This is a genomic window from Microcoleus sp. S36a_B3 (genome assembly GCF_036700745.1).
Lineage (GTDB): Bacteria > Cyanobacteriota > Cyanobacteriia > Cyanobacteriales > Microcoleaceae > Microcoleus.
This window is the reverse complement of sequence record NZ_JAUBPN010000005.1, coordinates 115,343-173,013: the sequence shown is the minus strand read 5'-3', so window position 1 is coordinate 173,013 and position 57,671 is coordinate 115,343. Positions and strand designations below refer to the sequence as shown.

The 57,671-nt window shown below is 45.6% G+C and carries 48 protein-coding genes and 2 pseudogenes (2 of these 50 running past the window's edge); 24 read left to right on the top strand and 26 right to left on the bottom strand.

The genetic code is table 11. The annotated features are described in order from the left end of the window. A protein-coding gene (locus QUA01_RS08160) for a lysophospholipid acyltransferase family protein (protein ID WP_333089026.1) crosses the window boundary here: on the bottom strand, positions 1 to 473 show its 5' portion. 253 nt of this gene lie to the left of the window's left edge; only the first 473 of its 726 coding nucleotides appear in the window; the start codon lies at positions 471 to 473; the stop codon falls past the left edge of the window. A 514-nt stretch (positions 474 to 987) separates the two neighbouring features. Between QUA01_RS08160 and QUA01_RS08155 the strand changes: the two genes are divergently transcribed. The 5 genes from QUA01_RS08155 to QUA01_RS08135 all read left to right on the top strand — a co-directional run bounded on the left by QUA01_RS08155 (position 988) and on the right by QUA01_RS08135 (position 4,825). Then, the gene (locus QUA01_RS08155; protein ID WP_194010683.1) at positions 988 to 1,302 is read left to right on the top strand and encodes a hypothetical protein; all 315 of its coding nucleotides are present in this window, start codon (positions 988 to 990) and stop codon (positions 1,300 to 1,302) included. Between the two features lie 128 nt (positions 1,303 to 1,430). Next, a complete protein-coding gene (locus QUA01_RS08150) occupies positions 1,431 to 3,158 on the top strand; it encodes a succinate dehydrogenase/fumarate reductase flavoprotein subunit (protein ID WP_333089232.1) in 1,728 nt (575 codons plus the stop codon). 194 nt (positions 3,159 to 3,352) lie between these two features. Continuing rightward, positions 3,353 to 4,195 (top strand): pentapeptide repeat-containing protein, encoded by an 843-nt coding sequence (locus tag QUA01_RS08145; RefSeq protein WP_333089024.1) that lies wholly within the window; start codon positions 3,353 to 3,355, stop codon positions 4,193 to 4,195. Between the two features lie 124 nt (positions 4,196 to 4,319). Beyond that, positions 4,320 to 4,544, top strand: a complete 225-nt coding sequence (locus QUA01_RS08140) for a hypothetical protein (RefSeq protein ID WP_096831014.1) — start codon at positions 4,320 to 4,322, stop codon at positions 4,542 to 4,544. Next, positions 4,544 to 4,825 carry a type II toxin-antitoxin system RelE/ParE family toxin gene (locus tag QUA01_RS08135; RefSeq protein WP_333089021.1) on the top strand — a complete coding sequence of 94 codons (282 nt, stop codon included), beginning with the start codon at positions 4,544 to 4,546 and terminating at the stop codon, positions 4,823 to 4,825. The genes QUA01_RS08140 and QUA01_RS08135 overlap by 1 nt, the downstream gene beginning before the upstream one ends. Before the next feature lie 37 nt (positions 4,826 to 4,862). On the opposite strand, the gene QUA01_RS08130 is transcribed toward QUA01_RS08135, so the two are convergent. Continuing rightward, positions 4,863 to 5,732, bottom strand: coding sequence for a Uma2 family endonuclease (locus QUA01_RS08130; RefSeq protein WP_333089019.1), 870 nt, complete (start codon positions 5,730 to 5,732; stop codon positions 4,863 to 4,865). 246 nt (positions 5,733 to 5,978) lie between these two features. Then, entirely contained in the window at positions 5,979 to 6,902 is a 924-nt protein-coding gene (locus tag QUA01_RS08125) for a tetratricopeptide repeat protein (protein WP_194068343.1), read from the bottom strand. Positions 6,903 to 7,286: 384 nt separating this feature from the next. Here QUA01_RS08125 and QUA01_RS08120 point away from each other — a divergent pair, with 384 nt between their 5' ends. Continuing rightward, positions 7,287 to 7,487 (top strand): hypothetical protein, encoded by a 201-nt coding sequence (locus tag QUA01_RS08120; RefSeq protein ID WP_333089017.1) that lies wholly within the window; start codon positions 7,287 to 7,289, stop codon positions 7,485 to 7,487. 144 nt (positions 7,488 to 7,631) lie between these two features. Then, entirely contained in the window at positions 7,632 to 8,921 is a 1,290-nt protein-coding gene (locus QUA01_RS08115) for a hypothetical protein (protein ID WP_333089015.1), read from the top strand. Positions 8,922 to 8,999: 78 nt separating this feature from the next. Here the strand turns inward: QUA01_RS08115 and QUA01_RS08110 are convergent, their stop codons facing one another. From QUA01_RS08110 to QUA01_RS08100, 3 genes and pseudogenes are all read right to left on the bottom strand, one after another. Continuing rightward, positions 9,000 to 10,175 (bottom strand): homocysteine biosynthesis protein, encoded by a 1,176-nt coding sequence (locus QUA01_RS08110; RefSeq protein WP_333089014.1) that lies wholly within the window; start codon positions 10,173 to 10,175, stop codon positions 9,000 to 9,002. Positions 10,176 to 10,546: 371 nt separating this feature from the next. Next, a complete protein-coding gene (locus tag QUA01_RS08105) occupies positions 10,547 to 11,719 on the bottom strand; it encodes an AI-2E family transporter (protein WP_333089013.1) in 1,173 nt (390 codons plus the stop codon). Between the two features lie 277 nt (positions 11,720 to 11,996). Further along, a pseudogene (locus QUA01_RS08100) lies at positions 11,997 to 12,614 on the bottom strand (Uma2 family endonuclease). A gap of 222 nt (positions 12,615 to 12,836) precedes the next feature. Here QUA01_RS08100 and QUA01_RS08095 point away from each other — a divergent pair. Both QUA01_RS08095 and QUA01_RS08090 read left to right on the top strand, forming a co-directional pair. Further along, positions 12,837 to 12,977, top strand: coding sequence for a hypothetical protein (locus tag QUA01_RS08095; RefSeq protein ID WP_333089012.1), 141 nt, complete (start codon positions 12,837 to 12,839; stop codon positions 12,975 to 12,977). A gap of 44 nt (positions 12,978 to 13,021) precedes the next feature. Next, positions 13,022 to 13,606, top strand: a complete 585-nt coding sequence (locus tag QUA01_RS08090) for a Uma2 family endonuclease (protein WP_333089010.1) — start codon at positions 13,022 to 13,024, stop codon at positions 13,604 to 13,606. Positions 13,607 to 13,617: 11 nt separating this feature from the next. Here QUA01_RS08090 and QUA01_RS08085 read toward each other — a convergent pair whose 3' ends face one another. Next, positions 13,618 to 13,827 carry a hypothetical protein gene (locus tag QUA01_RS08085; protein ID WP_333089008.1) on the bottom strand — a complete coding sequence of 70 codons (210 nt, stop codon included), beginning with the start codon at positions 13,825 to 13,827 and terminating at the stop codon, positions 13,618 to 13,620. Between the two features lie 96 nt (positions 13,828 to 13,923). Here QUA01_RS08085 and QUA01_RS08080 point away from each other — a divergent pair, with 96 nt between their 5' ends. The 3 genes from QUA01_RS08080 (at position 13,924) to QUA01_RS08070 (ending at position 18,321) form a co-directional block, all read left to right on the top strand. Then, on the top strand, positions 13,924 to 15,243 hold the full coding sequence (locus QUA01_RS08080) for a class I SAM-dependent methyltransferase (protein ID WP_333089006.1): 1,320 nt from the start codon (positions 13,924 to 13,926) through the stop codon (positions 15,241 to 15,243). A 114-nt stretch (positions 15,244 to 15,357) separates the two neighbouring features. Continuing rightward, a complete protein-coding gene (locus QUA01_RS08075) occupies positions 15,358 to 15,897 on the top strand; it encodes a type IV pilin-like G/H family protein (protein ID WP_333089004.1) in 540 nt (179 codons plus the stop codon). A gap of 183 nt (positions 15,898 to 16,080) precedes the next feature. Continuing rightward, a complete protein-coding gene (locus tag QUA01_RS08070) occupies positions 16,081 to 18,321 on the top strand; it encodes an O-linked N-acetylglucosamine transferase, SPINDLY family protein (protein ID WP_333089002.1) in 2,241 nt (746 codons plus the stop codon). Positions 18,322 to 18,381: 60 nt separating this feature from the next. Here QUA01_RS08070 and QUA01_RS08065 read toward each other — a convergent pair whose 3' ends face one another. The 6 genes from QUA01_RS08065 to QUA01_RS08040 all read right to left on the bottom strand — a co-directional run bounded on the left by QUA01_RS08065 (position 18,382) and on the right by QUA01_RS08040 (position 28,031). Next, complete coding sequence (locus QUA01_RS08065; RefSeq protein WP_333089000.1) at positions 18,382 to 19,374, bottom strand: hypothetical protein; 993 nt, start codon at positions 19,372 to 19,374, stop codon at positions 18,382 to 18,384. Between the two features lie 647 nt (positions 19,375 to 20,021). Continuing rightward, entirely contained in the window at positions 20,022 to 23,861 is a 3,840-nt protein-coding gene (locus tag QUA01_RS08060; protein ID WP_333088999.1) for a methyltransferase domain-containing protein, read from the bottom strand. A gap of 215 nt (positions 23,862 to 24,076) precedes the next feature. After that, positions 24,077 to 24,475, bottom strand: a complete 399-nt coding sequence (locus QUA01_RS08055; RefSeq protein WP_333088997.1) for a tetratricopeptide repeat protein — start codon at positions 24,473 to 24,475, stop codon at positions 24,077 to 24,079. A gap of 210 nt (positions 24,476 to 24,685) precedes the next feature. Then, the gene (locus QUA01_RS08050; protein ID WP_333088995.1) at positions 24,686 to 25,447 is read right to left on the bottom strand and encodes a Uma2 family endonuclease; all 762 of its coding nucleotides are present in this window, start codon (positions 25,445 to 25,447) and stop codon (positions 24,686 to 24,688) included. 193 nt (positions 25,448 to 25,640) lie between these two features. Beyond that, positions 25,641 to 27,164, bottom strand: coding sequence for an MlaD family protein (locus QUA01_RS08045; protein WP_333088994.1), 1,524 nt, complete (start codon positions 27,162 to 27,164; stop codon positions 25,641 to 25,643). Positions 27,165 to 27,248: 84 nt separating this feature from the next. Beyond that, positions 27,249 to 28,031: an ABC transporter ATP-binding protein gene (locus tag QUA01_RS08040; protein WP_333088993.1), complete on the bottom strand. Its 783-nt coding sequence runs from the start codon at positions 28,029 to 28,031 to the stop codon at positions 27,249 to 27,251. Positions 28,032 to 28,196: 165 nt separating this feature from the next. Here QUA01_RS08040 and QUA01_RS08035 point away from each other — a divergent pair, with 165 nt between their 5' ends. Beyond that, positions 28,197 to 29,597, top strand: coding sequence for a gluconeogenesis factor YvcK family protein (locus QUA01_RS08035; RefSeq protein ID WP_333088991.1), 1,401 nt, complete (start codon positions 28,197 to 28,199; stop codon positions 29,595 to 29,597). A 277-nt stretch (positions 29,598 to 29,874) separates the two neighbouring features. Next, positions 29,875 to 30,324, top strand: coding sequence for a tRNA (adenosine(37)-N6)-threonylcarbamoyltransferase complex ATPase subunit type 1 TsaE (gene tsaE, locus QUA01_RS08030; RefSeq protein ID WP_333088990.1), 450 nt, complete (start codon positions 29,875 to 29,877; stop codon positions 30,322 to 30,324). Between the two features lie 40 nt (positions 30,325 to 30,364). On the opposite strand, the pseudogene QUA01_RS08025 reads toward tsaE, so the two are convergent. The 3 genes and pseudogenes from QUA01_RS08025 to QUA01_RS08015 form a co-directional block, all read right to left on the bottom strand. Next, positions 30,365 to 30,706, bottom strand: a pseudogene (locus tag QUA01_RS08025) (DUF5615 family PIN-like protein). A 3-nt stretch (positions 30,707 to 30,709) separates the two neighbouring features. Beyond that, entirely contained in the window at positions 30,710 to 31,033 is a 324-nt protein-coding gene (locus tag QUA01_RS08020; protein WP_333088988.1) for a DUF433 domain-containing protein, read from the bottom strand. Between the two features lie 248 nt (positions 31,034 to 31,281). Then, on the bottom strand, positions 31,282 to 32,604 hold the full coding sequence (locus tag QUA01_RS08015; protein WP_333088985.1) for a dihydroorotase: 1,323 nt from the start codon (positions 32,602 to 32,604) through the stop codon (positions 31,282 to 31,284). Between the two features lie 246 nt (positions 32,605 to 32,850). Here QUA01_RS08015 and lepB point away from each other — a divergent pair, with 246 nt between their 5' ends. Next, positions 32,851 to 33,462, top strand: a complete 612-nt coding sequence (gene lepB, locus QUA01_RS08010; RefSeq protein WP_333088983.1) for a signal peptidase I — start codon at positions 32,851 to 32,853, stop codon at positions 33,460 to 33,462. 142 nt (positions 33,463 to 33,604) lie between these two features. Here the strand turns inward: lepB and QUA01_RS08005 are convergent, their stop codons facing one another. Both QUA01_RS08005 and QUA01_RS08000 read right to left on the bottom strand, forming a co-directional pair. Then, positions 33,605 to 35,128 carry a peptide ligase PGM1-related protein gene (locus QUA01_RS08005; RefSeq protein WP_333088982.1) on the bottom strand — a complete coding sequence of 508 codons (1,524 nt, stop codon included), beginning with the start codon at positions 35,126 to 35,128 and terminating at the stop codon, positions 33,605 to 33,607. Positions 35,129 to 35,460: 332 nt separating this feature from the next. Next, positions 35,461 to 37,077, bottom strand: coding sequence for a glycosyltransferase family 39 protein (locus QUA01_RS08000; RefSeq protein ID WP_333088981.1), 1,617 nt, complete (start codon positions 37,075 to 37,077; stop codon positions 35,461 to 35,463). On the opposite strand from QUA01_RS08000, the gene QUA01_RS07995 reads away from it, so the two are divergent. Next, positions 37,076 to 37,264 carry a hypothetical protein gene (locus tag QUA01_RS07995; RefSeq protein ID WP_333088979.1) on the top strand — a complete coding sequence of 63 codons (189 nt, stop codon included), beginning with the start codon at positions 37,076 to 37,078 and terminating at the stop codon, positions 37,262 to 37,264. The two genes, QUA01_RS08000 and QUA01_RS07995, sit on opposite strands and share 2 nt — an antisense overlap. 366 nt (positions 37,265 to 37,630) lie before the next feature. Further along, complete coding sequence (gene recA / locus QUA01_RS07990; protein ID WP_333088977.1) at positions 37,631 to 38,746, top strand: recombinase RecA; 1,116 nt, start codon at positions 37,631 to 37,633, stop codon at positions 38,744 to 38,746. A 147-nt stretch (positions 38,747 to 38,893) separates the two neighbouring features. Here the strand turns inward: recA and QUA01_RS07985 are convergent, their stop codons facing one another. Then, a complete protein-coding gene (locus QUA01_RS07985; RefSeq protein WP_333088976.1) occupies positions 38,894 to 39,616 on the bottom strand; it encodes a hypothetical protein in 723 nt (240 codons plus the stop codon). Between the two features lie 596 nt (positions 39,617 to 40,212). Between QUA01_RS07985 and QUA01_RS07980 the strand changes: the two genes are divergently transcribed. Together QUA01_RS07980 and QUA01_RS07975 are read left to right on the top strand one after the other, a co-directional pair. After that, the gene (locus QUA01_RS07980) at positions 40,213 to 40,686 is read left to right on the top strand and encodes a Coq4 family protein (RefSeq protein ID WP_333088974.1); all 474 of its coding nucleotides are present in this window, start codon (positions 40,213 to 40,215) and stop codon (positions 40,684 to 40,686) included. A 30-nt stretch (positions 40,687 to 40,716) separates the two neighbouring features. Further along, entirely contained in the window at positions 40,717 to 40,944 is a 228-nt protein-coding gene (locus QUA01_RS07975) for a response regulator transcription factor (RefSeq protein WP_194011712.1), read from the top strand. A 219-nt stretch (positions 40,945 to 41,163) separates the two neighbouring features. Here the strand turns inward: QUA01_RS07975 and QUA01_RS07970 are convergent, their stop codons facing one another. The 3 genes from QUA01_RS07970 to QUA01_RS07960 all read right to left on the bottom strand — a co-directional run bounded on the left by QUA01_RS07970 (position 41,164) and on the right by QUA01_RS07960 (position 44,343). Further along, positions 41,164 to 42,060 (bottom strand): alpha/beta fold hydrolase, encoded by an 897-nt coding sequence (locus tag QUA01_RS07970; RefSeq protein ID WP_194013030.1) that lies wholly within the window; start codon positions 42,058 to 42,060, stop codon positions 41,164 to 41,166. 347 nt (positions 42,061 to 42,407) lie between these two features. Further along, entirely contained in the window at positions 42,408 to 43,850 is a 1,443-nt protein-coding gene (gene dacB, locus QUA01_RS07965) for a D-alanyl-D-alanine carboxypeptidase/D-alanyl-D-alanine endopeptidase (RefSeq protein ID WP_442921537.1), read from the bottom strand. A 166-nt stretch (positions 43,851 to 44,016) separates the two neighbouring features. Next, complete coding sequence (locus QUA01_RS07960; RefSeq protein ID WP_333088971.1) at positions 44,017 to 44,343, bottom strand: (2Fe-2S) ferredoxin domain-containing protein; 327 nt, start codon at positions 44,341 to 44,343, stop codon at positions 44,017 to 44,019. Positions 44,344 to 44,590: 247 nt separating this feature from the next. Between QUA01_RS07960 and QUA01_RS07955 the strand changes: the two genes are divergently transcribed. The 3 genes from QUA01_RS07955 to QUA01_RS07945 all read left to right on the top strand — a co-directional run bounded on the left by QUA01_RS07955 (position 44,591) and on the right by QUA01_RS07945 (position 47,935). Beyond that, complete coding sequence (locus QUA01_RS07955; protein ID WP_194013033.1) at positions 44,591 to 45,052, top strand: CBS domain-containing protein; 462 nt, start codon at positions 44,591 to 44,593, stop codon at positions 45,050 to 45,052. A 130-nt stretch (positions 45,053 to 45,182) separates the two neighbouring features. Further along, the gene (nblB, locus tag QUA01_RS07950; protein WP_333088969.1) at positions 45,183 to 45,857 is read left to right on the top strand and encodes a phycobilisome degradation protein NblB; all 675 of its coding nucleotides are present in this window, start codon (positions 45,183 to 45,185) and stop codon (positions 45,855 to 45,857) included. A gap of 746 nt (positions 45,858 to 46,603) precedes the next feature. After that, the gene (locus QUA01_RS07945; protein WP_333088968.1) at positions 46,604 to 47,935 is read left to right on the top strand and encodes a CAP domain-containing protein; all 1,332 of its coding nucleotides are present in this window, start codon (positions 46,604 to 46,606) and stop codon (positions 47,933 to 47,935) included. 75 nt (positions 47,936 to 48,010) lie between these two features. On the opposite strand, the gene QUA01_RS07940 is transcribed toward QUA01_RS07945, so the two are convergent. From QUA01_RS07940 to QUA01_RS07925, 4 genes are all read right to left on the bottom strand, one after another. Next, positions 48,011 to 49,651, bottom strand: coding sequence for a putative bifunctional diguanylate cyclase/phosphodiesterase (locus QUA01_RS07940; protein WP_333088967.1), 1,641 nt, complete (start codon positions 49,649 to 49,651; stop codon positions 48,011 to 48,013). Positions 49,652 to 49,750: 99 nt separating this feature from the next. Then, positions 49,751 to 49,918 carry a hypothetical protein gene (locus QUA01_RS07935; protein ID WP_333088966.1) on the bottom strand — a complete coding sequence of 56 codons (168 nt, stop codon included), beginning with the start codon at positions 49,916 to 49,918 and terminating at the stop codon, positions 49,751 to 49,753. Further along, complete coding sequence (locus QUA01_RS07930) at positions 49,915 to 50,265, bottom strand: hypothetical protein (protein ID WP_333088965.1); 351 nt, start codon at positions 50,263 to 50,265, stop codon at positions 49,915 to 49,917. The genes QUA01_RS07935 and QUA01_RS07930 overlap by 4 nt, the downstream gene beginning before the upstream one ends. 155 nt (positions 50,266 to 50,420) lie before the next feature. Next, positions 50,421 to 53,357 (bottom strand): tetratricopeptide repeat protein, encoded by a 2,937-nt coding sequence (locus QUA01_RS07925; protein ID WP_333088964.1) that lies wholly within the window; start codon positions 53,355 to 53,357, stop codon positions 50,421 to 50,423. Positions 53,358 to 53,582: 225 nt separating this feature from the next. On the opposite strand from QUA01_RS07925, the gene QUA01_RS07920 reads away from it, so the two are divergent. Continuing rightward, on the top strand, positions 53,583 to 56,075 hold the full coding sequence (locus QUA01_RS07920) for a zinc metalloprotease HtpX (protein WP_333088962.1): 2,493 nt from the start codon (positions 53,583 to 53,585) through the stop codon (positions 56,073 to 56,075). Positions 56,076 to 57,167: 1,092 nt separating this feature from the next. Further along, on the top strand, positions 57,168 to 57,671 hold the 5' portion of the coding sequence (locus QUA01_RS07915; protein ID WP_333088961.1) for an RNA recognition motif domain-containing protein. It continues 60 nt past the right edge of the window; 504 of the gene's 564 nt are visible here — the first part of the coding sequence; it begins with the start codon at positions 57,168 to 57,170; its stop codon lies beyond the right edge, outside the window.

Below are 57,671 nucleotides of genomic sequence, written 5' to 3'. Positions count from 1 at the left end.
TCCTCCATCGAACCAATCGCCACCGGCAACACCGCCAAATCGCGCAGCGGAGCCCGCAAAGCCAAATGAGCAAATCCCCGCTGAAACTTCCCCACAGTATTCGGTTGAGTACACTTCACCATCGGTTCTGCACCCTCTGGAAATACCCCCACCATCTCCCCACTTTGCAGCAGCGACGTCGCTTGAGAGAAAAAATGTTGCTGTCGTTGCTCCGGTGCTTCCAAGGGGAAAGCGCCGAAAGTCGTGACAACTTCCCGAATCACCGGAACTTGACCCATGTAGTGATGACAAGCAAACCGGATCGATCGACCCAAACCCGCCGTCAGCAGTACCGGATCTAAAAAACTGCGGTGATTGCTCACCACGAGCACCGGACTATATCGGGGAATCCGGTGCTGGTGGTGCAAAAACATCTGCGTTCCCAAACCAGCCAGGAAACAGCGCGAAATCAGCAATGTGCGATCGGAAGACATGGGCTAAAACACAGGTGCGAGGCTATAAAGGTTGATTGCATCCCCATGCAGCTTAACATTACTTTACAAAATCGGGAGTCAGCCAAAAAGCATACTTCCCCTAGACAAGACCTTTGCAAATCTACCCGCATTTCAGGCGCAGCGCGGATCTACAGATAGCAGTTCTCAAGCGTGGTGAGGTTGCCCACCCAATGCCCTGTTTGGCCTGTTTGGCCTGTTTACCCACTGCCCTGTTTGGCCTGTTTGGCCTGTTTACCCAATGCCCTGTTTGGCCTGTTTGGCCTGTTTGGCCAGCAACACCTCATCTTTCTGAGAAATGCCTAAGTCTTGTTGCGGCAAAAATTCCCTATCCGAAACAAAAATTCATAAAGTGTTGTTGCAAACTTCTATAAAAATGTTTAAAACTCCCGCAAAACCTACTTGTGAACTCTAAAATTATAAATTTACAGTCAGTATTGACAGGCTGTCAAAGTATTTTTGGACAAGTCGTAATAGCAATCTCCCGAGGCATCAAATGAGTAACATCCAAAACTATCGCCTTAAATGTACCCTCACCTTTGGCGACATTTACGGTCAAATCATTGTTTGGCTGATAGTCATCTTCCTGAGTCTAGCGTCAGCACTCGCCCTGTGGAGCAGCGCCCGTCAAATCTACGCTTTGGCTACAGTCGGCTTGATTTTAGTGCTGTCTCTGCCCTTCTTGCTGTTTGCTTTCGTTACAACTCTGCTAAATAACATTCAAGTGCTTTCGGTAGACCCCGCCACCGAAGATCAACCTTCTGCAACGGGAAATCAATCCAATCAGCAGCCTATAGAAACCATCGGCTAGTTTAATTTGAAATTTTAACTTTTGATCTTCCATTCCAATCAAAAGTTAAAAAACTTCCCGATCTTTTGATAGGAAGTTTTTTTTTGCGTCACGATAAGTTGAGGAGAACACTCAAAATTACTCAAACAATGCTGGAACACGACGTAATCATTGTAGGCGGCGGTTTAGCAGGTTGCCGCGCCGCTGTAGAAATTGCGCGGACTGACCCCAGTCTCAAGGTAGCAGTTGTTGCCAAAACTCACCCAATTCGATCGCACTCCGTCGCAGCCCAAGGCGGCATGGCCTCCAGCCTGCAAAATGTCGATCCCGAAGACAGTTGGAAAGCCCACGCCTTTGACACAGTAAAAGGTTCCGACTATTTAGCCGACCAAGACGCAGTAGAAATCCTCACCCGCGAAGCCCCCGGTGTAGTCATCGATTTAGAACACATGGGAGTCCTCTTTTCCCGCCTAGAAGACGGCAGAATTGCCCAGCGCGCTTTCGGCGGACATTCCCACCGCCGCACCTGCTACGCCGCCGACAAAACTGGTCACGCCATCCTCCACGAATTGGTCAACAATCTGCGCCGCTGCGGAGTTCACATCTATCAAGAGTGGTATGTCACGCGCCTGATTTTGGAAGCAGGCCAAGCCAAGGGCGTGGTTATGTTCAACCTGATAGACGGCGAAATTGCCGTCGTGCGCGCTAAGGCGGTGATGTTTGCTACGGGGGGTTACGGTCGGGTTTACAACACCACCTCGAACGATTACGCCTCGACTGGTGACGGTTTGGCGATGGCGGCGATGGCTGGATTGCCGCTGGAAGATATGGAATTTGTGCAGTTTCACCCGACGGGTTTGTATCCGGTGGGAGTGTTGATTTCCGAGGCCGTGCGGGGCGAAGGTGCTTATTTGATTAATTCCGAGGGCGATCGATTTATGGCCAATTATGCCCCGTCGCGGATGGAATTAGCGCCCAGGGACATTACATCGCGATCGATTTCCCTAGAAATTCGCGCCGGCCGAGGAATTAATCTCGATGGAAGTGCAGGCGGCCCCTTTATTTACCTCGATTTGCGGCACATGGGACGCGAAAAAATCATGAGCAAAATACCTTTTGCTTGGGAAGAAGCCCACCGCTTATTAGGAATTGATTCTGTCAACCAACCGATGCCCGTGCGCCCGACTGCTCACTATTCAATGGGCGGAATTCCAACTAATATTAATGGGCAAGTTCGCAGCAGTGCTGACAGTTTGGTAGACGGTTTCTTTGCAGCCGGCGAAGCAGCTTGCGTCTCAGTTCACGGCGCTAACCGTTTGGGCAGCAATTCGCTGTTGGAATGCGTAGTTTACGGCAAAGTTACTGGCGCAACCATAGCACAATTTGTCCAAAATCGCAAGTTGCCTGCAGTAGACGAACAGCGTTATATTAACGAAGCTCAAGAACAAATTCAAGCACTTTTAGACCGTCCCGGAAAATATCGAATCAATCAAATCCGGCAGCAGTATCAAGATACGATGACTGAGTATTGCGGCGTGTTTCGCAGCGCCGAATTGATGCAGGAAGGTTTGCAAAAATTGGAGGATTTAGAGCGACAATATGAGGAGGTTTACTTAGACGATAAAGGCAAGTTGTGGAATACGGAAATTGTGGAAGCTTTGGAATTGCGGAGTTTAATCGTTGTCGGCAAAATGATTTTAACTTCTGCTTTGAACCGGCAGGAAAGTCGGGGAGCTCATTCGCGGGAAGATTTTACTCAGCGGGATGATGAGAAATTTTTGAAGCATACGCTGGCCTATTATTCACCTGCGGGGATTGATTTGGCTTATATGCCGGTGGCAATTACGATGTTTGAGCCGCAGGAACGAAAGTATTGAGTTGTCGGGTGGGCGAGGCCCACCTTACTAATAGTCTGGTCAGAGAAGTAAACACAATCTACTAACTTGGTCATTTATTCAACTTTGGGATATGACTGTAAACTTGGCAGTGTTATACTGCTTTGATAGGGTATAATTCCCAAGTTTTTGGAGTTATACCGCACCGATAAGCAATTAATCTATTATTGTGAATTATGAACTCTGAGGAATTGTTACAGCGTTACTCTGCTGGAGAGAGGAACTTTAAAGGAGTCAATTTGGAGGGAGCGCAATTGCACGATGCCAATTTAGAAGGAATTAACTTGCATAGTGCTAATCTCTACTCCGCTCGGTTGCAGGGTGCTAATCTGGAAGGAGCAGTTTTGGATAATGCAAGGCTAGATAGTGCTGAGCTAGAAGGAATTAACCTGGAGAATGCTAGCTTAGTCGAAGCCGATTTGAGTGAAAGCAACTTGGAAGGGGCTAATTTGACTAACGCCGACATGAGAGGTGTTAAACTATATGAATCTAGTTTGTATAATGCCTGTTTGAAAGGAGCGAACTTAAGAGGAACTCAAACAACTTCCGCCTTGTTCAATGGTGCTAACTTGAGAGAGGCTGATTTGCGAGATATTGGATTATTTGATGGTTCCTTAGAAGGTACAAATCTGATGGGGGCTGACTTGAGCGGAACTCAGTTGGAGTACGTAAATCTCAATAGATTTCTTTACGACTCAGAAACTACTTTTGACGATACATTTACTCCTCATTCAGGTGGAATTTATATCGGGGTTGGAGCTAATTTGAAGGGGATTGATTTGACAAATGCCGATCTAAGTGAGGCTGATTTAAGTGAGGCTGATTTGAGTTTTACAAATCTGAGGGGCGCTAATTTAAGTGGGGCTATCCTCTTCCAAGCCAATTTAGAAGGTGCTAATTTAGATTATACCGATTTAACTGATGCTGACCTCGAACAAGCTAATTTGAGTGATGCTCAGACTAGCATGACTATCTTTTGCAATACTGTTATGCCTGATGGTACTATGTTGCTAAAATAATTTATAATTAATTTGAAACTCATCAGGGAAATTCTCCACATCACAACTAAAAAATTCTAGCTTAGGATAAGTCTTGCTAAAATAAATAAAAAATATCGTGGTTATAAACAGTTAAAAATAATATATGAGTAAAACGACACAGACATCTCAATTCCAGCAAGCTCTTGAAGCTGTAGAAGTTTTATCATTAGAAGATCAAGCCATGCTTCTCGATATTCTTCAGAATCGTCTGCGACAACAGCGACGAAATGAATTACTCAAGGAAGTGGCAGAAGTTCGTCAAGAATATGCTGAGGGCAATGTTAAATTTGGGTCGGTAGCCGATTTTATGGCGGAGTTGGATGATTGATGAAAATTGGTTGGACTCCCAAATCTATTCGTACTTTCAAAAAGTTAGTTCGTAAAAATCCTCAGCTTCGCCTTTTAATTGAAGCTACGCTTGAACTTTTGTCTGAAGACTGCTTTAATGCCAGCTTGCGAACTCACAAACTGACAGGAGATTTATCGGGTATCTGGTCGTGTTCAATAGATTACGATTATCGGATTTTATTTGAGTTTGCGATCGATCCAGAAGATGAGGAGGAAGCTATTTTATTACTCAAAATGGGTTCTCATGATGAAGTCTATTAAGCCCGATCGCCCTTTTCCCCAATTCTCTCCCCCTATCTCACTCTCCAGCATTCTCCGTCACTTCCTCCACCGATAAACCCAACGCCTCCGCCACCTGTGGGACACTCAAACCCATTCCCAACAACCGGGGAATTGCAGCCCTTCTTGCTTGAAATTCAGCTTGTCGCGCCTGTTCTGCACTCTCGGCTATTTCCCGCTGTTGTTCTCCCCGCAATCTCTCCAATTCGGCTCTTTCATCGCCAATCAACAGCAAATTACCTTCCTCATCCCACCAGCGCAGCCACAGCATCTCTTGATTTTGATAACTTCCTTGCCAAAGTCCCAATTCTACGCCTAAAGGTGCAATAGGAAAATGACCGCGATCGTTGAGTTCTAACAGTTGATAAGACCCGTCAATTAACCGATAAACTTCTAATTGCCCGCTGTTAATTTCATAGATGCCGTAATAGGGAATTCGCATCACCTGTTCGTAAACCCAAAACTTTCCCGGTTTCGTTAACACCCCTTCATCAGTACGCGATAAAGGAGTGCGATCGCGCTCTTCATCGCCATTTCCGCTGGCAAATTCCAACGCAATTAACGGTGCTATGTGTTCCCGCCACAGCACGTAGGAACGGCGAATTTGACCGTCTAAATTGGGAGGTACATTCGGAACATAAAACCAATCAGGAGCTTCTGCGCCTTTTTCCGCAGGCTCGGTTTCTCGCCAGTAAATGCCGCAGTCTTGACCGATCGCATATTGTCCGTCAGGATGCCGCTCCTGCAAAATTTGCCCGATCGAATCAGTTAAAATTAAACTCTGCGGATGCTCCTGAAAATTTTTCACAAAAGTACCATCCGACTCTGGTAATTGAGTGTGGTCTGGAAAAGCAGGAGGTAGAACAACGCGGTCAACGCTTTGGGTCATAATTCCCTCCGAAGTCTTGCTTAACTCATAATATCATGTCTGCGGTCACGATGGCAATTAAATAGGTTTGCAGTAAAGAATGAAGTCCTTACAAAAATCTGAGGACTTTAGTTTTTTTTACAAACTTTACAACCATTGTTTGACCGAATACGATCTAATTTAAGACTGGAATAAAACAATACATTTTGAGTTTTAAGTATTGATTTTTTCACTTAAAACTCAAAATTCTTTCATGCAAAACTCTCCTTAAGGCTGAGGTAGCGCACCTTCAGGACTTGGGGAAGCCGCTGGTTCTGGAGATGCCGCTTCGGGACTCGCATCTGCCGCCGGAGAAGGCGAAGGAGTGCCGCTAGCTAACTGATTAATTTGGTCTTTGTAGTTAGGAGGAGCTAACTCACTAGCTTTGTCAAACAGCGTTTTTGCCTCGTCAGTTTTGCCTTGTTCCTTAAACACGATCGCCTTGGCTAAAGTCGGGCGAAAATCTTTCGGATTCGCCTTAGCCGATTCGTCATAAATCGCGATCGCCTCATCGTAGCGCTTCTGCACAGCATAAACCTGTCCCAAAATCAACTGCACCGAAGTTACATCAATACTTCCGGGTTTTGCCTGATTTTGCGCCGGAGCGGCCTTGAGCGTATCTTGCAGCAGTCCGATCGCAGCTTCGGGCCTTTGCTGCACCAGCAGTAAATTCACCAACCCCTGCAAAGCCTTAATTTCCCCAGGCTTAGACGCTAAAATTGACCTGTAAGCCTGAGCCGCCCCTTCGCGATCGCCCGTGCGTTCCTTAGCCTGAGCCAGCAAAATCCCATATTCAGTAGTCTCGGGATTCAGTTTAGCCAACTTTTCCAAAGGCGGGATCGCATCCTTAATATCCCCCACTCCCTGTCCGATTAACTCCAGCCGTACCTGCAACAACCCCCGCAGCGCCGTTACATTGTCAGGTTCGCGCTGCAAAACCAATTCGTATCCCCTCACCTGATCTTGCAGCAACTGCGCTTGCTTCTCGCCAGAAGGCGCAGTCTGAGTAGGCGTTGGAGTCGATGTAGCGGTTGTTTGACTGCTCTTGAGAATACTGTCCAAAATTGGAACCAGAGAAAATCCCAAAAAAGCGATGAGCGAAAGCACCACCACCACACTAATCAACCCGCGACGCTTGTTTGCTTTTTCCATAATTCAACTATCCCAACTTAAAATCTACTATTTTCTAAGAATTAACCCATCGCCTAGGGGCGTCTGCGATTTAACCGAATCCGTGTAACCATAAAAGTTCTTAACTTCAAAGTGCCAATTCACAAACCAGTCTTTTGCTTGCAGCTAATATGGTAACAGACCCGCAACTCCACGCTCGTCAAACAATTTGGGACACAAAGACCCGCAGCCCCAAAAACTGCGACTTTCGTCCAATTTAGTTTGGTCGAGCTAAAAATTACCGAAAAGATGGCGGATCGACCCGCTAGGTAATTGGAGTAAGTAAAATAAGCAAGCTGCTCCAAAGAGATTGGAACGGCGCCTTGAGGCTTTTCCTCAAAGCATTGCGAAATATTGCCTGGTTTGATGCTCAGGTATTCAGCACGCGCTCGATCGGGATATATCCTAGATTGTCCGGGCTCGAAGTATCTGAATATCCTAAATGCTATTAGCCACCAGTGCCAGTTTTCGCCCGATCGACCCGCTCCTGGAGTTAGCAACTCTCAAACTCTTTGCCCACAAGGATTAGAGCAGCCCGCCCATCCCGGAGCGATCGATCGCTCGTAGCGAAGTTTAAAACTGGCGTTGATGAATCAAAACCAAACTTTCCGGCGCAAGCCCTAAGTTTGGTGCTAGTAGTTGTGAAATCAGTTTCTTCAGTTTATTCCTAATTTCCCTTAAGGGATGTGTCTCCGCTGCAAGGAGTTTTTTATGAACCCCTCTCCCAACCCGTCTTCCAAATCGTCCAAATCTACTTCTGCTCGCAAGGCTCAGCCAAGCGAGCCCGCCGTGAATCAGCCTGCAGCTACAGCCTCCGTGGCCGAGACACCAGACGAAAGTCCCGTGTCTCCCCCGCCATCGCCGGCTGCACCTGTTGACCCAGATCGATCGCCAGCGACAACAGACGCACCAGCGTCAACAGACGCACCAGCGTCAACAGACGCACCAGCGTCAAAGGATACGCTGCAACGACCCCGCTACAGTTCTGCCCCCGACAAGGACAAAACAAAGCCAAAAGACCCGCCGAGCAATGCTCCTGAACCCTCCGCGCCAGCAGCGCCGTCGGAATCTGCCAGCAATACTCCATCAATCGCAGTCTCCGTGCCCGCAACAGGCGAGCCAGCAGCTAACGAAAGTCAGGCCGACGATGACCTACCCTCGGTCATGCGCCAACATCCCATTCCACCCCCCAGCGAACCCAGACAGTACCGAGCTGTTGGTTTGGTGCGGGGCCGCTACACCCAATCTGAAGAGCAATTCACCAGAGGTATGCTGATTGCTGCCGACGGAACTGCCATCGATGCAGTTTTGCTGGGTAGAGTCATGAGTTTAGTCAAAAATCACCTGGATCTGGAACAAGAACACCTGTGGGTGGTCTATCCCCGCACCAGGCAAGAAGACGGCAACTTGCACGCCCAGATTATGGGAGTTTGGGAGCCGGAAACGCTCAAGAAATCTCCCGAAGTGTCTTCGGATGAGGAAAATCTGGAAGCAGGCGAGATTGAGGCTAGCAGCGAAGCATCGACGGCATCTGTGTCGCCCTCGGAACCTGATGTTGAAGATGGCTATTTTTCGATTCGAGGCGAGGTGATTTATCAACAATCGCAAGAGGAAGAAAAGTATGTCATCGTCAAAATCAAGCAAGCTCCCCGCAAGAATGACGACAAGATGAAGTTTTTTAAGCTGAAACTCAAGGGGGATGTAGGAACAAAGGCGATCGGATTTTTTTGGGATTTCCACGTCCAATTGAAAGGTGAGAGTCTGACGATCGAGCAGGCTAACAATATTGGCGCCGTGCCGATTAAGAAGCGGAAATTCCCCCCCGGCAGCAAGCCGCCCGGTGGCTACAAAGGAGGGGGAAACAAGCGTCCGTTTACTCCTAGGCCCAGCGGTGACGGTGCTCCTGTAGGGCGTCCTACCATCAAGTCCGCAGCAGCAGCACCTGCTGTTCCCAAGGAACCTCTTCCTAAGCCGGTTAAGAAGTCTAAGCCCGAGGAATAGGGCAAGATTTGAGATTTGAGATTTTCGGTTAGTGCGTCTGGTTAATCTAAAATCGCCAAATCGCCAATCTAAAATCTTTTATTCCAGCCGGACTTGGGCTCCCCACAAATCTTGCGGGAGAAATACTCTGTCGGTGGGTAGGGGAGCAACTGGGGCCGTGAGGGTAAATTGACCTGCTTCAATTTGCTGCTTCAATTCCAATGCTACTTGCCGCGAGAGAAACATACTCGCCAAGGGGGCCGCCCGCACAGGTTTGCCCTCTATCAGGATGCGGCCAGTCTTTAATTGAGCGTAGCTGACTAAACCGAATGTGGGACGAACGCGCCGGGGGATAGAGAAATCTACCACCGGCGCTACTATTTTTTTGTCGGATACTGCACAGTGGGCGACGACTGTTTCGTTTAAGACTGGAAACGGGATGCCGACTCCCAGCATCAGAGATGGGCCGTAGTTTTTGAAGTAGCAGCCGCGCACCCATTTGGAGTTCATCTGTTTGGCGTCGCCGATTAGTGCAAGGGTGGCGGCCGGGCCGATTGGGGTGCGGTTGGGCTGGCGTTTTTGCAGCGGGAAGTGCTGGGTTCCTTCCCAGGTGATGTAGCCGGTGGCGCCTCCTAGGAAGATGCGGGTGCCGATGCCGATGGTTTCGAGGTCGGGGTCGTTGAGCAGGGGAGACATGGCTCCAAGGTTCGAGTAGACGGCGTTGCCGAGGTTTGGTTGCAGGGGGCCGAGGTAGGTGAACAGCGGGCGATCGCCCCCGTTAACTCCCACAATAAAGTTTTGATAGGCGTTCCGGGGATTGAATAAATAAAACTGGTTGATGGTATCGCGGGTAATCGTGGTTTCAAAGGAGGCGCGGGGGTAGCAATCTGTGACTTGCCCCAAAGCTCGCAACTGCACGGGTTTCCCGGCGATTAAGTCTTCGATGACGTGTCCGCCTCCCCGTTCGCGGGATTCTTCGCCGTCTTCGGCTACTTGGGTAGCTCCCAAGTACAGGTCTACTGCCCCAAAGCCGGAGTAGGCTAAAACGCCGTCGAGCCAGCACTGGCGGATTTTGATCGGGGGATCGGTATGGCCGAGGTTGATGATGGCACCGGAGGATTCCATCGGCTCGAAGGTGCCTGCGGTAATCACATCGACTTCTTTGGCGGCTTGGCTAATGCTGGTTTCTTCGACTCGGTTTTTGAGTTCTTCGATTGTCCAGACTGTCGCTTTGCCTTGGCTGATTTTATCGTTGATTTCGTCGATCGATCTCATAATTTTAGTTTTTAGATTTTAGTTTTTAGTTTTATTGATCGATACCGTTCACTTAAGTAAACCGTATTGTTTTATTGATGGCGATCGAGTTCCTAAATTTGTAGTCATGACTTAAGTCCTCAATCTCGAATCAAGAAGGGAGCATCTCGGGCCTTGAAAAAAGCATTTTTTATTGTGCGAGTCTTGCACCGCCAACTCGCGGGGACAGCACTATTAAATGCAAAACCCAGATGCTCCCAGTCAAGAAAAACTGAAGTCCGAACAATCAAACCTGAATTATTGATGGCGATCGAGTTGCTAAGTTTGTAGTCAGGAATTCAGTTCTCACTCTGAAAATCAAGAATGATTGAAGTCCTCATTACCAACCTGAATTATTGATTGACAGTATCGTCATTTTCTGCTTGGTCTGCGATGTCTGTTTTTTGTTCTGGAAGGCTTTCTTGTCTGTGATGTTTTACTCCTAGAGACTCATATTCTTCGTGAATAGCCGAATCGATTGCTGCTAAGGTTTGAGGATTCGCGTTCCATTGGTTGAGAATGTCTTTAATTAATACTTCCCTAATCCAAACTTGAGCTACAACGGTGAGGGGGAGGGCAAGTAATAGTCCTAAAAATCCAAAAAAGGTGGCGAAAAATACTTGAGAAATTAATGTTACTGCTGGCAGCAATGATACTTGCTGTGCCATGACGTAGGGAGTGAGGAGGTTGCTTTCAAACTGTTGAATTAGAAAGTAAAGAATTAAAACTAAACCAGATTGTAAGGGAGAGTCTAAAAGTGCGATCGTCATGGGCGGGATGACGCTGATTGTGGGGCCTATATTTGGAATTAAGTTAAGAAATCCTGCTACTACAGCGTGAGCTAACGGTAGGGGAACTTGCAAAATTGACAAACCAATTAAGCTCAACAAAGCAATCACGCTCATGCTAATCAGAGCGCCGATGACCCATCGACCGAGAGCTATTTCGCATTCATCTAAAATACCATCGATTCGTCGGCGGTAAAAAGAGGGAAATAGTTGTATAAATGCTTTGCGGTAAGAGAGGGGATCTGCTAAGGTCATCAAGGTCAAAACTAAGACTAGCAAAAAGCTGAGGATAACCCCTAATGTGTTGCCAACAAAAGCTCCTGCACCGCCAACGAGTTGGTTGAACAAGGGTTGCAGTTGTCGCATAATATCGTTAACATCAAGATTCGGCAGCCTTTGATCGAATTGTCCCGAGAAGCGAGCTTCGATTTGATCTACCCAGTCGTTTAGTTTGGCGATTCCTTCAGGTGCTTTTTGGGTCAGTTGTTGGAATTGTAGGGCAAAGGGCGGAACAATTATCAGGAACAAGCTTACCAAAACCAGGACTAAAAAGCTAATTGATAAAAGTACGGCGATCGACCTTTTGAGTCGGAATTTTTGCAAGTAGCGTGCTAGTCTGTTTAAGGCTGTGGCTAAGACGATAGCGGCAAAAAGCAGCAGCAGGGCTTGTCTGATTTGCCAGAGGATGTAACAAGATGCGATGAGGGCTAATAAGCCCATCCATTGTCCTAGCTTCATTCGATTTTAGCTTTGAGATTTGAGATTGAGGAGTAGAGTATTGGGAATTATAAGAATATAACTCTTCGTATCTCTCGTTTACAGCCGCATTTCGATCCCCCTCGCATCCCCCTTAAGAAGGGGAAATTTGAGCAATTTCTTGTTCACCCCCACTATCCGGGGCGCTAGGGGATCTAGGCATAATCGTCAGACACTCGTCTGGCACTACATTCACAGCTTAAGTTGACTCCTACCTTCACTAAGATACTCTATTCGGACAGCAAAGAAAGCAATTTCCTCAATTACCTTTGGCGAACACCTGCTGCGCTGTCAGATTCAATTCTGGGAAAGTTGGGGACTCAATAATCTCAGCCTCTCTGAATTGTTTGACTTGATATTCGCTATCAATTAGTTGGTAAATTGAAAAAGTAGGTTGTTTGGGGTTGCCGATGAACCGTCTGCCGCCCAATTCTAAATAGTCTACAATCCAGTATTCTTGGATGCCCATTGACTCGTAAGCCTCAAGCTTTAGGGCATAATCATCCGCCCAGTTAGTGCTGGTTACTTCTACGATTAGGGGAACTGATTAACCCATTGTGATCATTGATGATTTTTCCCATCGCGGCTCGTTTCTAATATTTTTTTCGTTAAGTACAATAATGTCTGGTTCATATCCAGATTCCTCGCTAATAGGTTTGATGACAGATTTTTTGGGGATGAAGTACGGCAGTTGCAGCCGTCTGATTTCAAAATTTAGATATGCTACGATAAAACCTGTCAGTTTAGAATGTTTCTCTGTTGGTTTTGGCGTCTCAACAATCTCTCCATTGTGTAATTCGTAGCGGTGTTCTGAGTTTTTAGGATACCAGTCAATGAATTCATCGAATGTTACCAATTCTGTTATGGTTTGAATCATGATGATGGCCTCAAGTTTGGTTGTGATGGTTGTGCTGGGATGAGATTTAGTTGTCTTTAGATAAGTCTAGCTCGATCGCACTTTTAGATCGCACTTCTCGATTCTGTCTCTACTGCTGTTTTTGCGATCGCTCTTTCGAGGGCAGCCTTGTCCCTAGAATTGACCTTGAGTTGTATAATTAGGCATTGAGACTATTATGACAAGTCTCTACTGAGGCTGGATGTGGGGTGGGAAGGTAACGAAAGAGCGATCGAACAAACTTACCAAGCTGGAAGTGCGATGCACTCGATAAATTTTAACCAAAAAGAGGCGATGAATGAGGAGATTGCCGGAAAGATTACAGCTTACCGGAGAGGTAAATGATGATTGTTTAAGATTATTCCAATAGTTTGATAGAGGTTCGCATAATGACACAGACACTTTTACGATCGTTAGACCAACGGTTCATTCATTCTGGGATTAACTGGGAACAGTTTAAACTAATTGAACAGGGGTTTTCTGAGTCCCCAGGAATCAAGTTGTTTTATTACAGAGGAGAGGTAGAAATCTTGGCCGTTTCCCCTGAACACGAATTTTTTAGTAGGACAATTTGTACGCTGCTGGCTATCTACTGCGCCGAAAATGAAATTGAGTTTGCACCTACGGGAAGCTTTCCCCAAGAAGAGAAAGGGATAGTGTCTGTACAAGCTGATGAATCTTATTTTATTGGCAGACGCATCACCCCAAATTCTCCTCCAGATTTATGTATCGAAGTAGTTTTCACTAGCGGTACTGTCAAAAAATTGGAGCGCTATCGAGTGTTGGGAGTTGCTGAGGTTTGGTTCTGGGAGGATGGTGTATTGGCTATGTATCGCTTGGGTTCTGAGGGTTATGCTAAAATTTCTGCAAGTGTTTTTTTGCCAGATTTAGATATTAATTTATTGTGTCGCTGTTTGCTGATGGCTTCGAGTGTGGAAGCGATGAGGGAGTTTAGGAGGGGAATTGCTGGTTAGGGCGATCGGGCTTATTTTTTCACAGTCACCTTGATTTGAGTCTGTTGCCACGCCCGCCAGCCGAGGATAGCTGCTAGCATCAGACTGGGGGAAAGCACGGCGATGAGAGCGTTTAAGTCGGTGGAGGGTATGGATAAGCTAGGCCCTGCGTACTTGATGGCTAGGGAAAGGGCGGCGGAGAGGGTGAATACTTTGAGGATGGGGCTGATGTTGGTGTTCATTGATGTGCTGGTTGGGCGATCGAGTGAATGAAATGCCTTTCCATTTTATAATACGAAGCACCAAACATAATTTACCAGCATCAGGAACCATTCAAAATGGAAAATCAAGAACCTAATTTAATAGAGCAAATTCGCCAGCAATTTGACAATACTCCTTATCCCAGAATCCCCCTAGAACAATCTCCAAAAGACAACAGTGAATTGCTCTACCTTCACAATCTTGTAACTGCTTACTACTTCAGAAATAGAAAAGTCATCAATACCGAAGGTAAAGTTATCCTTGATGCGGGATGCGGCACCGGTTATAAATCCTTAGTGTTAGCTTTAGCCAATCCGGGAGCGAAAATAGTAGGCATCGATTTATCAGAAGAATCTGTAAAACTAGCCGAGCAACGTTTGCAATATCATGGAGTTGCTAATGCAGAGTTTTATGCTTTGAAAATAGAAGATTTGCCAAGTTTAGAGTTAGAGTTTGACTATATTAATGCTGACGAAGTTCTGTATCTCTTGCCCGATGCTATTGCTGGATTGCAAGCGATGAAGTCAGTTCTCGCTCCCGACGGCATCATCCGCACCAACCTGCACAGTTCAAATGGTAGAGCCGGAGTATTTCGCGCTCAAGCTGTTTTCAAAGCAATGGGATTAATGAGTGGATCTCCGGGAGAATTGGAGATAGAAATAGTCCGGGAGACTATGGAAGCATTAGAAGATGGAGTAGGGCTTAAGGCATTTACCTGGACTTCAGATCGCGCCCAGAATGAGTCATGGATTATGTCTAACTATTTATTAGTTGGTGATAAAGGTTGTACGATTCCTGAAGTGTTTGCCATGTTGAGAGGTGCCGATCTAGAGTTTATCAATATGGTGGCTTGGCGCAGGTGGGATTTGATGGATTTGTTCAAAGATCCAGATGATTTGCCTCCGTTTTTGGCGATGAGTCTGCCAGAAGCTTCTCTGGAAGAGCGACTGCATTTATTTGACTTGTTACATCCCCTGCACCGTTTGTTTGATTTCTGGTGCGGCAATCCAAATCGAACTCAGGCTTTTGTGCCCGTTGCGGAATGGACGGAGGCTCAATGGCGGGAAGCACGGGTACACCTGCACCCTCAACTGATGACTTCCCAGGTGAGGGAAGACTTGAGTAATTGCATTGACAGTCAGACTGCGTTTGAGATTAGCCGTTATATTATTGTGCCAACTCTAGCGCCGGTGGCGATCGAGAGTACAATGGCCGCTTGCTTGCTACCTCTGTGGGAGGGGCCACAGTCTGTGGTGTCCCTGGTGGAAAAGTGGCTCCAAATCCGCTCCCAGATGGCTGTTAACCTAGAGCCTGTTAGTGATCAGAGTGCCATTGAGGAAGTCAAGGAACTGTTGACTAGGCTGGAAGTCTTTCTGTATGTGCTTTTGGAGCCTTAGAGTCAGGAGTTGAAAAAAAAAATAGTTTGGGGTGATATTAAAGCGCCGATAACTGGGTAAGTTACAGATAAGAGTTAGAAATCAAGCATCCCACCCCTCACGGAGAAAAGACTTATGAAGACTGAATTTAAAGCCAAGTTCCTGCAACACATCAACAAAAGAAGACAGGAGCAAGGTTTCACCCTGATTGAACTGCTGGTTGTTATTATCATTATCGGTATTTTGTCAGCTATTGCCTTGCCTTCTTTCCTTAGCCAAGCGAGTAAAGCCAAGCAGTCAGAAGCCAAACAGTACCTCAGTTCAATGAACAAAGGTCAACAAGCTTACTTTGCAGAGAGAACGGTGTTCGCAACTGATGTCCCTAGCTTGGGTCTGGGTATCAAAACTGCAACTAACAATTATCGGTATGACGTGGGTGCAAGTAGTGTTGTTCCTGCCAGCGGAGGCGTGACTATGGCGGCAACACCTCTAGGCGCTTCGATTAAGGCATATGCAGGCGCAATATATTTTGTTCCCGCAGGTGAGGGAGACGGTACTAGTTCAATCCTTTGTGAACAGCTAACTGCTGTTCAAAACGTAGGTCCAACAGCAATTACACTTGCACGGGAAAATACCAAGTGCGATGCAACAAACCAGACTCTCGTTACTAAGTAATTTCTGAGTCCAACAATCCATCAAAGAGCGGGTAGAGTTCAGTATGCTACCCGCTTTTTACGACATATTATATGGATGAATTGTTTATAATACCTATGATTGCGAAGTTAGAAGTAAATCAGGTTGTTGCAGCTTAGTCAAAAGTTTTATTTAACTTAGGTATATTTGTAGATTTTTTAGCTTATGAATTCTGATAACTTATTGGCTGTTGCATCTGACTGGCAGGAAGAAGCAAGGGAATGTTTGCTCAAGGAGAATTATACTCGGGCTGCGCTACTCTACGAACAAGCAATTGAAGCGGAACCAAATGTTAAGTCCTACTACTGGCAATTAGGTTTGATGTTGCTGTTGCAGGGAGAGGAGGCAGAAGCTCAGACAACCTGGCTGTTAGGAATGGCTGAAGGCGATCCAGAGGAAATCGAGCAGTGGACTCAAGAACTGGTAGAATTGCTCGAAGCCGAAGCCGAACGGCAGCGACTGCGAAAAGACTATGCCGTGGCTTGGGCTGTGCGCCAGCATTTACGGGAAATCAACCCTGCTAATCTGCACAACCTGCTGCATTTAATGGCACTGTCTATATTGCTTGACGCTTATACTGGCGAAGAGCCTCATTCTTTGGGCGTGATTGAACTGCTCAACTCAAACAAACCTTTATCGATCAACCATGAATTGCTCATGCAATTGTGGAAGAGTGTCTTAGATTACGCTCCTCTACACCCATCTACTTTGGAATTGACAGAAGCTTGTCTGGTTCATGCCCAGGAGCCACTAATTTTTATTGATACTTTAATCCATTTTGTTTATAGAATTGCTTATTTAGGGCGCCAATTTCCCCTGGCCGTTAAATTCACCGAACTCGGCTTGCGCTTAGATCAAAAGCATCCAGAGTTGCTGCTTACTTTATCTTCTTTTTATCAAGATGTAGGTGAGTCTGCAAAGGGGATAGAAATGGCTAAGTTTGCCTATTCGGTAATGGAAAAGCTAGCCGATAAAGTGTATGCTTGTCACTTAATTATTCGCGGTATGATGACGGCGGGCGGGTATGCCGATGAAGCTTACTCAACATTTCAGACCCTCAAATCTCTAGTGGCAGAGCTAATCGAGCAGCAACCAACCGATCTCGATTCAAGCTCTACAGTTCGTTTATTTAGTTCGATATTTTTCTACCCATACTTTCAGGATACACCGCAGGAAAATATACAAATTCGCCGTCAGATAGCAGAAATTTGCCAATCGAATGTTCCTAATTATGCTAAGGAGCAAATAGAAAAGTGCCGCCAGCGACTGTCTTCTGCGGTAAAAACAGATGTTCCTAAAAAACGTTTAAAAATTGGATATCTGTCCTATTGCCTGCGCCGCCATTCTGTAGGCTGGCTAGCACGATGGGTCTTCGAGTATCACGATCCCGATCGCTTTGAAATTTATGCTTATTTACTTGGGTCTGAGTCTAAACTAACCCAGGACCCTTTGGAGGAATGGTACACAGGGAAAGTTTTCAAAGCTCGGAAATTAGGGCTGCAAGGTCCTGAAGTGGCAGAGCTAATTTGTGAGGATGAGATTGATATTTTGGTCGATCTCGACAGCCTGACACTGAATACTAGCTGCGAGATTATGATGCTTAAACCTGCACCCATACAAGTCAGTTGGCTGGGCTGGGATTCACCGGGCATACCAAATATTGATTATTTTATTGCTGACCCTTATGTGCTGCCTGAATCCGCCGAAGATTACTATGTTGAAAAAATCTGGCGTTTGCCCCAAAGCTACATTGCAGTAGATGGCTTTGAATTAGACGTTCCAAGGGTGCGGCGGGATCAATTAAATATTCCTAACGATGCAGTTGCATACGTAAGTTTTCAGCGAGGATACAAATACAATGCCCACACAGTACGCTTGCAAATGCAGATTATTAAAGCAGTACCAAATAGCTATTTCTTAGTTAAAGGTTTAGGAGATGAAGAATCACTCAAAAACTTCTTTACTGAAATAGCAGAATCAGAAGGAGTGAACGCAGATCGTTTGCGATTCTTGCCCATAGTGGCAACAGAAATAATTCACCGCGCTAATTTAGGTATTGCTGATGTGGTGCTTGACACTTATCCCTATAACGGAGCTACAACTACATTAGAAACTCTTTGGATGGGCATTCCTTTAGTGACGAGGGTGGGTCAGCAGTTTTCCAGTCGCAACAGTTACACGATGATGATGAATGTAGGGATAACAGAGGGAATTGCTTGGACTGATGAAGAATATGTCGAGTGGGGAATCCGTTTAGGAAAAGATACTGTTTTGCGACAACAAATATCCTCCCGACTGCGACAGTCAAGACACACTGCTCCGTTGTGGAATGGTCAGCAGTTTACGCGAGAGATGGAGAAAGCTTACGAGCAAATGTGGCAAAGGTATCTTGACAGTCATGATTGATTATGATTGTCGGGCTTAGTAATTTGTGCAGCGAGTTGCGGCACAAATTCCCTGGATTTATCAATGACTCTCCTGTATAAAACTGTCTGGCTCAAATTTAGGAATGTTATGCGCTTTTGCCTGCACGATCGCTTCTTTATTCTCATTCTCCAATACAATTCTCCCATGTAGGCGCGGCCTCAGAACTGACCACTGAATTTCGCTTAACTGTCCAATCAATGAAATTTCTGGTCCATCAGAAACATCTAAATCTTCTTCCATTAAAAGATTCATCGCCACGCTTGATAAAGCGAGATTAGCATCTTCGTCAGAAAAATTGCTGCTAGCTACTAACAGGGTGATCTTACTTTTGTCTGGGTGAGTTGCGATCGCCCTCACCACTCGTTCCAATTCTAAACCAAGAGACTCTTCCGGTTTCGTCCAATCTGGAAAAATAATTAAGTTAACCTCTGTTAAGTTAATTCCCACTGAAAAGATTGCTCCTTCACCTTCATTTTCCTTTCCTTTCTGCTTTTGTGGAGTGTAACAACCGAGCATTTCCAAAAAACGCAAAGCTGTAGGAACAGGAGAGTAATTTTCAATAGCCCACTGCCGACCTTCCACAGAGATTTTTTCTAAAATTCCTGGGTCATCAGCAATGCGATCGACAGTATCCTGCATATTGTCTAAATCAATTCCTACATAGTGCCGCCAGTTTTCTGGCATTACTGGCAGTTTAACTCCATACTTATCAAAATCTACGTGAAACGTTACGCACCCAGCCGCCAATGACTCCCAAAAACGCCAACTATCCCACCATTCTACGATGGGTTCTCCTGTGAAATAGCTGGAGGTAACAGCACCCCCAAAGCACGCACAAGCCACAGATTCCTTCAAACGCTGGTAGTAACTCGGATAATGGCGTTGACCTGTTTGCTGCCACTGCAAGTAGTGGTAACTGTCTGAAGGAGATTTATCAAAATCCTCAGCCGTATCATCTTGCGGTAAAATATGTTGAATCAATGGCAAGAATTGTTCGCGAACAATCTGCCTTAGAGGCTTATCTAGTATCATCACCCCACTCTCAACCCATAAATAACCCTGGCGAACTTTCAGTACAGTTTTAGTGTAGTTCAATTGCACGTGATCATTGCGAAAGTTAACAAGTAAGCGTCTTTTTTTGTCCTGAATTTTTTCTATTTTGCTAGTTTCTCGAAGTATCCTGTTAGAAAGCCCAAAAACCCAATTTAAACAGTTTGAAGGATATATAGATTTACTGTTGTAGTGAGTTCTAAATCTAAAATCGAAGTTTTCTAAATGTGGATTCCAGACTGTAAAACCATCCATGTCATCTAGACAGACCGTGACATATTTTCGCTCTGAGTAAAATAGATTTTCAGGAAAAGATGTAGCGTTTATGAACCACCTGAAGTCCAAAATCACTATCGAGCAATCTTGATGAGCCACACTTGGGTCATAACAAAATAAATATTCTTCTGTATCGGGGTCAATTTTCCAATGATTGATGTTTGAATAAAAAGGTATTCCCAGTTCTTTCAGGCCTTCCGCTAAACATATACTTGGAGGTGAATAGACTCCTTCACAGCAATAGAAAAATATAGGTCTGTCCAAACTTAGTTGGAGATGGGGTTGGGAGTTTGACATATCACTGTTCATAGTAATCGCAGCTATACAATAATTGATGAGCCTTTCTGTCAAGATTACATATTCGTAAAACTGTCCAGTAGATAAGATGGGATTTCTTCATATCCCACGGCTGCGATCGCCTCTCTACTCTCATTCTCCAATACTATTCGACCGTAAAGTCGAGGTATCAAAGCTGACCACTGAATTTCGCTCAACTGTCCAATTAGTGAAATTTCTGGTCCCTCAGAAACATCTAAATCTTCTTCCATTAAAAGATTCATCGCCACGCTAGACAAAGCGAGATTAGCATCTTCCTCAGAAATGTTACTGTTGTCTATTAAGAGAGTCATCTTGCTTTTGTCTGGGTGAGTTGCGATCGCCCTCACCACTCGTTCCAATTCTAAACCAAGAGACTCTTCTGGTTGCGACCAATCGGGAAAAACAATTAGATTAATCTCTTTCAAGTTTAAACGCACTAGAGTTTCGTCAATCAGCACTGAACTAACCGTTTTCGCCATTTTTGACCAAGAGAACTTTTTAGCTTGTTCCAACCCAGCCGCAATTAATGAGTTGCGAACCTTGGGTTTTTGGATCTCGCAAAGTGCATCTGTTAACCCCTCCACATCCTCATCATTCACAAATAAAGCTGCTTCTCCCGCCACTTCGGGAATTGAGGCATTAGGACAAGTGATAACGGGACAACCGCAGGAAATACCTTCTAGCACAGGTAAACCAAATCCTTCATACTTGGATGGATAAACCAATGCAACAGCACCCGCATAAGCTAATCTCAACTCCTCGTCATTGAGCTGAAGCTTATGAACTACAGTACCTAAAGTGTAATTTCTCAATTCTTCTTCTAATACAACTCCACTCCCGGTACATACTATTTCAAAGCCTTGTTTGCTGGCAAGTTGAGCAAAAGCTTTGAAGAACAAGATACTATTTTTATAATCCGCCGCCCCACCTACTGACATAAAGTAGGGTTTTGAGATCCCATACTTATTTTTAAAACCCTTAATATCTTCTTGACTAGCAGGTGAAAAAAGACTTTGAACTCCACAATGAGCTACAGTTACAGACTTATGAGCAATTTCTGGGAAAACCTTTACTAAGTCACTGGCTGTGTTTTCTGAAATAGCAATATAAGCTAAAGCATGGCGGATAGCATGATGTTTTTCCTTCCACATTGGTTCATTCAAATTTGCCCCCAAAACTTCGGGAATCATGTCATATGCCATGAATACAGAGGGAGTGGATAAAGGTGTTGTGTAGTAAGTGGATATAAATAAGTCTGCACCAGTTTCATCACATACTTGCTGTAACATTTCCCGGTCAGCATCAGTTTTACTGTAGTCATAAGCAGGCACGGTGCAATACCTAATTCCCGCAACTTTTGGCGATGTTCCCACCCGATCCAATACAATTATATGCTTGGCAAAACCATTCTCCGCCCATTCTTCTAGCAGCGACCTCCAAACGCGGGCAATTCCTGTTCTGTAAATTTGAAAGAATACACCGTCAACCAGTATTGTTAACCCGCTTTGCGAGTCGCCGTCCTCTTCTATTTCCGCAGGCTGTATCTTTGTTTCTTGTTGAATATGAGTAATTTTGCTAACAGCTTTTAAGAAGTCATTCTGTAAAAGCGACACCTTCTTAGCCGCTGCTAATTCTCCTTTTGCCAATTGCTCAAATAAATCTTCCGGCAATTGCTTTTCTGTTAGTAAATGAATAGACGAACCATTTGAGTAGAAGTTGAGGTTAAACTTGGCAGCAAGGATTGAAAGAGATTTAGCTGTATAAAGAGAAACGTGCTGACCTTCGTGAAGCACATAGTACCACCATTCATTAGGTTTAGGATTGCTCTCTGGCAGCAATTCTGTGCTCAGTAAAATATTTCGGGATTTTTTTAACAATTCTTCCAGCTCATATATGGGGTGAACCAGATGCTCAAATACTTCAAATGCCGTCACTAATTCAAATTGGTTATTTGTGGCTGCGTCAATCTCAAATCCTTGAGCAAATATATTTTGACAAAACTTGTCTAGCCAGTAAAAGTCAAATCCCGCATCTCTCATCAGCCTGACAAATAGACCGTAGCCACCCCCGTAGTCGAGAAATCTTGCTTGATGATTAAAGAAGTTAAATAATAAATTTTGGGTAATTTTTGAAAATGAAAAATTTCTGAATGCTAAGCCAACATCACTGCTTGCTATTGGTTGAGAATAGGCTTCGTCTAGCCAGTATGGTTCTTCGGTTTGAACAAATCCGCAGTTTGAACATTGAAAATAATCAACATCATATTTACCCATTACTTTACCTTGGGCCAAATGATGGGAATCGGCTTCGCAAACTTTGCATTTCATCGCCATAGCGTTGAGTAACTTCGGAACTTCAGGCAGTAAATCTTGATAATTCCATTCTTGTAAACTTAGCTGCGTGATGTCGGGTATATAGTAATGAGGCATCCCATCTCTAGGATTATCCTTCATATATATTTGAACTTTTTCTTGTCTTTGAGATTCACTCTTGACTAACAAATCTAAGTGATATACACCAAGTTCCAGAGAACTTATACCTCGCTCTTTTAGCCCATGAATCACACAATGAATTTGTCCACTGTAAAAAAGAGCTTTGTCATATTTATAAAGGCGACATTGCCAATCGGGAAAATGAGGCTGGCTATTAACGTAATATTTTTTACTGAATGGACTAATCCACTTTCTGGTAATCAAAAAGTGATCGGCATCTAACTGAGTACCATTAGCTTTTACATAACGTAAAAACTCCAGAGTTTTTAGGTCAATAAATTCATCTGCATCGATAATAAAAACCCAATCAGTCTTAACTTCTTTCAAAGACACGTTCCGCTGGTCAGAAAAATTGCCTGTCCAAGCTGAGCTTATAACTTTGGCTCCATAACGCAAGGCAATTTCGCAGGTGGAGTCGGTACTGCCACCGTCAACAACTATTAGCTCGTCATAAACACCATCAAGAGATTCGAGGGCAATCTCCAAAGTTTTCTCAGCGTTTTGAACAATCATGCAAACCGAAAGACTTTGCATTGGCGACTCGGACAATTGACTGCTGACTTGAACGAGCTTTTGAGTATCGATCTGATTTGTGATTTGAGAGTTCGCAATATTCGGATCGTTCTTACCTTCAAATCCAACCATTTGTTGACCTGAGTAAGCAAATGGAACGTCATAATTGTTAGAGCTTCTCTGCTGACTCTCGCGTTCAAGTGCCCAGCAAACATTTCTATAAGCATTGGGATGTACTATAGCTAACATATCGATAGTTGTTTCTCTCACCTCTTTGGCCAGTAAAGGATATTTTTCTAGACAGGATTGCTGAGCAAATACTAGAATATTTTGAGCGTACCAAAACTCAACTTTTGGGTTGTTCCATATTTTTTTTCTCAAGCAATCTGCAACTGCGTACCCCTGTTTTTGGAAAATATTTACCCAGTAATCTGGCCACTGTTCATTAATATGATTTACTCCTCCTTGAAAAGGTATAGCTGCTGAAAAAAGCACAACTTCTCCCAGACGAGTTAGAGAATTAACGAACATTTCTGCCACTTCAAAGGGCAGATGTTCAGCTACTTCCAATGACACTACTAGATCGAATTTTTTGTCTATTGGCAACGGTTGTTTAAGGTCAAATGCTAAAAAATTTTCTTGGGGGATTTGCAGCATTTTGAGATCTACATATTCGCCATCTATCCCCAAATAGTCTTGGATACCAAGTTCTTTAAATACAGCTAACCAACCTCCTGTACCGCAACCTACATCAACAACGCTCTTAGGCTGAACCATTTCCATAAATAGAGGGATAATTTCTCTAGCTGATTGCTGCGAACCAGTTAGCAGAGATTTGTAGAATTCCTTTGAGTAAAGTTGATTTTTCATGTAGATTCTCTCTGTTTTTATGGCTTGATTTTTGAGCGGAGGATTTCTATCTTGCCATCACCCATCCTTTGCCCTGGTAGTTTCCCGGCACTCACACAGCACCTAACCCTTGAATGCCCAAGTTCGATCGCAAATCGATCGCCCCTACCAAAAAATCGATCGACCCTTAACTTTAAGGCAAACGTGATCGTCCGATGGTCCGATCGCCCTTTCCGCTACTTCTTCCCCTTCGCCTGCCCCAACAATAACTTATAATCCGATCGCCCGGGATTTAGCTTCACCAACTTCTCCAAAGGCTCGATCGCCCCCACCTTATTATTCATCTCTAACCGCACATTGGCCAACCCCTCAAGAGCCGTCAGATTCTGAGGTTCCCGCTGCAAAACCGTCTCATATCCCCGTTCCTGCTCCGCCAGCAGAGACTCCTGGGAGACTACCGCAGCCACCGGTTTTTGTTGATGCTGGCTGCTCAAACCGCTGCTGAACAGACTCACAATACCAAAAATCGCAGAACCAGCAAAACCTACCATCGATACTAACGCAAAAATCTGCTTTGTTCGATCGCTCTTATTGACCACCCGACGATCGCTAGATTTTTTCTGTATACTTTCCATTGCTAACCCTTAGCGCGGCTGTTTTCCAGGCACTCCTACAAAGTACCTATCTCTAGATTGCCCAAGTTCGATCGCAAAACGATCGCCCCTCCCATTTAAAATTTGAAGTTTTTAGAGCATACACAACATCAAATATTTGTCAAGTTTCTCAATCCAATCACCTATTCTAGTTACCATTAATTCGATCGCGTGCGCGGTTTGCCCGCACCTTCAAATTTCATCGGGATTGATACCCTGACTTCTTAAATACTCTGCAAGTCGATCGGCCCGCTGTTGTTCCTGTTCTGCCCGCTGCTGTTCCTGCTGAACCCGTTCGACACCCCACAGCAACAAATTGCCATTCTCATCCCACCAGCGCAACCAATAACCGCTCCTCTGAGATTTTTCTCCTTCCCAAACCCCCAAAAATAAATTCATTGATTCTATCCAAAATCGCTGATTAGCATCCGGTTCTTGCAGTTCATATTCTCCAGACTCTGAGAGTCTGTACGCTTCCAATACTCCCAACTTAGGCTCAAAAATTACATAAACTGGCACTTGCAAGATTCGCTCGTAAAACCGCCACTTTCCGTAAGGATATGTCGGTTTTATTGAATATTCACTGCCATCAGGATCTGATAAAAATTCCATCACTACTGCCGGTACTTCTCCCTCTGCATTGGGAGTATAACTGCGGCGAATTTCTCCCGGTTCGGCGGGCAATACTGAGGGCACGTACACCCAATCCGGTGCTTTTACTATGGTTTTGTCGTTAACTTTAGCGCACAGTCCAAAGTTGGAAGCTATCAGCATTGAAGCTAAAATGAATCCTGCAATTTCCAAGGATTCTCTGAGGGCGGCGGCTAAAAGTGGCTGGTCGATGTTTTCCACTGGCTCGTCTGGTAATTTGAAGTCTTCTGGTAATTTTTCCCAAGTTATAGTGTACTTGGTTTTGATTTGAGTTTCGACAGGTTTCGATAATGTTTGGGTCATTTTTTTGGTTTTTCAATTCAAAGTTTTTTATTCGGTTAATTTGCATGAAAGTTTGAAGTTCGGAGTGTTCGCGTTACTAATTAAAACCTCTGCCATGCTACATTCGCAACTGTAGTTTGTGCGTTTCGCACCTTTCCACCTAGATAAAATAGCCAACATTACCAGGATTACTGTTATTCAATGATACCATTTTTTAATGAATATTATCAGGAGGAACTGGCTCTGATGATTTTGCAGTTTTAGGAGGTATAACAGGTAACTTTTGCTGTTTGTGCAAGCTAGGAAATCCCGGTTCTACTGATTGATTTTCCACAGTTGTAATCGCATTTTTTTTCTCAGAAAGTGGCGCTAATGTTTGAGCGACTTTAACTTGCTGTCGCAGTTGTTCTGTCGAACCCAACAAGTTTCCCAATCCTTTGAACAATTGGCGAATGTTGTTGCGAAGTTCCGGGTTTCCTGTCAATTCATCCACGTCGGAAGTAATTTTCTGCAGGTTTTGAAATGTAGCTCGTGCCGAATCTAGAGTTTGCTGCAATAATAGCAAAGTGGCGGGATTGTCGATCTGGCTGGACAAATTTCGCAAATTAACAGAAGCTTGAGCGGCATTGGCTGAGAGAATTTCTAAATTGTTCAGCAATTGTCCTTGGTTGATGCGGTTAATTGTCGGACTCAAACTGCTGACAGCTACCCGCAATTCTTGACTACTTTGATTGATGTTGTTTAAAGTCGAGACTAAACTGGCACGGTTGGTTACTACTAAAGCGTTGAGTTGGTTGGCTGTTAATGTAATTTGATTGGCTGCTTGAGTTACTGAATTGGCAGAATCGATCGCAGCGGCAGATACGGCTTTTGTGGAAGTGTCGGCTGTAGCTGCTACTTTAGAAACATCTGCGGCGACTCCTGATATTTCTCCCTTGACCGATTGATTTAAACTGCTTGCTTCTCCTTTTAAGGATTGATTCAAACTGCCTATTTCGATTTGTAAGGATTTAGTTAAACTATTGGCTTCTCCTTTTAACGATTGATTTAAAGTTCCTAGTTCGTTGGTTACTGATTTACTTAAAGTGCCAACGTCTCCCCTGACGGATTGATTCAAGCTTTTTATTTCTGCTTTGGCAGTTTGAGTGAGAGCCGATAAATCTTGAGTTAGTTTAGCTGCACCTTGAGCTGTGTTGGCTGTATCGCGTGCAATTGATTTAATACTGTCGAATAGGGCGGGGTCGGTGTATAAATTAGCTAGGCGGACTGTGGAGCGAATTAGCTCGTCTAGACTGACTCCTGCTTGACCTTTTAAGCGGGAATTTTTGCAGATTATTGCAGGGGGACAGTCGGCACTAATGGGATTGGCGGTAAGTAATGAGTCTGGCAAAATTGAGTTGGGGGTAATGTCGATCGACGATTCGCCAATTAAACCCGATTTATTCGCTTCGATTAGCACATCGCGGGGAATGACTAAAGTGCCGGGGGCAATTTCCAGTGTGACGTCTACGCCGTTGGAGCTGGCTTTGAGGGCGGTAATTTTACCGACTGCAACCCCGCGATACCTGACGGGCGTGCCTATTTGCATTCCCTGGGCGCTGGCAAATTCTACGGCGAATTTGTAGCTGCGGTTGCCTAGCTGCACGCCCCGCAGCCAGAGGACTAAGCCTCCAAATAAGCCGATTCCTACTAAAATTAAGAATCCGACAGAACCTTCTCTCATCGTTCGCGATCGCATATTGGCTCCTTTGGCAGTTGGCAGTTGTTAGTTGGCAGTTGTTAGTTGGCAGTTGGCAGTTGTTAGTTGGCGGTTGGCGGTTGACTATCCAATCAGTTGAATAGGGCCGGTAACGCTGCCGCTAAAAAATTGTTTAATTAATAAATTATCTGTGGTTGCAATGTCGCTGACGGTTCCCTCCCACTGCACTTTGCCTTGATAGAGAAATATGATGCGATCGGCTGTGCGGCGGATGGTACTGTCTTGGTGGGTGACGATCGCATAAGTGCTGCAAACTCCTTGAGCTTTCTGCAAGTCGCGGATTAAATCTTCAATTACCGTACTGGCGATCGGATCTAAGCCCGCCGTCGGTTCGTCGTACAGCAAAACCTCTGGATTGTCCCTGTCATTATCGGGATTCGCCATGATGGCGCGGGCAAAACTTACCCGCTTCCGCATTCCCCCAGACAACTGCGCTGGATAGCGTTCGCCAATTCCCGGTAAACCCACCATATCCAACTTCTCCTCGACCAATTGCCGAATCCGGGGGCGCGGCAGCTTAGAATGCTGGTACAGTAAAAAACCGACATTCTCCTCCACCGTCAGCGAATCAAACAAAGCCGCTTGCTGAAACACCATCCCAATCCCGATCGGATCTGCCACGTCGTCTACCCATCCCACCCTGCGCTGTCCCTGAACAAAAACCTCTCCGGCATCGGGGGCCAACAAACCCGCAATTATCCGCAAAATCGTCGATTTCCCCGTCCCGGAAGGGCCAATAATTGCCAGGGCCTCTCCCCGATAAATGTTCAGATCGACTCGATCGAGGATCTGGTTCTGGCCGAAGGACTTACTTATCCCTTTGAGTTCGATTAGCGGCTCAGCCATAAGATGTTATCAATAAGTTGTCAGTCCTCAGTCATCAGTCTAGCTAATGACTGAGGACTCATGACTAATAATTTAATGACTTAAATAGACTGCCAGAATCAAAACTCTCTTGTATTGTAAATTTGTCAGATTGAGCTGTTCCAATACCCTTAAGACTAATTAACCATGTCAATTAGTTCATTTCCTAAAGCCCTTCGCGTCTTGGCTAAAGCCAAGCAGGTTATTGCCCATTCCAAAAATCCTTACCCCCCTTCTTTGCGGAACGGGCGAGTTCACCAGTGGTTTAAGTGGTTGGCCCCCGGACTGTTGGTGAAACGGTGGCTGCTGATCAGTGCTAGCGGTGTGGTGCTTGCCACCTTGGGTTTAGCGATTTGGACTGGGATGACTCCAATTTTTTTCTTGTTGCAATTGTTGAAAAATTTTTTGACGTGGATTGCAGAAGTTATTCCCAATTACGTGTCGGGGCCGGTCGTGATTGCTGGCGGGATTTTGTTAATTCTGTGGGGGCAAACTCGCAGTTTGAACTCTATTACTCAAGTGCTGATGCCGGAAGGGAATGAGGAATTGGTCGATCGACTCCTCAACCACCGCCGCTTGCACCGCGGCCCAAAAATTGTGGCAATTGGAGGGGGTACCGGGCTTTCTAATTTGCTCAGGGGATTGAAGGAATACAGCGCCAAAATCACTGCTATTGTCACGGTGGCGGATGACGGCGGGTCTTCCGGGCGACTGCGGCGGGAAATTGGGGTGCTGCCGCCGGGAGATATTCGCAATTGTTTGGCGGCCTTGGCAGATGAGGAAAAGTTATTGACTGAGTTATTTCAATATCGTTTTCAGGCCGGTGACGGTTTGGTGGGCCACAGTTTTGGGAATTTGTTTTTGACGGCGATGAGCGATATTGCGGGAGATTTGGAACAGGCGATCGCCGCGAGTTCTAAAGTTTTAGCGGTTAGGGGAGAGGTGCTGCCGGCTACTCTGAGCGACGTTTCTTTGTGGGCAGAACTGGCTGACGGCAGGATAATTCAGGGGGAGTCCAGCATTACCGAAGCTAACGGAAAAATCGTCAAAATAGGCTGCATTCCTGCTAATCCTCCCGCTTTGCCCAAGGTGGCGATCGCGCTGAGGGAAGCGGATTTTATAATTATTGGGCCGGGGAGTCTTTATACGAGCGTGATTCCGAATTTATTGGTGCCGGAAATTGCCGAGGCGATCGCCCGCAGCGAAGTTCCGCGCATTTATGTGTGCAATATTATGACTCAGCCGGGAGAAACTGACGGATACAGTGTTGCAGATCACATTCGGGCGATCGATCGCGCTTGCGGCCGGCCCCTGTTCGATGCTGTAGTAGTTCAAGGAAAAGTCCCTTCTGCAAAAGCCTTGATCCGCTATTCTCAGGAAAATTCCTATCCCGTAGTGCTCGATAGAGAAGCCGTAACGCAATTGGGCCGGCGAATAGTCATCGCAAATGTCATGGATGAAGATAAAAATACGGGTTTAATTCGCCACAATTCTCAAAGGTTGGCGGGAATGTTGCTGCGTTGGTACGGCCGCGCCCAGAACATTTAAGCTGTTGAGTGTTAACTGTTAGCTGTTAGCTGTTGACTGTTGACTGTTAGCTGTTAACTGTTAGCTGTTAACTGTTAACTGTTGACTAACAACTGAGGGCGGCCCCGCACCATCCACCGCCCCAACTAACAACTAACAACTAACAACTAACAACTGACAACTAACAACTGAGAACTAACAACTAACAACTAACAACTAAGAGGGCGGACACGCACCATCCACCGCCCCAACTAACAACTAACAACTAACAACTAACAACTAACAACTAACAACTAATATGATACTTTCTCTTCCTGATTTTGAGGCTACGCGCAAGTTTGGTGTGGCGTTAGGTCGATCGCTCCCCGCCGGCACTGTAATCTTATTGCAAGGAGATTTAGGAGCCGGCAAAACCACCTTAGTGCAAGGTATCGCTGAAGGTTTGGGAATCTCCGAATCTGTGGAAAGTCCTACTTTCACCCTGATTAACGAGTATTTTGCAGGGCGAGTTCCGCTGTATCATCTAGACTTGTATCGACTGCAACCAGAAGAAGCAGAGGCTTTGCACTTAGAAAGTTATTGGGACGGATTAGAAATGGATTTGGGAATTGTGGCGATCGAGTGGGCGGAAAGATTGCCGTACAAACCAGATAATTATTTGCAAATTTATCTGAGTTATTGCGATAGCGGGCGGGAAATTGAAGTGATGGGGAATGGCGATTTATTGGATTGGCAATGGAAAAATTGAAAAAGGGCGATTCCCTACGGGATAGCTACGCTTCACGGACTTACTGCGGCGGGCGGTTGACTCGAATCAATTTGCCTCTCAAAGTTTCTTCACCAGCAATAGCATCATTGATGCGTGTTGCCAACATTTCTACATTCCGATTTTTGGTACAAACAATAATACCAGCGTGGTCTGGCTGTCAGTTGTGCAGTCCGATAAAATCAAACCGATTTAATGTCAAAACAGCTCTATCTTTGCTTATAGCAAATGCTAGCACCTCTGGATCGGGAATCCCAAGTCCTGCTTTTCCTGCTTCCTGAACAGTCAGGACATTGTGACCAAAAGCGCGCAACAATTGGACGACTGGCAAAGGAAATTGTTCGTCTGCATACAAATTCAGCATGACTCAGGCTTCCTCATTCTTGCAGATTGCTTCTTCGATTTCCTCCAGATGTGCATCAGCATAAGTCCAAACATTCACTAGATCGGCAGCGCTGAGATGGGGATAAAATTGTAGAATTTCAGAATCGCTTGAACCTTCACGGCGAAAACTTTCAAGCAGCCAAACTGGGATGCGAGTTTTGGCGATACAAGCATCGCCACCGCACACATCGGGAGTTTTCGTAATTCCCGGCCAGCTATGGTTCAAACTTTGGGTTAACAGCCGTATTGCTTCAGCTTTTTTCGTCGGATTTAAGGCAAGAAGTTGTGTTTCTAATTCTGGGAGCATAGGTAATATCGCCTTTAAAATAAGAGAATATATTCTGATTATTTTAGCACAATTGTTATTTTCACTGAAGTAGTCAAGTAGGGTGCGTCAGTTAGGCATAATTTCGCCAAAAATTCACAATCTCATTCTGACGCACCAACGAATAAATAAATGGTGCATCAGAATCAGATTTTCAGTGATAATTGACAATTCCCTTTTCTGACGCAGCCTACCCCTGACTGGGTTTGTTACAAAACTCCTATGCAGGTTTACTCGCCATCAAATCTCAAGGCTTCTCCCCTGACATTTGTATCTAATTTGCCGTTCTCAAAAACAACTTTTCCTCCCACAACAGTCACCACGGGCCATCCCGTCAAATTCCAACCTTCAAAGGAACTCCAGCCGCACTTGCTAGCCATTTCTTTTCCGACAACTGGGCGGTAGTTATCCAAATCTACTAATACCAAATCCGCGTCAAAACCTGGAGCAATTTTCCCTTTATTCGGAATCTTATAAGCCTTAGCAACTGCCGCCGACATCCAATGAGAAACTTGCGCCACTGTACATCTTCCTTCTACTGCTTGCGTCAGCATCAAAGGCAAAGAAGTTTCGACTCCCGGCATTCCAGACGGCGTATTCGGATAATCTTGAGCTTTTTCTGCTAATGTATGCGGCGCGTGATCTGTGGCGATAAAATCAATTACGCCGTCGAGTAAAGCTTGCCAAAGTATTTGGTTGTCTTTGGGTTCGCGCAAGGGCGGATTCATCTGTGCTAAACTGCCGATTTTCTGATAGGCGCTGGTATTTAACAACAAATGCTGTGGCGTAACTTCTGCTGTTACCCAACTCGGTTTTTCTTGACGCAAAAACTCGGCTTCATCGCCTGTTGAAAGGTGCAGGATGTGCAGTCGGCGCTGATATTTTTTAGAAAGTTTTACGGCTAGTTGAGTGGCTAACAAGGCTGCTTGATTGTCTTGAATTTGCGAGTGTACGGCGACATCGGAAATGCCGGCAAATTCCTGACGGCGCTGATTGATTCTAGCTTGATCTTCGGCGTGTACTGCAATTAGCCGATCGCCCTTAGCAAAAATCTGCTCTAAAGTTGCTTCTCCATCCACCAATAACTGGCCGTGCATCGAACCCATAAATACCTTAATCCCCGGAGTCGGATTTGCATCCAACAAGTCCGGCAAATTCTCCGGCGTTGCACCAATAAAAAAGCCGTAATTGACCAAACACTTCTGGGCAGCGCGCCTTAGTTTATCATCTAAGGCCGCTTGGGTGGTAGTTAAAGGTCGCGTATTGGGCATTTCTAAAAACGATGTCACGCCGCCTTTAGCGCAGGCACAACTAGCGGTAAACAAGTCTTCCTTGTGTTCCAAACCCGGTTCGCGGAAGTGTACCTGCGGGTCAATTACTCCGGGTAACAGAGTTAAGCCGATCGCATCTATTTCGCGATCGGCTGACTCGGCAATTTCAGGAGCAACCCGAACAATTTTGCCATCGCTAATTAGTACGTCCCCTACCAAAAACTCGCCGTCTGGTAACAGAACGCGAGCGCGGCGGATTAACAAATTTGATGTGGTCGGCATAAGTTATAATTTAGAACGGTAATGTGTGTGGAAACCTCCAACAAGTTTATCCTTAAAACAGTTGGAAAAATAGTAATAAATCTAACTAGGTTTGGGAAAATTTTTAATTTGTCGGGTGCAAATTGGGTGCCTTACTCAACGACATAGTATAAAAACTTACCAGTCGAACACAGATTTGGCGGGTTTCCTCAAAAAAACTCCGAATTAAGTCTATAATTTATATCCAGCTCAGTGACTTAAATACTTATGACTCGTTTAGACAAGTCAGCCGACGACAAACCCCCGCAAAATACCGACGAAAATCCTTGGATTGAAGGAATTAAGACGATCGGCTTAGCAGCATTCTTGGCCTTTGGCATCCGCACCCTAGTTGCAGAAGCTCGCTACATTCCTACCGGCTCGATGCTCCCAACTCTACAAATTAACGATCGGTTAATTATAGACAAGGTGAGCTATCGATTCCAAGACCCCCACCGAGGAGATATTATCGTATTTATGCCTCCCGATTCGGCGAGTTTGTGCACGGGACAGCCGCCACCGATCAAAGATGCCTACATCAAGCGAGTTATCGGGCTTCCGGGGGACACTGTGGAAGTCAAAGACGGAAAAGTTTTTATCAACAAGCAACCGCTACAGGAAAAGTATATAGAAGAAATTCCCAATTATCCCTACGGGCCTGTAGTTGTATCTCAAAATTCTTACTTGGTGTTCGGCGACAACCGCAACGCAAGCTGTGACAGCCATTATTGGGGCTTTGTACCGAAGCAAAATATCATCGGTAGGGCGATCGTCCGTTTTTGGCCTCTCAACCGTACAGGCTCGATCGATCCTACGCCGCTTTATCCCGCCAAAAATTAGCTACTATTCAAATCCTCGGCGGTTTCAACCGCCGGGTTTGTGAGTTAATGCGTGATATCAATTTCGGTTGCATCAGTATTGTTCAAACCGTCAACAGTCAAAAATAAACAGTTAACCGGAACAGCTTATCATTGCAGCAGATTTAATATGCTGTTTCGCGATCGATCGCTTTCACAACTTTGTTATACATCTCCTCTGCTTCTTGCGGCGAATTGCCGATACTCGTCAATCCCAATTTACCAAACTCCGACAAACAACCCATTAAATGAAACACGCTCCCCGTCTCAGTACCGCTATCAAAATGCAGTTGATTGTCAGCAATAATATCCATCAAATCGTTCGGTAACAATCCCCGATACCGCTCTTTTTTCAAATTGTCCGAAGCGACATAATATTTAGGACGGCCCTGCTGGCTGTAAAACAATCCCGTAGTGCGATCGTAACGACCGTTTGTTAACAACTTCAAAGCCATAAATGGATGAGTTGTTCCTCCTTTCCGCAAATTAATTTCTATTGCTTGAATATCCCATGTGCCGTCATCTTGTCGCACGGCAACAACATCGACTCCAAATCGCTCTAAAGCACCTTTATCAGCTAAATTTTTCCCCACTTTCCATCCCAATTCTTGCAACTCCAGCCGATAGGATTCATCAGCCGGAAATTCGCAACCCAAGAAAATTTGATTGTCCGGGCCTCCTAAAATCTGGTCGTGGGTTGAGAGAATCTCTACTTCGCCGCTGGGGACGATTCGACCTTGAACGCTGGGCGATCGCTTTTCTTCTCCTTCAATAAATGCTTCGGCAATTGCCCCTAACTCGGGAATGCGGCTGCTGAAATTTTCCCAGGTTTCGCCTGTGGATTGAAAGCGCAAATTATGGAAGCTATCGCCAATTGCTTTAACTCTTTCTGGCGGCGCTTTACTTGCGATCGGCTTGAGGTTTAAAATTGCATTTCCTTCCCCCGAAAAACCTTCATTTAATTTAATTACTATCCGCTGCAAATGCGGCTGCCTTTCCCACAAATCGGCCGCAGCTTCCGCTAAATCTTCCGCATTCCAAACCAACTCGGAACCGTCAGGATAAGCCACGCCACATTCTTTAAAAATCTGCCTGCTGCCGCTTTTGGTTCCCCAGTAATGCAGATCCGGATCGCTGCCCCACAAAGGAATTCCCAATTTAACAGATAACTCACGTTCCAAAGCCGTCGAGTTGTAACAAACCATATAAGATTTTGTCGGCCGCACTGCTTGACGGATGCGCTCCATCAACCGGGGGCGGTCTAAAATTTTCTGAGTCAGGGATTTAGCAGAAGCATCGTAAGCACAGAACAGCAAAAGGCGATCGCGCGCGTGAGAAAATGGAATACCAGGGAGCAATTGTAGGTAATAATCCACAATCATTGGGTGCAGCGGTTGCGAGGTAATGTAAATTAAGCGCGTGCGGGGATTTCGCAGGCGAATTAATGAAAATAAATGCCGCTCTTCATAGTGGTAAGCACCCTCAACTTTCTGCATTTCTTGCTGGTCTAAGCTGAGAGACGGAATTATGATGATGTCACAATCATCGCTGTCAAATTCTTCGCTCGCTCGCCAATGTTCGCGTAATTGTGTTTGAAGATTGCGAAATTGCTGTGCGGATTCCGAAGATGAATTTTTTAACTCTTTCATGGCGTTTAATCCTAATGATTCAAATAATGTTTGCTAATAGTGTAGGGTGCATCATCCCAAATACCTGAGACAACTCAAACAGTTTTTTTTGACGCACCTGATGGATTATTGAGGACACAAATCCACAATAGTGACTTATATTATATTCCGTCAATTATCTGTAATAAAAATTATTTGTAGTGAGGAATGCAAGTCCTTTGACGAATGCGGACTAAAGTGCTCGCTACGAACCAATTTTATTATGTCGTTCGATATGACACGATCTTCAGGTGCATTTGTTCCAATATTTGAGGCAAATCAAACATATTTTTGCTGACGCACCCTAGGGATAACTAAGAAGCTCGCCGCACTCGAAAAAGTCTTGCATATTCCAATATAGGTTCTAGTCGCTGTTGATTTTGCTTGAGTGCCGAGATCAATTTTTCCGAAGGGCGGAATACGAGAGGAGCCGAATATCTTTTCAGCATTTCCATATCTGGCGACTGGCTCAGCAGCATCAGCCGTACATCTTTGTCAAGCAAATAACTCAGAGAAAGCAAATCTCCCATGTTAGTAAAATCATTCCCGCGATCGCTAATTACAATTGTATCTTTAATCGACCTATTAGCTATCGCCTCTTTGTTAATATTTTTCGCAACTTCAGCATTAAAATAGCTCAAGTCTTTGCTCCACGAAGTATCAGAAACCGCACTGAGCGTACAGGATGCTATACTTGCTGTAAATATCCCGGCTAAAACGACTTGCCAAAACCGCTGCTGAGTTTTCAGATGACTCGCGAGCAAGTAAGCCACTGCTAGCTGCACTCCCGGAAAGCAAGAAATGAGATAGCGGCTGACGGCGGAACGTTTGCCACCGAGAATTAGATCGGGTAAAGCTAGTATCAAAAAAGGTACAAAAATTGATGTTAAAATAAACAGCTTAGTTGAATTGCTAGTTTGGCGACATATTTTGTAAAGGGCTGCCGCAATTAATAGCAAAAATGGCAATCTTAGCAGATAAGTCCAGATATTGTCAAAGCCGAAGTCGAAGTCAAAAAATAAGGCTGTAAAGCTGAGAGTCCACAATTTTGCTAGATACAGCCAACCAGGAGATACTCGCGTCCAATCTGTCGTTGCTGAGGCTCGTTGGAGATTGGTCGCCAGCACGTAAATCCATGGCAGATACAAGATTAAAGCTGCTGTTACTGCTAAGAAAAATTGAGAATTAGTGAGGTGACTTCGCAATTTCTTTTTTTTAACAAACAGCCAGCAAGAAATTATAAAAACTCCGTGTCCGATGAGTGTTAAACTGAAGAAAGGGTGAGTGTAGAAGCCGATCGCGATCGCGAGCGAGTAATAAGCCCAATTTTGCCAGCCCCGCAACCGCACTGCTCTCAACAACAGCCAACTGCTGCCAATAACTACGGCTGTCAGTAAACTGTACTGCCTTGCTGTCTGGGCAAACAAGATGTCAAAGGGAGATAAAGCTAACAGTGCTGTTGCTACTAACTGCACATTTTTTGAGGCGAAAAGTTCCTGAGCTAAAGCGTACATCAAAGGCAGCGACAGTAAACTCAATATGGCTGGCAAACTGCGGGATGCTGCTAGAGAACTGCCAAATTGCTGCATCCACCAACGAGCCATGAGAAAGTACAAAGGCGGATGTTGTGGGTCTTCTAGTGCTAAAGAACGAATTGTATCTGCTGCTGTACTTCCCGGTTTGATCCGCTGATATTTCTGCAATTCTGGTGCGGGAATAATTCGGTTTTGGAATAGTTCGTCGTCGATTTCTTGCCTGGTGAAACCAGCGGCGCGGATTGATGTGTAAACTTCGTCGTGCCAGTAAAGTTTGCGATCGAGCTCGAAGAACCGAAATCCGATTCCTAGTAAAATGCCGATCGCCAATAAGCCGATCGGCCACCGGGAATTTTGAGAATTAACAGATGTGTCTTGAGGTGTTGTAGATGCCATGCTTGTCCTTATTGTGGCGATCGATCGTCCTAGAAACAGCGCATATCGACTCTGGGGACGATCGCGCCATTACGCTCAGAAACCGGGTTTTTTAGCTGGTTTGCCTGCTGCAACCCCTGTATTGCTGTGCAAAACCCCGGTTTCTCTCCACCCCCGTTTGGGTTCTGGTAAGCTGCTGTGCATTTAAATTGTATATTTCGACGATCAATCAAAAATCTTCTCCCCCATCTCCCCATCTCCCTATCTCCCATCTCCCCATCTCCCCATCTCCCCATCTCCCCCTCAATCACCATGCACAATTGGGATACACAACAGCTTAAAGAGCGATCGATACCCTGTACATACCCCAACCGACAATAATTCTACCCTCTGCCGGATGCCGAATACATTCTACACAAGAGCCTTGTGGAAGCTGGAGCAGCCTCAAGCAAGCCACCATCAAGAATCTTAAACCAAATCCTCCCAGAACCTCCAGACCCCAAAAATAACTGCTAACATACGTGTTGTACAGTTAATCAACAAGCTCCGCAAGGGGTCTACCCGCGTACCGCAAATGGCAAAAAAAGAAGCTTCTACAAAAACTGCTGAAAACTCAGAAAAGCAAAAAGCCTTAACTTCCGTATTGTCCCAAATCGAGCGCAGCTTTGGCAAAGGAGCGATCGTCCGATTGGGAGACTCCACTCGCATGAAGGTAGAAACCATCCCCACCGGAGCCCTGACACTGGACATCGCTTTGGGTGGCGGTTTACCCAAAGGCCGAGTCATTGAAATTTACGGCCCGGAAAGTTCCGGTAAAACTACTTTAGCGCTCCACGCGATCGCCGAAGTCCAAAAATCCGGTGGTATCGCAGCCTTCGTCGATGCCGAGCACGCCCTCGATCCCACCTACGCCTCAGCATTAGGTGTCGATATTGAAAATCTCCTAGTTTCTCAGCCAGATACCGGCGAAATGGCCCTGGAAATTGTCGATCAACTCGTGCGATCCGTCGCCGTCGATATCGTAGTCATTGACTCCGTAGCCGCCCTCGTGCCCCGCGCCGAAATCGAAGGCGACATGGGCGACTCCCACATGGGTTTGCAAGCGCGCTTGATGAGTCAAGCGCTTCGCAAAATCACCGGCAACATCGGCAAATCAGGCTGTACCGTCATTTTCCTCAACCAATTGCGGCAGAAAATCGGCATAACCTACGGCAACCCCGAAACAACGACTGGCGGTAACGCACTCAAATTCTACGCCAGCGTCCGGCTCGACATTCGCCGCATTCAAAGCTTGAAAAAAGGTACAGAAGAATACGGCAACCGCACGAAAGTTAAAGTTGCTAAAAATAAAGTTGCTCCGCCTTTCCGCATTGCCGAATTTGACATTGTATTTGGCAAAGGAATTTCTACTTTAGGCTGTCTGACTGACTTGGCAGACGAAATGGGAGTAATTACTAAAAAAGGTTCTTGGTACAGTTACAACGGCGACAACATTGCTCAAGGACGCGACAACGTGATTCGGCGCATGGAAGAAAATACCGAATTTAAAGATGAGATCCAGCGGCTAGTGCGGGAACGACTTGATACTGGGGCTGTAGTTTCTGCTAATTCTGTCGCTCCTGTCGAGCCAGATATTGATGATGAGGATATCGATGACAATGAGGATGTACAAGATTTAGAAGAAGTCTAAATTTTGTAGTCAGTAGTCAGTAGTCATTAGTCAGTAGTGATTAGTCATTAGTTATTAGCAATAGTAGGTTGGGTTTCAATACAGAAACCCAACCTACTTATTGTATTATTGCTACGGCGATGGGTTATATATAGCGGTTCTCAACCCTTACTCAGGCAAAGAAACAGGCTGCAAATATTGAGAATTAGCGCGCACATAACAGCCCTGTCTTGTCAGCAACCAGGGTTCACCGTTGGCAATCGCGATCGCATTTCCTCCCCTAAGTTCAGCAGAAATTGTATCTCGATTCGCGCGGTAAACTCGTTTAATTGCTCCGTTTGGTGTCTGGCGACAGTTGAGTTCTCCATCCCGCGACGTGACTCGCCAAGCTGGCCAAGTTACAGAACCAGAAGTTTCGCTCAACCAAGTATTAGCATTGCTAGCAGTATAGTCGCCGCTGGCATTTGAACGCGGTAAAAGCTCGACCAAATTTACTTTAAATGTCTGGCCAACAGAAGTACAATTTTGTCCTCCTTTCACCTTCCAAGTAACTTCTACTCCCAACTGGCCGCTCCTTCCAACTTGACGACGGACAATGGCTATATCTCCAAAACAAATAATCTTTCTGCCGGGCCCAGTCGAACTGTCTTTAAAAGTTCCATTGTAATAGTAAGACCTTGCTGCTCCTTCGGAACGGGTAATTTGAATATTGCCTAAAAAATCGCGATTACCTACTTTTGTAAAATAAAAACCGTTAGGATTGTTTACTTTTTCTGACAAGTTTAAAGTAGTTTTTCTGGTGGTGGGATTAATATAAGTTGTAGCGCTAGCAGCACCGCACCACATTAATGCCAAAACTCCTGCTGAAAACCAAAGATTAACTCGTTTCATGGCAATTCATTTTATGAACTTCTACTTTATTTATAGCTAGCAGGCGCATACTTCACCAGTCCCTCGATCGAGTGTCACTGATTTGAGCGACAGCGCACTCGTATTACCGCCTCGTGGGTTGAGGCTAAACTTCACCCTACTTCACCTCTCTGCAACTCTCTTCACTTCCAAGCACCCGCATCCATCGGTTTGTACCCTTCAACTTCTGACTCATTGCAGGTGCAAATACTTAGCACCAGAATAAAGACATATAGCTTTTCTGTGCTCTGGTATGAGGTACCATCCGGGATCTGGCCTAGGCTAAACCGGGCATAGGCCAAACCGGGCATAGGGCATACTTCACCAAGCTTGAGAACCGCTATATACGTAAGTAGCGGTAACTAACACTAGCCAGATTTTGACAACTGGCAAATTTCAAATCTCAGGCTAGTTGTAAAGAAATATAAAAGGTACGGAAAGTTAATTGCTGTGACTGAATGTACGATTTCTCAACTGAAATGCCAAAAAAATCGTATTGCTTCATCGCAAAAATGAACTGGATCGAGACGAATTTATTTTGCCATAAACTTAAATCCTTGTAGGAGGAAGAATCAATCATGGCTGACGGTCAATTAGACGTTATATTAAAGATGGCTCAAACAATTAATCCTCAAATTGAGAGCGATCGACATTTTGAAATAGATTTGGACAAGTTGCGGCAACTGCCGGCAGGAACGTTAGGCCACTCAGTGGCGCGATTTCTTGACGAACAAGGGTTTGAGCCGATCGCCTCGGGAGACTGGATTCAGCGCAACCACGATGTTTGGCACGTTTTGACTAATCTTTCGCCTTCAACAGAAGATGAATTTGTACTGCAAGCGTTTACTCGCGCTCAAGTATTTCGCCCTTCCTGTGCAATTTTAGTGTTAATTGGACTGATCAGCGGCAAATGCGCGATCGGACAAATTATCAAAGGCTTAAAACATGGAAAATTAGCCGCGAAGCTAATTGATTGGAACCCTGAATCGGATTGGGAAACTCCCTTATCTGAAGTCAGAAAAAAACTGGGAATTCTACCATTAATTGATTAGATTTTTAACTCGTTACTGCACTGCAAAACTATGCAAAGCACAATTAACAAACCGGAAATTAGCCTGAGTCCGCGAGAAAGGGCGATCGCCCAATTAGTAGCCCAAGGCCTGCCAAACAAATGTATCGCCAAAAATTTAAATATCAGTCACTGGACGGTTGCTACTTACGTGAAGCGGATTTTTATGAAACTCGGTGTTTGTTCCAGAGCAGCAATGATTGCACTGTTGATTCAAGAAAATTTGCTTTGGGACTCTTAAATAGTAGGGTGCGTCATATCAAATCCTATCTTCATCGGAATAGTAAATTCACTGTTGACTGTTGACTGTTGACTGTTGACTGTTGACTGTTAACAGTTAACAGTTAACAGTTAACATCATGTATGAGTGCAACCGGAATTGATATGACGCACCCTATACGCACTTTAATCCTCATAAAAATTAGAGGACTCGCATTCCGAGCGATCGCTCTCAAACCACCTAGGCCAAAGCCAAAGGACGAGAAGAATTTCTTAAAAAATTCAGCAATTCTCGATTCACCGTTTGCGGCGCTTCCTGCTGAACCCAGTGACCGCAATTAGGGATTAATTTCAACTTAAACGGAGCTGTAATTAACCGATCTAAACCTTCTACCAGTGTGTGGCTTAAAAACGCATCTTCTTCTCCCCAAAGCACCAAAGTAGGCACTGTCACCGGTTCTAATTTCTGTCCCCAATGCCAAAGCCGCTGCGGGTGAAACATTTGCTGGTAATAATTCATCGCCGCAGCTAACACTCCCGGCTTTTCTAAAGCAGTCTGATAAATCTTAGTTTCCTCAGCGCTAAAAGCTCCTTTGCGAATAGCTTGACCCTGAAAAATATTTTGCACAAAATCTTTCAAATTTTGCCGGATCAACCATTCGGGGATGCCGGGAACTTGGAAAGCTAAAATGTGCCAACTGCGCCGGAGTTGGTCTAAATTGCTTGCCATTTCCTGCACTAATCGCTGCGGGTGCGGAGCGTTTAAAATTGCTAAGCGGTTGAGTTTTTCGGGGAATTTTTGAGCTAAATGCCACGCGATCGCACCGCCGCAATCGTGACCGACAATGTGAGCTTTTTTATAGCCGAGGCGATCGATCAAACCGCGAATATCAGCACTCAGCGTATCCAAATCATAACCGCTGGCCGGCTTGTCGGAATCGTTGTAGCCCCGCAAATCCGGCACCACAACCTTGAAATGACGAGCTAAGGCAGGAATTTGATGTCGCCAAGAGTACCAAAACTCTGGAAACCCGTGCAAGAGCACAACGAGCTCGCCTTCTCCTTGGGAAACGCAGTGCAAGCGGATGTTGTTGGTTTCGACAAAGATGTGTTGCTGTTCGGAATCTAAAGACTGCATAAATTAAAAGTTAGACTTATGTTTCGGGAAGTACGGAACCCGCCGACTGCTAGCAGGTGAGTACAAATAAACATTAGATGTGTCGGGCGGGTTTTGCCTCGATTTTCTCGCTTGTATCTCGTGATTCTTAACTCGCGCCCGCCCTACAAGGTACTATTGTTTTTTTGCCATTACTTACTTAGTCGGCTGAAACGACCGAATGGTTTTAATGTTTCTGCTTTTATTCTAGCTGCTTTTCGATCCCCGCTGCTGGAATCTAATTAAACTTAAAACTTGTAGCGTTTTGGAGTCTCTGGTTTTTTAGGTGTAACTACTTATTTCAAATTGAGCGATTGAAATTTGTAGTTTTAACAGCGGCGGAGGCGATTCAATAATAGCACAATTTCGTCAGTTGCCGATCGCAATTTTGAAGATGGCAAGTCAGATTGATTGACGATGATGCTAAACACCAGCGGCTCGTAACTTGGAACTTCGATATATCCCGACAGCGCCGAAACTCCGCTCAAAGTTCCAGTTTTTGCTTGCAAATTGACGCGGCTTGATGTATAATTAAATCTATTTTTTAAAGTACCATTCTCGCCTGCGATCGGCAACGACGCGCGGTAGACAGACGCAGCAGGTGAATTAGCCATCAATCTCAAAGTTTGCACCAAGGCTTCGGGACTAATCAAATTGTGTCGGGAAAGTCCCGAACCGTCGGCTAATATGTAGCTGTTGGGATTTACGCCTAATTGAGTTAAAGCTGTTTTTAACTCCTTCAAACCAGTTTCATTAGTATCTTCTTGTGGCAGAGACATCTTGACTGTGAATTTTCCCAACAATCTCAATAAAACCTCTGAATAAAGATTGTTACTTTCCCGATTAGTTTCCTTCACCAATTCGGCCAGCGGCGGCGATTCAACTGCTGCTAATTCTTGGTTCAAATTGCGAGCAACAGAGGCAACTAAAACTTGTTTAACCGGAATTCCCTCCGCCGTCAAGACTTGTTGAAAATTTTGTAAAAAATTATTGGCGGGATTGACAACTGCAACATAACTTGATTCAGATTCTGCACCAACTTTCAACTGTCCGCTAACTCGAATTGCGGGGCGATCGAACTCCCTGCCAACTTCAAGAAACTCAGATTCGTTGGGGGCGACTGTGACTGAATTGTTCTGAATTTGCCACTGATTGGCTAACTTTGGTTCGGCAAAAGTAACTTTTAGAGGTTGTCCGAGATTCTGCGGGGACAAAACAAGCTCGATCGCGTTTTGATTGAAAATTAAACTGTTAACCGGGGCGCCATAGCCAGCTTGCGCGTCTTCCCATTCCCAATTGCGATTGACTGCACTGCCTTGAAAATAACTGTCATCGCCAATCAACTCGTTTACTTGACTAATTCCCCGCTGCTTCAACTGCTGCGCTAAGTTTTTCAACTGAGGTTCAGCAATGCTAGGATCGCCCCTGCCGGCAACGTACAAACTGCCATTTTCGCCGCTGTAAACCGATGTCTTAATCCGAAAATCGGCACCGAGTTTCTGCAAAGCAGCGGCTGTAGTTAGCAGCTTGACATTTGATGCTGGAATGAAATATTTGGTTGCGTCGCGGCTGTAGAGAGTAGCGGTAGAAGATAGGGGTTGAATCAAAATCCCCCAGCGCGATCGGCTAAATTCGGGACGATTGGCGATCGCATCTACTTGCGCCCCCAATTCCCCAGGACAAATATCCCCAGCAACCGCCGACGTTTGCGCGATCGCCTGCGGCGAACGCCCCAGAACTAGGACTAACAAACTAACTGCAATTCCTTTGATTTTCAAAGCGCAATTTCCATAACAATAACTATTCAAATTAGCCCTTGTAGGGACACGGCAATGCCGTGTGCCTACGGGGATCGCTTCATAAACTTGCAATCTGCTGTAATAACTATTAAAATTAGATGCGCGAGAGCTGGGAATTGGCACTTCCATCAATTCCATTTTAATAATAATAACGCATATGAATTCTCGGATTGAACAGCGCTTCTACAGGTTTTCCGCCTTTGAGGTGCTCTTCCACGATCGACTGTACATCACTCGGTTTAACTCGACAATACCAAGTTTCGTCTGGGGTGACTCGCACAGTTGGGCCTGTGTTGCACTGTCCCTGACAGCTACAAGCTTTAACTATCACTCCTGCAACGGGTTGGGCTTCAAAGGCAGCGAGCACTTCTGCTGAACCATTTTTGAGGCAAGATTGATACTGACAAATTAATACACAGCGCTCTTCTGGTTGGGATTCTGGTGCTGGGGCTGGAGATTCTGGCATCGGTAAGGATTTATCGGCTCTTTAATATATCTTAACAATCTTGTGGGGTCGATCGCCCGCGTGCTTCTAGACAAACTGCAGAATTCGTGAGGGCGATCGAAAAAAAGCTTTCAAATTCTGGCATTCAAACTTTTTGGGTGCTGCTAGTTGGTAACAAATCTCTTCGGCTTCGCTGCCTTTCTTGGGCCTGTGTCACGGTTTCCCTATATGATCGGATTTAGAGCAAAAAGTCAATCAACCGCCAATCATGCCCAAAACAGTAGCCGATGTGATGAGCCGCGAGCCGATTTTAGCGCGTCCCGAAATGCCTTTGAACGAAGCGATTAAAATCTTAGCCGATCGACGTATTAGCGGTCTTCCCGTCGTAGATGAGAATGACTTGTTGGTAGGAGTCATCTCCGAAACCGACTTGATGTGGCGGGAAACCGGCGTAACTCCGCCCGCTTACATCATGGTACTCGACAGCGTGATTTATCTAGAAAATCCCTCGCGTTACGAGCGAGAACTGCACAAGGCTTTAGGACAAACAGTAGGAGAAGCGATGAGTAAAGATCCAGTTACCATCAAGCCCGACGAATCTGTCGCAGAAGCTGCAAAACTAATGCACGATCGCAGCATTCACCGATTGCCGGTAGTTGATACAGAAGGCAAAGTAATCGGCATCCTCACTAGGGGAGATATTATCCGGTCGATGGCTGCCGAATCTTAATTAATTGTTTTCGTTGAAGGATTGTATCAAAAAATAAGTCGATCTTTCCTTCAATCTCCTTCGCTTTTGGCAATTACCTTTTTCCCAATTACCTTCTTCCCAATTACCTTTTTCCCAATTTAAAAATTCCATGAGTATTACCCCTGAGTCTGTCGAACAATTGTTGAATTCCGAGGATTTTGGCGAAAGGCTGCGAGGTGTCAACCAACTGCGAGAATTAGAACCTGCGATCGCCTATAAGTTGATTCAAATTGCGATCGGCGACAAAAATGTCCGCGTTAGATACGCTGGTGTGAGCCAAATGTCAACCCTCGGCACGCAGAATCTGCCGAACGCTTTAGAGGTACTGCTTAACAGCTTGCACAACGACCCCGAACCCGACGTGCAAGCAGCAGCAGCCGATGCTTTGGGCGCTTTGAAATTAACCTCTGCTTTAGAAGATTTGGAGCAAGTTTATAGCAGTACGTCTGAATGGCTGGTGCAACTGAGTATCGTCGCAGCTTTGGGAGAAATGGGAGATCCCAAAGCATTTCCCATGTTAGAAAATGCCATAGCTTCTGAAAACGAATTGATCCAAACTATAGCCATCAGTGCATTAGGAGAATTGGGAGATAAACGCGCGGTGCCGCTGCTGCTTCCTTACGCTGGTAATGAAGATTGGCAAATTCGTTACAGAGTCGCTCAAGCTTTGGGGCGGTTGGGCGGTACCGAAGCTGCCGCAGCTTTGGAAATTCTCGCCAAAGATGAGGTTGAGCAAGTTGCTCAGGAGGCTAAAATCGGACAGGAAAATAGTTTGAAATTGTGAGTTTTGAGTTGGGGATTTTGAATTATATCAATTCCGGTTGCACCGTCAGGTGATTGTTGACTGTTGACTGTTGACTGTTGACTGTTCACCGTTGACTGTTAACTGTTGACTAGATTTTATTATTCCGATGCAACCGGAAACGATATTAATACCAATTTCATAAAGTAGCGCTAGATATTACGCCCCCAATCGCCCAAAGCATCGGAGGGCTAAGACTTCATTGGCACATCTTGAGAAAAATGGTATAATTTACAATTTTTTGTGATGATTCTAGTAAAAACTTAGCAAGGGCGATCGCACTTGTTGCCTCAAAAATCCGGTTTTTTTTGAAATGTTTCGTAACCGGATGCAAAATTCCCAGAAACCGGGTTTCTCCCGCGCGCGATTCACACGCCGAACTCAGAAACCCGGTTTTTTTTGAAATGTTTCGTAACCGGATGCAAAATTCCCAGAAACCGGGTTTTTGGCCCCCGATTCGCCGCCCCTGCAACTGTCGCTACCTGTTAATCTCAAATCCTACCATTTGTATTGATGCAAAGGGCGATCGGACTAATTATCAACAAAACTACAGCCAAACTCTTGACATTTGCACTTTCACAACAGCTATAATCAAAATACATATAGCAGCGGCAGAGATTAACACAATGCTTGAATTGTAGGCCGCCAACTAATAATCGGGAAACTATCATTAAGACGGTAAGCCATCTACCAACACTCACCAAGTCTTAAAATTTTTAATCATACCCATGCTCGAACCACAAAATTTCGGTTCTCAGTCTGCAGACATTGTAACAGGAGAGCGATCGGTCTCTCAAATTTCCCAACCCACAACTAATCAAGACTTTATTTATAAAGTTTTAGAACTTACCAACGCAGAACGCAGCAAATTAGGTTTTTCCCCCCTAACTTTAAATACTCAGTTACTGAGTGCGGCGCAAACTCAGAGCGAAAACATGGCACTGCAAGACTTTTTTTCCCATACCGGAAAAGATGGTTCTTCAATGGGAAGTCGGATTACTGCAACGGGCTATCAATTCAGGGCGGCGGCAGAAAACATCGCTGCGGGTTCTTCTACACCCGAACAAGTTGTATCATCGTGGATGAACAGCACGGGCCACCGGACTAACATTCTCAACCCCAATCTCAAAGAAATAGGAATCGGCTACTATTTCTTAGCCAACGATACTGGCACAGAAAACTGGAATCACTATTGGACACAAGTTTTTGCGACTTCTCTTGACGGTAGCGTCAATCCCGCACCAACTCCGACACCCGCACCAACTCCGACACCAACTCCGACACCAACTCCGACACCAACTCCCGCACCAACTCCGACACCAACTCCCAACACATTAGTAGTAATTAATTCGCCAATACCGAATGCTACAGGGGAGGGCAGCCCGACAGCAGGGCCAAAGAATACAGCCAGCGACGGCAATTATTTCTTATCAGATAGTGCCGATACTCAAATACCGGCAAATGCTGCGGGATTGCCAATTTTTGCTCTTTCTGGTAAAGATAATCTCACTGGTGGAGAGGGTGTTGATAACATTAATGGAATGCAAGGTGCTGATACAATTAACGGCGCTGGCGGCAATGATAGTTTATGGGGTGGCAAAGATTCGGATTCAATTGATGGCGGTGCTGGTAATGATTTTATCAGCGGTAATAACGATAACGATCGACTGATCGGATCTGACGGCAATGATACTATTCGCGGTGGGAAAGAAGATGATATTTTGATTGGCGGTAACGGATCCGATTTGTTGGCGGGCGATCGCGGGCAAGATGTTCTGACGGGCGGCGCTGGAAATGATACGTTTGTATTGGCAGGAGGTTTGTCGGCTTCAGCTAGTTTAATTGGTGCCGATGCGATCGTCGATTTTGCGATCGGGGATAAGATTGGTTTGACTGACGGTATCGGATTTGCCAACTTGACTTTTGAAGCTGTGAGTTTGCAGTTGGATGGAGGCGCAAGCGTCGCTTCTACAGCGATTAAGTCTGGTAGTAATTATTTGGGCATCGTGCAGGGTGTAAGTCAAAGTCAGCTTACATCTTCTGTTTTTGTTAACGCCTAAAAAACAGCATATCGAGATTCCCGACTTCTTGGAGAAGTCGGGAATCTAAAAACAAGAGCGCTTTAGTGGTTTAGCTTAAAAGTCTGTGGTAAGAGCGATAGATTCTGCATCAGACTGAAGCGAGTCCTTTAGCAGTTTGGTGATTGTATCAGCGTTAGCAGGGCGACTGAAGTAAAACCCTTGACCTTCATCGCAGCCTCGCGCTTGCAGGTAGTCAAGCTGCTCCTTGGTTTCAATGCCTTCTGCGGTGATCGTTAACCCCAGACTTTTTGCCAGAGCAATGATCGCATCAGTAATGGTGGCGCTGTTCGGGTTAGACAGTACATCTTTGACAAAGGATCGATCGATCTTGAGCATATTAACCGGAAACCGTTGCAGGTAGTTGAGGGAAGAATAACCTGTGCCAAAGTCGTCTAGGGCGAGGGACACGCCAAGTTCTCGCAGTTGCGTTAAGGTTGTGACCGATCGCTCAATATCAGTCATCAAGGCACTTTCAGTCACTTCCAGTTCTAAATACGCAGCTTCGAGTTCCGTCTCGGCCAAAATTTGGCGAACCATCTCAACCAGATTCGTTTGCTCAAATTGTCGAGCCGACAGATTCACCGAAATCCGCAGGGCTGGCAGCCCAGCCAGTTGCCAGCGGCGGTTTTGAGCGCAAGCCGTTCGCAAGATCCATTCACCAATTGGCACGATATCGCCATTGGCTTCGGCGATCGGAATAAATTTTACCGGAGAGACCAAACCCTCTGTAGAATGCTGCCAGCGAACCAGCGCCTCCGTTGCTGTCACCCGTCCGCCGTGCAGGTCGATCAGCGGTTGATAGTAAACCAGTAGTTCGTTACGCTCCAGCGCTCCGCGCAGGCTATTTTCTAGGGCCAGTCGCTCCTGTAACTGAACGTTAATTTCGGGTGAATAAAACTGATAGTGACTCCGCCCTTGCTGCTTTGCCTGATGAAGTGCGAAGTCGGCTTGCTGAAGAAGTTTCTCTACAGAATTCGTATTTTCTAGATGGTTCAATGTAATGCCAAGACTGGCGGTGATGTGGATCGGGTTGCCCTTGATATAGAAAGGTTTGATCAGCGTACTCAGCAGCAGTTGGGATAGCTTGACCACACTCTCCAGCGAGGGGAGTTCGCTGCGAGCGATCGCAAACTCACCGTCACCCAAACGCGCCAAGACATCTGACCCATCGATGCACTCTACCACCCGTTGGGAAACGGCTCTAATTAGTAAGTCGCATATCTCAGGCTCCAACGCATGGCGCATCCCTGGGAAATCATCAATACCCAATACCAGCAATGCGACCAAAGGTGAGTGATTTTGAGATCGGGTTTGATTCAGGCGATCGCAGAATAAGTCACGATTTGGCAATCCAGTCAGTTCATCGTAGTGGGTAATGTAATTAATCAATTCATCTAGTTTGTAAAGCGTTTGTGAGGAATTTGCCATCAGCGTACCGACTTCATCAGTAAACTCTGTCGGTAAGTTCGGCAATGTTCTTGTATCGAGGTAGTTTTGTAGAGCCTCCGAGGTTAAGATTACCGGAACCAGGAGGTGGCGTAGCGTATAAAGCGTTGCTGCCGTACCCGCTAATGTCGCCAGCAGAGCAATCAGCAGAACCCGGATTGATGTCTCTAGAGAGTAAGCGTTTGAGGTAAGAAACCAGACCATTAAGGTTAGCAAAGGAACGTGCGTGCCTAAAAAAGCAACCACCATAATTTTGGCAGTGTAGCTTTTTTTCAGCCAGGGGAGATGCCCCAATAATGAGTATAGGTTAAGGTTAGGCTTTGGTTGCATAGGACTCGGTTTTAATTTTCAAGATGGGTAGAGTATCCAGCAGTATTGTACTAGGTGCGTTGGCTTCAGAAACTGCTTTTTTAAATAAGGAGCGATCGCCTCAAATAAAGCATCAGCATCCTCTACAAACGGTTCTAGTTCTAGCAAACTATCCAGGATAGTGTTGGTGTCTACTAATACCTTCATTTTAGGTACTTCTCCACCAAACGTTCTTCTAACATGGTTGCAACTTCGGCATCTGTTGGAGGTGGCATATCAGTTTTTGCTAACCCTCTGAGTCGCTTGGCCGCACCTTTGCGATCGCCCCGCAATTTAATTTTAACTTCGGTATTTTTTGGGAGTGGTGCATCAGTTTTTGGTAGCCCCGTCATGGGCTCGAGGAAGTTATCTGGTAGGGATTGTGGGGGTCTGAGCTCCCGTCTGATGGACTCAAAAATCGCATTGACTAGAGCTAATCTGTCGGTAACTGATAGTTTGTGCGCTTCTCGGCTTAAGGGCAGCCAAGCTATTTGGGGTATTTGGGATTCGTTCATATTTTTGATATTTTGATATTTTCTGGGTCTATTTTAGCAAATTTAGGACTTACGCATAGGGCCAGAAACCGGGTTTTTTCGAGAATACTTGGTTGTGCTTCGTAAATTTGGGAAAAAACCCGGTTTATTTGTCAGATTCACTCCTTCCCATCAAGCTAAATGCTGACAGTATTCTCACCCAAATTATCGATAAATTCTTGTAGCGAATCGCGCCTCTTGCGAACAGAATCGCGGTTAGGAGCAATGGCTAACGAACGATTAAACATTTCCAGCGCCTCTTGCCAATTCTTAAGTGCTTCCTGTCTCTTAGATAATTTTTCTTGCAAATCACCCAGACATCGCAGCGCATTCCCTTTGTTGGTGAGAGCAGCGATATCATCCGGTGCAATAAGTAAAACAGAATTCAAGGCAGCGCTTACCTCAAAGTAAGACTGTTTTGCCGCCTCAAATTCACTTAACTGTGCTTGCAATTCACCCAGACATCGCAGCACATTCCCTTTGTTGGTGAGAACACCGATATCATCCGGTGCAATAAGAAAAACAGAATTCAAGGCAGCGATCGCCTCAAAGTAAGAAAGTTTGGCCGCCTCAAATTCACTTAGCTGTGCTTGCAAATCACCCAGACTTAACAGCGCCTTCCCTTTGTTGTTGAGAGCACAGATATCATCCGGTGCAATAAGTAAAGAAGAATTACAGGCAGCGATCGCCTCAAAGTAAGAATGTTTTGCCGCCTCAAATTCACTTAGCTGTGCTTGTAATTCACCCAGACCTCGCAGCGCATTCCCTTTGTTGTTGAGAACACAGATAGCATCCGGTGCAATCAGTAAAGCAGAATTCAAGGCAGCGATCGCATCAAAGTAAGAATGTTTTGCACCCTCAAATGCACTTAGCCCTGCTTGCAAATCACCCAAACGTCGCAGCGCATTCCCTTTGTTGTTGAGAGCATTGATATAATCCGGTGCAATAAGTAAAGCAGAATTATAGGCTGCGATTGCCTCTGAGTAAGACTGTTTTGCCGCCTCAAATTCACTTAGCTTTGCCTGTAAATTACCCAGACATTTCAGCGCAATCCCTTTGTTCTTGAAAACCTCGATATCATCTGGTACAATAAGTAAAGCAGAATTATAGGCTGCGATTGCCTCAAAGTAAGACTGTTTTGCCGCCTCAAATTCACTTAGCTTTGCTTGCAAATCACCCAAACTTTGCAGCACATTCCCTTTGTTGTTGAGAGCATTGATATCATCCGGTGCAATAAGTAAAGCAGAATTACAGGCTGCAACTGCCTCTAAATATTCCTGTCTTGCCTCTACATATCGAGCCAACCGAGCATAGTAATTTCCCTCCGATCGCGAAACTCTACCAAGCCAATAATCACTTTTAATCCACAACTCATCTCTAACTTCCAGCAGCGCCTCGCATTCCTTATAGCGACTCTTGTCCAAAGCTTCATCAAACACCTCTTTCCATTCTTCTACACCCCGCTGCCAATCCAAGCGATTAGCATGAAAAATTGCCTCACCCGCATCCCCCACTTCCCGATAATGCCCCTCTAAAACCTCATGAGCCCTGCGAGTTTTCGGATTATCCCGATCGGCATCCAAGCGGCGCAACAAATCGTGAATCCGATACCAATTATTCCCCCGCTTTTGGGATTCCCAAACAAAGGAAAAGCCAGTCAACATCTCAAAATTTGCACTGCTTGCCTGGAAGTGACAACCAGTTCCTAATTTCACGTACAAATCCTCATCAAAAGCGCGGCAAGCACTCAGCGAATGCACGGCCGATCGCACTTCGCGATCCACATAAGTCAGCAACCGATCCGTTAACTCCGCAGTCTTATTTTCCAACTTCGGAATCCGCGCAAAATCCGACGCCAGCAATTCAATACCCCGCCTTCTTTCTGCCAGCACCGCATCCGCGCACAAACCCAAATAAAACGGATGTACCTGCAAATTATCCCAACTCTCATCGGGATTGACGCTGGCATATTTAATTACAGCATCTGCCAAATCTGCCTTGTAAATCTCCACTTTGTGCAAGTAATCCCTAGCATCGGCGGGAGACAAATGCCACACCAATTGTGCATCTATATAATCTGCAGGAATCGGAAACTTTGACGCATTCGGCCACCGCAGTTGTGTGACAGGACAATCTCGCCCCGCCACCACAACCACAATTCCCAATTTGTAATCCAATGCCCTCAACAACCGCCGAAACCACTCATCTTGATACCAAAAAGTTGCGCCTTGAGAATTACGTTTTTCCTCCCACATTTTCTCGTGAGTATCGAACAGCATCACGAGGCGTTCTGGCTTATTTTTGCCAGCCATTGCCGCATTCAAATCCCCGGCTAATAATTTCGGCAAACAGTCCATTAATTCAGTATCAATATCTTTACGGCGAATTTGATCCGCCGTTTCGTCGCTGACACCCAGGCGCTGTTGAATTAATTTCATCACTCCCTTAATCCCGCTCAATTTAACTATGCCTTTAATCACGGCTACTGCTTGCGCCACCACCGGAAATCCTGCAAAAGTTTCAATAGCAGGTGTCACCAATTGAATTACATCATCGGGGAAAAGTTGGCTGAGAGTTGCGTCAGACTCGCCTTTGTTCAACAAATACCAAAAGCAAGCAAAATCATACTTGGGAAATTTAAATTTGTGTTTCTTGGTGGCTTCTGCGATATTTCGCCGCAGCATTAGCAAGCCATAAAATCTATCTTGGGGTTTATCTTCTTTGATAGGAATCAATCCGAAATCGTGTCTGACTGCGGGGATGGGAGTGTAGGTTTTCGGGGCGGCATTGCGGACAAAATTAGCAACTTCGGCGGCTTGTGATTCTGGGATTTCGCGCAATCGCTGCCAATCCTGCGACGGAAATATTTTGCAGCAGTGAAATTCCAAGTGTTTTAGCAGCAGTGACTTGCCGTTGCCTCCATCCCCGAAAAAATACAAAATTTGTTCGCGGGGCGGGTCTTCGTTTAAATAAAAGGCAAATCGGCGGGTAAATTCGTGTCTGTCTGTGAACAGTTGCAGTTGGCGATCGCCCGCGATCGATTCGCTTTCAAAGTCTTCGTCGTCAATTGGCATGGTTGTTCGGGTGTGGTGGTTTATGGATTAATATTGCAACGGCAGATTTAAGGCAGATAAACACTGATGAACGCAGATAATTTTAGGATATCTGATGAATGAGTATAAAAGGTCTGTTGTTAGCTGAAGTTTATTGCAAATGTTAATTCAAGGGTATGGGGCTATAGTTGCCGAAGTGCCTTCGGGTGAGGTTATCTTAGACAAGACGCGATCGCAAGCACAGTCATGGCATCTCCACACAATCCAAATTCGGCGGATTCATCTCTGAAACAGTCTCTAGAGGCTGGGTTAGCTGCTTTGAAACAACAAGATTACCAAAGCGCGATCGCCCTTTTAGAATCCGTTACCCAAACCGCAGCTAATGGGCCGTCGGGAATCCGCGCGCAGATGGGGTTAGTCGCGGCGTACAAAGCAACCGGTAATGTCAAAAAGGCGATCCCCCTGTGCTCTTCTCTCGCCAAAAGTCCTAACTCTCAAGTCAAAACTTGGGCCGATCGCACTTTAAAAGAACTAACCCCGCCCCGCCCTCCAAAACCACCAGAAACTCCCCCCAAAACAGGCTTTGTCGCCTTTGATGACGGCACAAAATCGGCAGAAAATACGCTTGAGGGCGATGGCTTACGCCCCGCTTCGCTACGACCAACCACAGACCAAAAAACCGGATTTTTACCCTCAGAACCGACTGTCGCGCCAAAAACCACCAACTCCACACATATTTCACCGCCACCTCCACCCCCCAAACCACCGATTCGCCCCACCTCAGAAGAGGGCGATCGCCCACCATCTACCGCCCCCACAGAAACCGCAACCGATGCAGAAACTAGCGGCGAAAACAGTTCCGGTTCCGCAACAAATATCGAACTCCCAAGCACAGAGACTTACCAACTGACTTGGCGCGAAGCAGGGCGCACAAAAAACCCGCAGCCCCTGAAACCGCTAAAATTGCTGAATTTTTGGATTGGGGCTGCTGTAAGCGCGATCGCCCTATTTTTCCTCGCCCGATTTGTCCTGCAATTGCTGCTGACAAACGCTAATTTTCTATTGCTTCAGTTTTACATATTTACAAGACTGCCTATTTTCGCGCCGATCCAACTTTTTTACCGCGATCCAACTCCCTTTGTGCAGATAGTTTTTGGATTGCTTTTGGCCTCATCTCCCTGGCTGACAGACGCGCTGCTAAAACTATTTTGCGGCATCGAAACCCTGCGCGGCTCAGTTTTATCCAAGCACAGCAAAGAAGCTAGTCGGGTACTCCGCAGTTTTTGTACCAAGCAAAATATGCCAACCCCTGTACTGAAACTCTTGCCGCTGAATGTTCCTGTGGCTTTCAGTTACGGCTGTTTGCCCCGTTTTGCTCGGATTGCTGTGAGTAGGGGGCTGTTGGAACAGTTGACGGATGATGAAATTGCGACTATTTTTGCGCGGGAATTAAGCCACATTTCTCACTGGGATTTTGCGCCGATGTCGCTGGCGTTGCTGGTGATTCAGATTCCTTACTTGATTTATTGGCAGGCGGCATACTGGAGTGAGAGGTTGTGCGATTTAATGACGATCGAGTTTTTGCGTTTTGCTGTGAGAAATTTGGCCGCTGCAATTTCTGCTATTAGTTACGGGATTTATAAGTTGTTGCGCTGGCCGATGTTGTGGCTGTCGCGCCGCCGGGTGTATTTTAGCGATCGCACCGCTGCAGAAATTACGGGCAATCCTAACGGTTTGACGCGGGCGCTTGGTAAAATGGCGATCGGCATTGCTGCAAATATCGAACAGCAAAAACAAACTAGCTTTTTTCTGGAAAGTTTCGATTTGTTGTTACCCGTGGGAGTCGGACAAGCTGCAACCATTGGATCTGCAGCCTTGCGCGCGCCGCTGTCACAGATTTTGCTGTGGGATGTCACCAATCCCGATCGCGTCTGGCTGACGGTCAACAGCACGCATCCTTTGCTGGGAGAGCGTTTGAAGCTATTGGAACTTTACGCGCAATTCTGGAAAATCGAGACAGAGTTAGATTTGGCGAGTCTGTCGCTGGAATCACCGAAGAAACGAAAATTGTCTCTGTTTAAATCAATACTCGAATTTAAAGACTCAAAACTATTTTTACAGGGCGCGCCGTTTTTTGGAATTCCCATGAGTTTGGCCTTGGTGGCGCTGCTTTGGCTGATTGGCTGGATTTTTTCGCAGACGAGTATTTGGCGTCTGGATTGGCTTTTGGGCGATCGATCGATCTTTTGGGGCTGTTTGCCGATCGGATTTAGCATCGGTACTTTGATGCGGATCAATTATTTTTTCCCCGACATTACGCCACGAGAAACCGCTTCGCCCAGTTTACCCGAAATTTTGTCAAATCCCGATGTTTTGCCCGTAGATGCTCAACCAGTGCAGCTTTCCGGGCAGCTTTTGGGTAGGACTGGTATAGAAAATTGGCTGGGACAGGATTTGATTTTGCAAACGGCGACTGGTTTGGTGAGGTTGCACTATGTTTCGAGGTTTGGGCCCTGTGGTTCTTTGTTGCCGCAACCTACTCGCCCCAGCGATTTGATCGGAAAACCAGTTGTGGCGACTGGTTGGCTGCGCCGGGGTGCTAATGTGGCGATCGACCTCGAAACCCTCCGCAGTCAAGGCAGCCTAGTCAGTAACAGCGGACATCCGATTTGGTCTGCGATTTTGGCTTTTGCTGCTGCTTGTTGGGGCGCATACATTATTATCCAAGGCGGAAGATGAGGGAATTTGGCATTTGAGATTGCACAAAAGGTTCGTAGTACGGACTTCAGTCCGCACTACAAACCAATAGAACTCTTGCAAAAATACAGTTCACCCCACCCCAACCCTCCCCGAACTCGCGGGGAGGGGGCAAGATTATTCTTGTTTCCCCCCGCAGGAGGGGGGACTTGCGGGGGGTGAATTTGACTTTTGCAAGATATATAATGCTCTTCCCTCTTCCGTCTTCCGACGGACTTACATCCGTTACATCCCGTACATTGCTCGTTGCCTAACTTCCCTCTTCCTTCGTAAAGAAAAGTTGCTTTTTAAATGACATCCTGTTACATTTGTTTATATAAATTGGATAAAACAAAAATCGCAATAACTTCAGTGGGCTAAAACCGCTAAGGTATTGCGTAAAAATTGTCAACCTCCCAACACAGCAAGTTTAGCCAGCCGCTTGTCGGCTGTTTTTTTAGACTGGCAATTTTGCTGTGGGCGATGAATTCAGAAAAATGATTCTGATTGTTGTTTTCATCAAATTCGCCTGAAATATACCTAAATAGCTAGCTCTGTCACCCAGGTTGTGATACCTTTAAAGAATGGTCGGATGCTGCCGAGCCCGATTTAAAGGAGACCGGGTAAGCGAGCAGTTTTTAGGATTAAGAGCGAGATGAGGAGCGAGGTAAGATTACTGGGCCAAAAAATGTTAGCAATTTTATCCATCACTGTATTAAACTGAATACTGGCATTCCGATCGCTTGAAATGACATCCTTGGACATAAATTTCTACACGGCTCTGGCTACAAACATTCTGAATCAAAACCGCAAGCAAGAAATACAGAATAGCCAATAGCCTCAACATTTGAGTGATGACTAAAAGTTTACACCACAACCTGAGATTTCAAGGCTCTCTGCATCGGCGGTTAAGTTCCGGCCCGATCAGAATAAATCACCTTTTTTTTCTAAAAGGTGGGAGAATCTGTCAAGGTTGGTGGGAGGAATGTGCAAATTATGCGGTTATGCGGTCTTTCCCTGAAGTCAACGTTCAGTTGACAGCAGGTAATTCGGTTCGAGCAAATTAATTAGAATCCTATTCTGGAGGAATTTTTCATGTCTATTCGTCTTTATGTTGGCAACCTACCCAAGGAACTCGATCGCCAAGAATTGCAAGAAGTTTTTGCACCCGAGGGCGAATCTGTTACCACAAAGGTAATTACAGACCGCAAAACAGGTAAATGTAGAGGATTTGGTTTTGTGACGGTGCTAACCGACGAACAAGCCGACCAAGTTATTGAGAAATATAACGGCTTAATGTTCAAAGAAAACCCGCTAAAAATAGAGAAGGCACTTCCCCGCTCTAAGGGTAAATCGGAGAAGGGCGAAGAAGATCAGCAGCAGTCATCGTCGCCTGCTTCACCGCAGTTGGCATCCGCATCAACAGCGATGCCGGTGCCTGCGCCGCAGCAACAGCAGCGCTCGGCTCCCCCAACTCAAGGTGGAGGGGGTTCTAGTAAAAGCAATCGCCGTCGGAGTGACAACAACAAGTCTCGCCGCAATCAGTCCACAACCACAGTGTCGAGCGCTGATTCTGGCTCGGTGCAGCCAGATCCGCGC

Excerpts from the sequence above, each read along its gene's own strand:
- QUA01_RS08015 (WP_333088985.1), bottom strand. The coding sequence starts at position 32,604 with ATGCCGACCACATCAAATTTGTTAATCCGCCGCGCTCGCGTTCTGTTA.
- QUA01_RS08145 (WP_333089024.1), top strand. The coding sequence starts at position 3,353 with ATGAACTCTGAGGAATTGTTACAGCGTTACTCTGCTGGAGAGAGGAAC.
- QUA01_RS08050 (WP_333088995.1), bottom strand. The coding sequence starts at position 25,447 with ATGACCCAAACATTATCGAAACCTGTCGAAACTCAAATCAAAACCAAG.
- QUA01_RS08040 (WP_333088993.1), bottom strand. The coding sequence starts at position 28,031 with ATGGCTGAGCCGCTAATCGAACTCAAAGGGATAAGTAAGTCCTTCGGC.
- QUA01_RS08115 (WP_333089015.1), top strand. The coding sequence starts at position 7,632 with ATGAACCCCTCTCCCAACCCGTCTTCCAAATCGTCCAAATCTACTTCT.
- QUA01_RS07945 (WP_333088968.1), top strand. The coding sequence starts at position 46,604 with ATGCTCGAACCACAAAATTTCGGTTCTCAGTCTGCAGACATTGTAACA.
- QUA01_RS08035 (WP_333088991.1), top strand. The coding sequence starts at position 28,197 with ATGTCAATTAGTTCATTTCCTAAAGCCCTTCGCGTCTTGGCTAAAGCC.
- QUA01_RS08070 (WP_333089002.1), top strand. The coding sequence starts at position 16,081 with ATGAATTCTGATAACTTATTGGCTGTTGCATCTGACTGGCAGGAAGAA.
- QUA01_RS07970 (WP_194013030.1), bottom strand. The coding sequence starts at position 42,060 with ATGCAGTCTTTAGATTCCGAACAGCAACACATCTTTGTCGAAACCAAC.
- tsaE (WP_333088990.1), top strand. The coding sequence starts at position 29,875 with ATGATACTTTCTCTTCCTGATTTTGAGGCTACGCGCAAGTTTGGTGTG.
- QUA01_RS08020 (WP_333088988.1), bottom strand. The coding sequence starts at position 31,033 with ATGCTCCCAGAATTAGAAACACAACTTCTTGCCTTAAATCCGACGAAA.
- QUA01_RS08045 (WP_333088994.1), bottom strand. The coding sequence starts at position 27,164 with ATGCGATCGCGAACGATGAGAGAAGGTTCTGTCGGATTCTTAATTTTA.
- QUA01_RS08075 (WP_333089004.1), top strand. The coding sequence starts at position 15,358 with ATGAAGACTGAATTTAAAGCCAAGTTCCTGCAACACATCAACAAAAGA.
- QUA01_RS08005 (WP_333088982.1), bottom strand. The coding sequence starts at position 35,128 with ATGAAAGAGTTAAAAAATTCATCTTCGGAATCCGCACAGCAATTTCGC.
- QUA01_RS07930 (WP_333088965.1), bottom strand. The coding sequence starts at position 50,265 with ATGAACGAATCCCAAATACCCCAAATAGCTTGGCTGCCCTTAAGCCGA.
- QUA01_RS08085 (WP_333089008.1), bottom strand. The coding sequence starts at position 13,827 with ATGAACACCAACATCAGCCCCATCCTCAAAGTATTCACCCTCTCCGCC.
- QUA01_RS08055 (WP_333088997.1), bottom strand. The coding sequence starts at position 24,475 with ATGGAAAGTATACAGAAAAAATCTAGCGATCGTCGGGTGGTCAATAAG.
- QUA01_RS07925 (WP_333088964.1), bottom strand. The coding sequence starts at position 53,357 with ATGCCAATTGACGACGAAGACTTTGAAAGCGAATCGATCGCGGGCGAT.
- nblB (WP_333088969.1), top strand. The coding sequence starts at position 45,183 with ATGAGTATTACCCCTGAGTCTGTCGAACAATTGTTGAATTCCGAGGAT.
- QUA01_RS08110 (WP_333089014.1), bottom strand. The coding sequence starts at position 10,175 with ATGAGATCGATCGACGAAATCAACGATAAAATCAGCCAAGGCAAAGCG.
- QUA01_RS07935 (WP_333088966.1), bottom strand. The coding sequence starts at position 49,918 with ATGAAGGTATTAGTAGACACCAACACTATCCTGGATAGTTTGCTAGAA.
- QUA01_RS08060 (WP_333088999.1), bottom strand. The coding sequence starts at position 23,861 with ATGAAAAATCAACTTTACTCAAAGGAATTCTACAAATCTCTGCTAACT.
- QUA01_RS07940 (WP_333088967.1), bottom strand. The coding sequence starts at position 49,651 with ATGGTGGTTGCTTTTTTAGGCACGCACGTTCCTTTGCTAACCTTAATG.
- lepB (WP_333088983.1), top strand. The coding sequence starts at position 32,851 with ATGACTCGTTTAGACAAGTCAGCCGACGACAAACCCCCGCAAAATACC.
- QUA01_RS07985 (WP_333088976.1), bottom strand. The coding sequence starts at position 39,616 with ATGAAACGAGTTAATCTTTGGTTTTCAGCAGGAGTTTTGGCATTAATG.
- QUA01_RS08000 (WP_333088981.1), bottom strand. The coding sequence starts at position 37,077 with ATGGCATCTACAACACCTCAAGACACATCTGTTAATTCTCAAAATTCC.
- QUA01_RS07980 (WP_333088974.1), top strand. The coding sequence starts at position 40,213 with ATGGCTGACGGTCAATTAGACGTTATATTAAAGATGGCTCAAACAATT.
- QUA01_RS08065 (WP_333089000.1), bottom strand. The coding sequence starts at position 19,374 with ATGATACTAGATAAGCCTCTAAGGCAGATTGTTCGCGAACAATTCTTG.
- QUA01_RS07960 (WP_333088971.1), bottom strand. The coding sequence starts at position 44,343 with ATGCCAGAATCTCCAGCCCCAGCACCAGAATCCCAACCAGAAGAGCGC.
- QUA01_RS08125 (WP_194068343.1), bottom strand. The coding sequence starts at position 6,902 with ATGGAAAAAGCAAACAAGCGTCGCGGGTTGATTAGTGTGGTGGTGGTG.
- QUA01_RS08090 (WP_333089010.1), top strand. The coding sequence starts at position 13,022 with ATGACACAGACACTTTTACGATCGTTAGACCAACGGTTCATTCATTCT.
- QUA01_RS08150 (WP_333089232.1), top strand. The coding sequence starts at position 1,431 with ATGCTGGAACACGACGTAATCATTGTAGGCGGCGGTTTAGCAGGTTGC.
- QUA01_RS08120 (WP_333089017.1), top strand. The coding sequence starts at position 7,287 with ATGCTCAGGTATTCAGCACGCGCTCGATCGGGATATATCCTAGATTGT.
- QUA01_RS08135 (WP_333089021.1), top strand. The coding sequence starts at position 4,544 with ATGAAAATTGGTTGGACTCCCAAATCTATTCGTACTTTCAAAAAGTTA.
- QUA01_RS08130 (WP_333089019.1), bottom strand. The coding sequence starts at position 5,732 with ATGACCCAAAGCGTTGACCGCGTTGTTCTACCTCCTGCTTTTCCAGAC.
- recA (WP_333088977.1), top strand. The coding sequence starts at position 37,631 with ATGGCAAAAAAAGAAGCTTCTACAAAAACTGCTGAAAACTCAGAAAAG.
- QUA01_RS08080 (WP_333089006.1), top strand. The coding sequence starts at position 13,924 with ATGGAAAATCAAGAACCTAATTTAATAGAGCAAATTCGCCAGCAATTT.
- QUA01_RS07920 (WP_333088962.1), top strand. The coding sequence starts at position 53,583 with ATGGCATCTCCACACAATCCAAATTCGGCGGATTCATCTCTGAAACAG.
- QUA01_RS07975 (WP_194011712.1), top strand. The coding sequence starts at position 40,717 with ATGCAAAGCACAATTAACAAACCGGAAATTAGCCTGAGTCCGCGAGAA.
- QUA01_RS08140 (WP_096831014.1), top strand. The coding sequence starts at position 4,320 with ATGAGTAAAACGACACAGACATCTCAATTCCAGCAAGCTCTTGAAGCT.
- QUA01_RS08155 (WP_194010683.1), top strand. The coding sequence starts at position 988 with ATGAGTAACATCCAAAACTATCGCCTTAAATGTACCCTCACCTTTGGC.
- QUA01_RS08105 (WP_333089013.1), bottom strand. The coding sequence starts at position 11,719 with ATGAAGCTAGGACAATGGATGGGCTTATTAGCCCTCATCGCATCTTGT.
- QUA01_RS07955 (WP_194013033.1), top strand. The coding sequence starts at position 44,591 with ATGCCCAAAACAGTAGCCGATGTGATGAGCCGCGAGCCGATTTTAGCG.
- QUA01_RS07995 (WP_333088979.1), top strand. The coding sequence starts at position 37,076 with ATGCTTGTCCTTATTGTGGCGATCGATCGTCCTAGAAACAGCGCATAT.